General features: G+C 36.8%; 57 protein-coding genes (1 of these 57 only partly in view). 30 read left to right on the forward strand and 27 right to left on the reverse strand.

What is annotated here, in order from left to right; genetic code table 11:
- Nucleotides 1-368: 368 nt before the first annotated feature.
- The gene (locus ASG21_RS10870; protein WP_056079611.1) at nt 369-728 is read right to left on the reverse strand and encodes a hypothetical protein; all 360 of its coding nucleotides are present in this window, start codon (nt 726-728) and stop codon (nt 369-371) included.
- Nucleotides 729-1,573: 845 nt separating this feature from the next.
- On the opposite strand from ASG21_RS10870, the gene ASG21_RS10875 reads away from it, so the two are divergent.
- Nucleotides 1,574-3,031, forward strand: a complete 1,458-nt coding sequence (locus ASG21_RS10875; RefSeq protein ID WP_056079614.1) for an OmpA family protein — start codon at nt 1,574-1,576, stop codon at nt 3,029-3,031.
- A 274-nt stretch (nt 3,032-3,305) separates the two neighbouring features.
- On the opposite strand, the gene ASG21_RS10880 is transcribed toward ASG21_RS10875, so the two are convergent.
- Nucleotides 3,306-3,614, reverse strand: a complete 309-nt coding sequence (locus tag ASG21_RS10880; RefSeq protein ID WP_128414279.1) for a hypothetical protein — start codon at nt 3,612-3,614, stop codon at nt 3,306-3,308.
- A 189-nt stretch (nt 3,615-3,803) separates the two neighbouring features.
- Between ASG21_RS10880 and ASG21_RS10885 the strand changes: the two genes are divergently transcribed.
- Together ASG21_RS10885 and ASG21_RS10890 are read left to right on the forward strand one after the other, a co-directional pair.
- Nucleotides 3,804-4,247, forward strand: coding sequence for a PA2169 family four-helix-bundle protein (locus ASG21_RS10885; RefSeq protein ID WP_056079619.1), 444 nt, complete (start codon nt 3,804-3,806; stop codon nt 4,245-4,247).
- A gap of 286 nt (nt 4,248-4,533) precedes the next feature.
- On the forward strand, nt 4,534-5,211 hold the full coding sequence (locus ASG21_RS10890) for a hypothetical protein (protein ID WP_056079621.1): 678 nt from the start codon (nt 4,534-4,536) through the stop codon (nt 5,209-5,211).
- 81 nt (nt 5,212-5,292) lie between these two features.
- Here ASG21_RS10890 and ASG21_RS10895 read toward each other — a convergent pair whose 3' ends face one another.
- Together ASG21_RS10895 and ASG21_RS10900 are read right to left on the reverse strand one after the other, a co-directional pair.
- Nucleotides 5,293-5,496, reverse strand: coding sequence for a hypothetical protein (locus tag ASG21_RS10895; RefSeq protein WP_056079623.1), 204 nt, complete (start codon nt 5,494-5,496; stop codon nt 5,293-5,295).
- A 101-nt stretch (nt 5,497-5,597) separates the two neighbouring features.
- Nucleotides 5,598-6,083 carry a DUF4385 domain-containing protein gene (locus ASG21_RS10900; RefSeq protein ID WP_056079626.1) on the reverse strand — a complete coding sequence of 162 codons (486 nt, stop codon included), beginning with the start codon at nt 6,081-6,083 and terminating at the stop codon, nt 5,598-5,600.
- A 153-nt stretch (nt 6,084-6,236) separates the two neighbouring features.
- On the opposite strand from ASG21_RS10900, the gene ASG21_RS10905 reads away from it, so the two are divergent.
- Nucleotides 6,237-7,748 carry a PAS domain-containing sensor histidine kinase gene (locus tag ASG21_RS10905; RefSeq protein WP_056079628.1) on the forward strand — a complete coding sequence of 504 codons (1,512 nt, stop codon included), beginning with the start codon at nt 6,237-6,239 and terminating at the stop codon, nt 7,746-7,748.
- A 3-nt stretch (nt 7,749-7,751) separates the two neighbouring features.
- Entirely contained in the window at nt 7,752-8,123 is a 372-nt protein-coding gene (locus ASG21_RS10910; RefSeq protein ID WP_056079632.1) for a response regulator, read from the forward strand.
- Between the two features lie 185 nt (nt 8,124-8,308).
- Here the strand turns inward: ASG21_RS10910 and ASG21_RS10915 are convergent, their stop codons facing one another.
- The 9 genes from ASG21_RS10915 to ASG21_RS10955 all read right to left on the reverse strand — a co-directional run bounded on the left by ASG21_RS10915 (nt 8,309) and on the right by ASG21_RS10955 (nt 17,586).
- Nucleotides 8,309-10,792 (reverse strand): hypothetical protein, encoded by a 2,484-nt coding sequence (locus ASG21_RS10915; RefSeq protein WP_056079635.1) that lies wholly within the window; start codon nt 10,790-10,792, stop codon nt 8,309-8,311.
- A gap of 227 nt (nt 10,793-11,019) precedes the next feature.
- Complete coding sequence (locus ASG21_RS10920; RefSeq protein WP_056079638.1) at nt 11,020-11,382, reverse strand: response regulator; 363 nt, start codon at nt 11,380-11,382, stop codon at nt 11,020-11,022.
- A gap of 208 nt (nt 11,383-11,590) precedes the next feature.
- Nucleotides 11,591-11,866, reverse strand: a complete 276-nt coding sequence (locus ASG21_RS10925; protein WP_056079641.1) for a hypothetical protein — start codon at nt 11,864-11,866, stop codon at nt 11,591-11,593.
- Between the two features lie 194 nt (nt 11,867-12,060).
- Nucleotides 12,061-13,776: an FAD/NAD(P)-binding protein gene (locus tag ASG21_RS10930; protein WP_056079645.1), complete on the reverse strand. Its 1,716-nt coding sequence runs from the start codon at nt 13,774-13,776 to the stop codon at nt 12,061-12,063.
- 148 nt (nt 13,777-13,924) lie between these two features.
- Nucleotides 13,925-14,695, reverse strand: a complete 771-nt coding sequence (gene xth / locus ASG21_RS10935; protein WP_056079648.1) for an exodeoxyribonuclease III — start codon at nt 14,693-14,695, stop codon at nt 13,925-13,927.
- A 141-nt stretch (nt 14,696-14,836) separates the two neighbouring features.
- Nucleotides 14,837-15,322 (reverse strand): hypothetical protein, encoded by a 486-nt coding sequence (locus ASG21_RS10940; protein WP_056079650.1) that lies wholly within the window; start codon nt 15,320-15,322, stop codon nt 14,837-14,839.
- Between the two features lie 204 nt (nt 15,323-15,526).
- Nucleotides 15,527-16,138, reverse strand: a complete 612-nt coding sequence (locus ASG21_RS10945) for an alpha-ketoglutarate-dependent dioxygenase AlkB (protein WP_056079652.1) — start codon at nt 16,136-16,138, stop codon at nt 15,527-15,529.
- 86 nt (nt 16,139-16,224) lie between these two features.
- On the reverse strand, nt 16,225-16,986 hold the full coding sequence (locus ASG21_RS10950; protein ID WP_056079655.1) for a LexA family transcriptional regulator: 762 nt from the start codon (nt 16,984-16,986) through the stop codon (nt 16,225-16,227).
- A gap of 195 nt (nt 16,987-17,181) precedes the next feature.
- Nucleotides 17,182-17,586 carry a membrane lipoprotein lipid attachment site-containing protein gene (locus tag ASG21_RS10955; RefSeq protein WP_056079659.1) on the reverse strand — a complete coding sequence of 135 codons (405 nt, stop codon included), beginning with the start codon at nt 17,584-17,586 and terminating at the stop codon, nt 17,182-17,184.
- Nucleotides 17,587-17,816: 230 nt separating this feature from the next.
- Between ASG21_RS10955 and ASG21_RS10960 the strand changes: the two genes are divergently transcribed.
- The 4 genes from ASG21_RS10960 (at nt 17,817) to ASG21_RS10975 (ending at nt 24,267) form a co-directional block, all read left to right on the forward strand.
- The gene (locus ASG21_RS10960) at nt 17,817-20,321 is read left to right on the forward strand and encodes a PIG-L family deacetylase (protein ID WP_056079662.1); all 2,505 of its coding nucleotides are present in this window, start codon (nt 17,817-17,819) and stop codon (nt 20,319-20,321) included.
- A 100-nt stretch (nt 20,322-20,421) separates the two neighbouring features.
- Nucleotides 20,422-22,113, forward strand: a complete 1,692-nt coding sequence (locus ASG21_RS10965) for a sodium:solute symporter (protein WP_056079665.1) — start codon at nt 20,422-20,424, stop codon at nt 22,111-22,113.
- A gap of 32 nt (nt 22,114-22,145) precedes the next feature.
- On the forward strand, nt 22,146-22,655 hold the full coding sequence (locus ASG21_RS10970; protein ID WP_056079668.1) for a DUF2911 domain-containing protein: 510 nt from the start codon (nt 22,146-22,148) through the stop codon (nt 22,653-22,655).
- 223 nt (nt 22,656-22,878) lie between these two features.
- Nucleotides 22,879-24,267 carry a DASH family cryptochrome gene (locus tag ASG21_RS10975; RefSeq protein WP_056079671.1) on the forward strand — a complete coding sequence of 463 codons (1,389 nt, stop codon included), beginning with the start codon at nt 22,879-22,881 and terminating at the stop codon, nt 24,265-24,267.
- A gap of 186 nt (nt 24,268-24,453) precedes the next feature.
- On the opposite strand, the gene ASG21_RS10980 is transcribed toward ASG21_RS10975, so the two are convergent.
- The 4 genes from ASG21_RS10980 to ASG21_RS10995 form a co-directional block, all read right to left on the reverse strand.
- Nucleotides 24,454-25,134 carry a YetF domain-containing protein gene (locus ASG21_RS10980; protein ID WP_056079674.1) on the reverse strand — a complete coding sequence of 227 codons (681 nt, stop codon included), beginning with the start codon at nt 25,132-25,134 and terminating at the stop codon, nt 24,454-24,456.
- 225 nt (nt 25,135-25,359) lie between these two features.
- Nucleotides 25,360-26,490 carry a serine hydrolase gene (locus tag ASG21_RS10985; protein WP_056079677.1) on the reverse strand — a complete coding sequence of 377 codons (1,131 nt, stop codon included), beginning with the start codon at nt 26,488-26,490 and terminating at the stop codon, nt 25,360-25,362.
- 234 nt (nt 26,491-26,724) lie between these two features.
- Nucleotides 26,725-27,333 carry a DUF4142 domain-containing protein gene (locus ASG21_RS10990; protein WP_056079679.1) on the reverse strand — a complete coding sequence of 203 codons (609 nt, stop codon included), beginning with the start codon at nt 27,331-27,333 and terminating at the stop codon, nt 26,725-26,727.
- A gap of 239 nt (nt 27,334-27,572) precedes the next feature.
- The gene (locus tag ASG21_RS10995; RefSeq protein ID WP_056079681.1) at nt 27,573-28,901 is read right to left on the reverse strand and encodes an alpha-amylase family glycosyl hydrolase; all 1,329 of its coding nucleotides are present in this window, start codon (nt 28,899-28,901) and stop codon (nt 27,573-27,575) included.
- 239 nt (nt 28,902-29,140) lie between these two features.
- Here ASG21_RS10995 and ASG21_RS11000 point away from each other — a divergent pair, with 239 nt between their 5' ends.
- Nucleotides 29,141-29,971, forward strand: a complete 831-nt coding sequence (locus tag ASG21_RS11000; protein ID WP_128414280.1) for a glycosyltransferase — start codon at nt 29,141-29,143, stop codon at nt 29,969-29,971.
- A gap of 44 nt (nt 29,972-30,015) precedes the next feature.
- On the opposite strand, the gene ASG21_RS11005 is transcribed toward ASG21_RS11000, so the two are convergent.
- Nucleotides 30,016-30,384: a response regulator gene (locus ASG21_RS11005; RefSeq protein WP_056079684.1), complete on the reverse strand. Its 369-nt coding sequence runs from the start codon at nt 30,382-30,384 to the stop codon at nt 30,016-30,018.
- A gap of 340 nt (nt 30,385-30,724) precedes the next feature.
- On the reverse strand, nt 30,725-30,958 hold the full coding sequence (locus ASG21_RS11010; protein WP_056079686.1) for a hypothetical protein: 234 nt from the start codon (nt 30,956-30,958) through the stop codon (nt 30,725-30,727).
- 228 nt (nt 30,959-31,186) lie between these two features.
- On the opposite strand from ASG21_RS11010, the gene ASG21_RS11015 reads away from it, so the two are divergent.
- The 4 genes from ASG21_RS11015 (at nt 31,187) to ASG21_RS11030 (ending at nt 35,968) form a co-directional block, all read left to right on the forward strand.
- On the forward strand, nt 31,187-32,299 hold the full coding sequence (locus tag ASG21_RS11015; RefSeq protein WP_056079689.1) for a glycosyltransferase family 1 protein: 1,113 nt from the start codon (nt 31,187-31,189) through the stop codon (nt 32,297-32,299).
- Entirely contained in the window at nt 32,292-33,398 is a 1,107-nt protein-coding gene (gene glf / locus ASG21_RS11020; protein ID WP_056079692.1) for a UDP-galactopyranose mutase, read from the forward strand. Before ASG21_RS11015 ends, glf begins: the two co-directional genes overlap by 8 nt.
- Nucleotides 33,385-34,563: a hypothetical protein gene (locus ASG21_RS11025; RefSeq protein ID WP_056079694.1), complete on the forward strand. Its 1,179-nt coding sequence runs from the start codon at nt 33,385-33,387 to the stop codon at nt 34,561-34,563. The genes glf and ASG21_RS11025 overlap by 14 nt, the downstream gene beginning before the upstream one ends.
- Before the next feature lie 145 nt (nt 34,564-34,708).
- Nucleotides 34,709-35,968 carry an NAD(P)/FAD-dependent oxidoreductase gene (locus tag ASG21_RS11030; protein WP_056082340.1) on the forward strand — a complete coding sequence of 420 codons (1,260 nt, stop codon included), beginning with the start codon at nt 34,709-34,711 and terminating at the stop codon, nt 35,966-35,968.
- 242 nt (nt 35,969-36,210) lie between these two features.
- Here ASG21_RS11030 and ASG21_RS11035 read toward each other — a convergent pair whose 3' ends face one another.
- Both ASG21_RS11035 and ASG21_RS11040 read right to left on the reverse strand, forming a co-directional pair.
- The gene (locus tag ASG21_RS11035; RefSeq protein WP_056079697.1) at nt 36,211-36,663 is read right to left on the reverse strand and encodes a hypothetical protein; all 453 of its coding nucleotides are present in this window, start codon (nt 36,661-36,663) and stop codon (nt 36,211-36,213) included.
- 93 nt (nt 36,664-36,756) lie between these two features.
- Entirely contained in the window at nt 36,757-37,209 is a 453-nt protein-coding gene (locus ASG21_RS11040; RefSeq protein WP_056079701.1) for a PA2169 family four-helix-bundle protein, read from the reverse strand.
- A gap of 150 nt (nt 37,210-37,359) precedes the next feature.
- On the opposite strand from ASG21_RS11040, the gene ASG21_RS20060 reads away from it, so the two are divergent.
- Genes ASG21_RS20060 through ASG21_RS11070 form a run of 7 tightly spaced genes read left to right on the forward strand, consistent with a single transcriptional unit; the run spans nt 37,360 to nt 39,619 of the window.
- A complete protein-coding gene (locus tag ASG21_RS20060) occupies nt 37,360-37,530 on the forward strand; it encodes a lmo0937 family membrane protein (RefSeq protein WP_128414281.1) in 171 nt (56 codons plus the stop codon).
- Between the two features lie 31 nt (nt 37,531-37,561).
- Nucleotides 37,562-38,026: a PA2169 family four-helix-bundle protein gene (locus ASG21_RS11045; RefSeq protein WP_056079704.1), complete on the forward strand. Its 465-nt coding sequence runs from the start codon at nt 37,562-37,564 to the stop codon at nt 38,024-38,026.
- Nucleotides 38,027-38,039: 13 nt separating this feature from the next.
- Nucleotides 38,040-38,273 carry a hypothetical protein gene (locus ASG21_RS11050; protein ID WP_128414282.1) on the forward strand — a complete coding sequence of 78 codons (234 nt, stop codon included), beginning with the start codon at nt 38,040-38,042 and terminating at the stop codon, nt 38,271-38,273.
- A 23-nt stretch (nt 38,274-38,296) separates the two neighbouring features.
- On the forward strand, nt 38,297-38,566 hold the full coding sequence (locus ASG21_RS11055) for a hypothetical protein (RefSeq protein ID WP_056079710.1): 270 nt from the start codon (nt 38,297-38,299) through the stop codon (nt 38,564-38,566).
- Nucleotides 38,567-38,596: 30 nt separating this feature from the next.
- Complete coding sequence (locus ASG21_RS11060) at nt 38,597-38,929, forward strand: hypothetical protein (RefSeq protein WP_056079713.1); 333 nt, start codon at nt 38,597-38,599, stop codon at nt 38,927-38,929.
- 34 nt (nt 38,930-38,963) lie between these two features.
- Complete coding sequence (locus ASG21_RS11065; protein WP_056079716.1) at nt 38,964-39,392, forward strand: hypothetical protein; 429 nt, start codon at nt 38,964-38,966, stop codon at nt 39,390-39,392.
- A 41-nt stretch (nt 39,393-39,433) separates the two neighbouring features.
- Nucleotides 39,434-39,619, forward strand: coding sequence for a hypothetical protein (locus tag ASG21_RS11070; RefSeq protein WP_056079720.1), 186 nt, complete (start codon nt 39,434-39,436; stop codon nt 39,617-39,619).
- Nucleotides 39,620-39,684: 65 nt separating this feature from the next.
- Here ASG21_RS11070 and ASG21_RS11075 read toward each other — a convergent pair whose 3' ends face one another.
- Nucleotides 39,685-40,101: a hypothetical protein gene (locus ASG21_RS11075; protein ID WP_056079724.1), complete on the reverse strand. Its 417-nt coding sequence runs from the start codon at nt 40,099-40,101 to the stop codon at nt 39,685-39,687.
- 332 nt (nt 40,102-40,433) lie between these two features.
- Between ASG21_RS11075 and ASG21_RS11080 the strand changes: the two genes are divergently transcribed.
- Nucleotides 40,434-41,042 carry a hypothetical protein gene (locus tag ASG21_RS11080; protein ID WP_056079727.1) on the forward strand — a complete coding sequence of 203 codons (609 nt, stop codon included), beginning with the start codon at nt 40,434-40,436 and terminating at the stop codon, nt 41,040-41,042.
- 109 nt (nt 41,043-41,151) lie between these two features.
- On the opposite strand, the gene ccoG is transcribed toward ASG21_RS11080, so the two are convergent.
- Together ccoG and ASG21_RS11090 are read right to left on the reverse strand one after the other, a co-directional pair.
- The gene (gene ccoG / locus ASG21_RS11085; RefSeq protein WP_056079731.1) at nt 41,152-42,606 is read right to left on the reverse strand and encodes a cytochrome c oxidase accessory protein CcoG; all 1,455 of its coding nucleotides are present in this window, start codon (nt 42,604-42,606) and stop codon (nt 41,152-41,154) included.
- Between the two features lie 216 nt (nt 42,607-42,822).
- Nucleotides 42,823-43,494, reverse strand: a complete 672-nt coding sequence (locus ASG21_RS11090) for a ferritin-like domain-containing protein (protein ID WP_347230651.1) — start codon at nt 43,492-43,494, stop codon at nt 42,823-42,825.
- Nucleotides 43,495-43,792: 298 nt separating this feature from the next.
- Between ASG21_RS11090 and ASG21_RS11095 the strand changes: the two genes are divergently transcribed.
- The 4 genes from ASG21_RS11095 (at nt 43,793) to ASG21_RS11110 (ending at nt 49,008) form a co-directional block, all read left to right on the forward strand.
- Nucleotides 43,793-44,290, forward strand: a complete 498-nt coding sequence (locus ASG21_RS11095; RefSeq protein ID WP_056079735.1) for a nicotinamide-nucleotide amidohydrolase family protein — start codon at nt 43,793-43,795, stop codon at nt 44,288-44,290.
- A gap of 268 nt (nt 44,291-44,558) precedes the next feature.
- Entirely contained in the window at nt 44,559-45,155 is a 597-nt protein-coding gene (locus ASG21_RS11100) for a Crp/Fnr family transcriptional regulator (protein ID WP_056079739.1), read from the forward strand.
- Between the two features lie 517 nt (nt 45,156-45,672).
- Complete coding sequence (locus ASG21_RS11105; protein ID WP_056079742.1) at nt 45,673-47,838, forward strand: catalase; 2,166 nt, start codon at nt 45,673-45,675, stop codon at nt 47,836-47,838.
- Nucleotides 47,839-47,841: 3 nt separating this feature from the next.
- Nucleotides 47,842-49,008, forward strand: a complete 1,167-nt coding sequence (locus ASG21_RS11110) for a zinc-dependent alcohol dehydrogenase (protein WP_056079745.1) — start codon at nt 47,842-47,844, stop codon at nt 49,006-49,008.
- Nucleotides 49,009-49,085: 77 nt separating this feature from the next.
- Here ASG21_RS11110 and ASG21_RS11115 read toward each other — a convergent pair whose 3' ends face one another.
- The 3 genes from ASG21_RS11115 to ASG21_RS19940 form a co-directional block, all read right to left on the reverse strand.
- The gene (locus ASG21_RS11115) at nt 49,086-49,682 is read right to left on the reverse strand and encodes a Crp/Fnr family transcriptional regulator (RefSeq protein WP_056079747.1); all 597 of its coding nucleotides are present in this window, start codon (nt 49,680-49,682) and stop codon (nt 49,086-49,088) included.
- 203 nt (nt 49,683-49,885) lie between these two features.
- Entirely contained in the window at nt 49,886-50,248 is a 363-nt protein-coding gene (locus ASG21_RS11120; RefSeq protein ID WP_056079750.1) for a response regulator, read from the reverse strand.
- A gap of 158 nt (nt 50,249-50,406) precedes the next feature.
- Nucleotides 50,407-52,428 (reverse strand): ATP-binding protein, encoded by a 2,022-nt coding sequence (locus ASG21_RS19940; RefSeq protein ID WP_082482416.1) that lies wholly within the window; start codon nt 52,426-52,428, stop codon nt 50,407-50,409.
- 192 nt (nt 52,429-52,620) lie between these two features.
- Here ASG21_RS19940 and ASG21_RS11130 point away from each other — a divergent pair, with 192 nt between their 5' ends.
- From ASG21_RS11130 to ASG21_RS11145, 4 genes are all read left to right on the forward strand, one after another.
- Entirely contained in the window at nt 52,621-55,509 is a 2,889-nt protein-coding gene (locus tag ASG21_RS11130; RefSeq protein ID WP_056079753.1) for an AsmA-like C-terminal region-containing protein, read from the forward strand.
- Nucleotides 55,510-55,603: 94 nt separating this feature from the next.
- Nucleotides 55,604-56,767: a MalY/PatB family protein gene (locus ASG21_RS11135; protein ID WP_056079757.1), complete on the forward strand. Its 1,164-nt coding sequence runs from the start codon at nt 55,604-55,606 to the stop codon at nt 56,765-56,767.
- 63 nt (nt 56,768-56,830) lie between these two features.
- Nucleotides 56,831-57,028, forward strand: a complete 198-nt coding sequence (locus tag ASG21_RS20070; RefSeq protein ID WP_128414284.1) for a hypothetical protein — start codon at nt 56,831-56,833, stop codon at nt 57,026-57,028.
- A gap of 118 nt (nt 57,029-57,146) precedes the next feature.
- Nucleotides 57,147-57,671, forward strand: partial view of an aldose epimerase family protein gene (locus tag ASG21_RS11145; protein ID WP_056079763.1) — the 5' portion only. The gene runs 537 nt beyond the window's last position; only the first 525 of its 1,062 coding nucleotides appear in the window; its start codon is at nt 57,147-57,149; its stop codon lies beyond the right edge, outside the window.

Consider the following 57,671-nt stretch of genomic DNA (forward strand, 5'->3'; position numbering starts at 1 on the left):
ATTACGATGCTTTTTTTATGTTCTAAATTCAATTTTTTTCAATTGCAAACCATCTCAATTTTCCACCTGCTATGAGATTGTGAATTTCTTATTCCTAAACAGGAATATATTCGTGTATCACTAAATTTAAAGCACCAGATAAGAACACTTCAAGGCGTGAATTATGATGAAATAAGGGATAAGAGTGTAGAATAAAAAAAATAAAGTCTTCAGGGACTGATTTAACTGGAATATTAGGTGAGCCAGATACTTGTGTTAAAGGTTTAATCAACCTGCAGCACTCAACTTTCAAATACATTATTGCAATTGAAAATTGAGTGTTAAAAAAACTGTAAGTTTTATTTCTGTAAAATTTCCCTCTAAAACAATCAGTTAATCTGATAATTTTCTATATAAACCCGTATTACAAAGTGAACGTAGTCCTCATCAGCTTCTTTCTGTCTGATGAGTTTATTTTTGTACTGGTACGAGTTTAGAATTTCCATTAGATTTTTGTACTTCTCCAAATCTTCACCTTTCAGCTTAACACGGCTGTTTCCCTCACGGGTTTTTATAAGCTGATCATCTAACGTACGCACTTTTAGAATAGAATCACACAAAATGGGATTCCGGCTCATAATTCCTTTGTATCTGTCTATAATATTTATTTTGAAGGTATCAAATGTGATGGTATTATAATAGATATTTGAGGTCTCAGACTTTGTATTGAGTACTAATTTATAATTCATGGCAGTAAATACTAAAGTTCCCTCCTAATATAAACTAAGGGGGATTTTGAAAAAATATATTTTAATAATGGTGTAGAATAGACACTTTGTTACAGATCAGCAATTATTGTGCCCGAAAGCTAATATTTACATGAGTTTTTTCATCACTGTCTTCTACGAATTGCAGTGATTTTCTGACATACAACTTTTCATTCATGATTACTAATCTTTATAGGTGTGTAGCTATTTTTTTGTAAAAATACCTAAATAAATTAATATATGCATAATAATCGTTTTGTTTGGTGGCACTGTTCCTCTTTTTATATACTGAAACAATTTTTTTGACAGGTAAACTGGCAATTAGATGAACAAAAGGTAACCGCTATTCAGCATCTCACTGTATTTTCAGCCGTATCAACTCCCGACCCAATATTAGAAAGAATCAATTTCTTAAAATTTAAAAGACGACAGCGATCTGCAGAATAAAAAAGATATGAGAAATAGGTTGATCATTTTATTTAAAAGCTAAGCATCGTTAAATCTTTCCTCAAAGCCAATTATGTAATTTTAATTCAATTTATTTTATAATAATTTAAAAAATATTTTAATTAGAAAAAACCTGGAGTTTTGATACTTTGGTTTTCAGTTCGTTAAAGTTTAAAATGTAGTATATTTTCTCTGAATTCCGCCTGATTTTAGACATCAAAGCCTTTTGCTACTGCTAAAACGGTACGCAAATTGAAAGGAACATGGCACATATGTAAACTGTACCGGTTGGTACTTCCTAGAAAAATTCAAGCGGAGACTCTTGTATGGTCTTCTGAATTTTCCGATTAGTTTTATTCAATAAATAATTTAAATATAGTATGAAATCAAAATTAGCAATTTTATCGCTGGCAATGGCGATACCTGCCACTCTGTGCGCACAGGAAAACATGTCTCAGGATTCTTTGTCAGAATATCCAAACACTTTCAGTTCAGGATCTTCCAATGTTTCGCCTTTCACACAATCTTCTAAAAGATTCAACGACTGGTCAATTTCTGCCGGTGCAGGTGTTCCGTTAATGCAATCTGCAGATTTAACTTCAATTAAAAACGGAAACGGTAAAAATCTTTTTGGATATTCAGCTTATGTGAGTATTAACAAAGCAATTACGCATGCATTCGGAATTAATCTTCAGTACGACAGGGGGGAGACTCGTCAGGGTTTTTTCAATACTAAAGATGCCGCTCCTGCAAATGCTTCTTCAACTATGCAGGTTGGTGCAAGAACACAATACGATGCACTTTCAATTTTAGGGGACATCAACCTTTCAAATCTAATGAGAAGAGTTGATAACAAATCGCCGTACAGATGGGCTTTACATGCTTATGGAGGTGTAGGATCTCTGGCATACCGTGCATATCAGAAAGATGAGAACGGACAGAGATTAATGACTGAAATTAAACCATTTAAATTAAATTCCTTCTTCGGACAGGCGGGTGCCGGTCTTAAATATAAACTGAATAACAGACTTGATCTGGAAGGAAGAGTAATGTATGTCGTTACTACTGATGACCAGTTTGACGGTGGAGGAGAACCATACAGCGCAATCAACAAAAGAGAAGATCAGGTTTCTGATAATTTCTTCAATGCAACACTGGGTCTTACGCTTAACTTAGGAAAGCATGATTCACATTTAATGTGGCATGACCCAATGCAGGAAATCTACTACAAACTTGATGTACTGGCAGAAAAAAATCAGGATATTACGGTTTGCCAAAAAGGAGATATGGATGGTGACGGCGTTTGCGATGACTGGGACAGACAGCTTGATACTCCTGCAGGAGCGAGAGTTGACGGTGCCGGCGTAGCATTGGATGTGGATCTTGATGGTGTTATTGACCTTTACGACAAATGTGTAACTGTTCCGGGACCAGTAGAAAATAACGGCTGTCCAACTGAAGAACAGGGACAGGGAACAGTAACTGAAAACGAAACAAAACTTGACGGAATTGAATTTGATCTGAATTCAGACAGAATCTTACCTTCAAATACACCTATTCTGAATAATGCTGTAAGCTACATCAATTCTTCTGAAGGTGGTTTCACAGTAGTTGGAGCTACAGATACAAGAGGTTCTGAAGCTTACAACAAAAATCTTTCTGAAAAAAGAGCAGGAAACGTAAAATCTTATCTGATTAAAAACGGCGTACAGTCTTCAAAGCTTGAATCTGTAGGAAACGGAAAAACAGACCTGAAATATCCGGAATGTGATCCCGCTTCAAAATGTCCTGAATGGAAAAACAGAGCAAATAGAAGAGTGTATTTTAAAGCAAAATAAATATTGTTAACTTCTAATTTCTTGAGCTGTCACAGTTTGTGGCAGCTTTTTTTGTCTAAATGTGTTGATTCGTTTTTGCATATCAATCTATCAGGAGAAAATTATACAGTATAATGGCGACAGTTTTAAATACTAAAACACTCCAAAATCACAATGATTCGGAGTGCCTTCAGCTAAAGTCTGAACTCTAGTTTTTAGTTAATCAAAAATAGAAAATTGCAAGAATTTAAACCTATGATTACAGTCATCGCACTACAAGATTCACATTCACTAATTACCTGTCATAAACGTCAGATATAACGCCAGTACCGATTACTCCTGAATTATCCGAAATTTCGAAATCCATTCCAGTATACAATTTACTCAGAAAAGATTCAGCATTTATTAAAGTTATCTCCACAGTAACAGAGTCGCCTGGGAAAATCAGCTCTGGTTCCTCAAAATTATGACTTCCGAGGTATGCCTGAAGCTCAAAAGGAAATTGAAATGAAGTGCGGAATCCCGTAGAAAATGGGTTTACAACTCCACCATTCTCGGTTAAACTATAATGAATAAGGGCTGTAAAGTGCGAAGTTTTTTTCATATAAAGCAAATGTAGAAAAATATGATCAGTACCCAAAATTCTCATCTGTATGTCTGCATTCAGATGAGAAAAAATGATTAAGATCTTATCTTTGATACATTCACTGCTAATCTTTAAAAATCACATTGCCCGGTAATTGTGTAATGGTACAGCTGTTGCAGGTAAGATTAAATACCAATCAAAAATATTATGACAAATCAAGAAACTGTTTCAGTATTGAATGATCTGCTGAACATCACGATGGATCGCATCAAAGGATTCAACAAAGTAGAAGAAAAAGTTTGGGATACCCATTCTCACCTGAAAAATGACTACGAAGAAATGGTGGCAGAATCTGAACAGATGAAAACCGATCTCATCAACTGTATTACTGAGCATGGCGGAGAATACGATGATTCGCCAACCGTAAGCGGAACTGTCCACAGAGCGTGGATCGACGTCAAAAATGCCTTCACACCTAATCATGCAGAATCTACCCTTGAAAATGTAGTTTTTGGAGAAAAATCTGCAATTGCCGCTTATCAGGAGGCTTTGCAAGGTGATAAATTATCTCCGGAAAGCATTTTGCTTGTTCAGGATCAACATCAGAAGCTGCAAAATTCTTTTGTGAAATTTCAAAGTCTTGAAAATTAGGTAAAACAGAATTTGCTGATAAAAAATTTTCATCCTTAATCCTGGTTGCTTGGCGGTCAGGATTATTAATTAAGATGATATCATTCTAAAAGTTGATTTTAAAAATTAAAAAAATAATTTAATTTTATATATGATTTGATCAGTCTCAGATTAAATCCTTTTTGTTTAATTTAAATTACAATCAGAATTTTCCTGTTTTAAGAAGATATAATTTATCAGACAGAATAGTTTTACTAATTTTAATAATGAAAAATGTTCAGTCTAAAATTAAATTTAATTTTAAATAATGCCAATAAATCAATTACCTCCGGACGGAGGAATGCTATACGCAGAAACCGATATGTCTCAACTTTTTCCTGAGCCCTTAAATGCTGTCACCGCAGTGTTTTTTTTAATTTTGGCAATTTTCTGGACCGTTAAAATTAAGGATAATTTTAAAGCGTATCCCTTTTTGACCTACTGCCTGATTTTATTATACATCGGTGCCGTAGGGGGAACTGTTTACCACTCATTCAGACAGTGGCCGGTATTTATTATAATGGACTGGCTGCCAATCATGTTGCTGTGTCTGTCTGCCGGATTTTATTTTATAGCAAAAAGTACGAGATGGTACTATGCTGTTTTAATGCTACTTGGATATGTGTTCCTTGTGTTTGCTTTAAGAAACTGGATTCTGATTGATAATACGTCCCTTTTCATCAATCTCAATTATGCGATGATGGCCTCTTTCGTGCTTTTTTCAGTGCTGAAATATTTGATGTTTACCCAATGGAAAGCTGGGAAATGGGTAGGTTTTGCTCTGTTGTCGTTCGGCCTTGCACTTACTTTTCGTGTAGCCGATAAATGGAATCTTTTCAGTTTCGGTACTCACTTTTTATGGCACACTTTCGGAGCAATTGCGACATTTTGTATGTTCAATTATATTAATCTTACATTAAAAAAAACAGTAAAGTCTGATAATTGAAAAATATTCAGACTTTTGTTCCTGTTGTTTTATCAATTATTTTCTTCTTCTGAGGCGTTTGATTTGCTAAACTGATTACTTTTAAATAATATTATTCTCTTTCAAAAGTGCTCCCAGCTGAAACAGAGTAGTTGCATTGTATTGTTTTCGGATGATGCGCAGTCTTTTTTCAATCATGCTTTCGCTGATTTTTACAGAATCATTTTTCTTCATCAAATCTGAAATTTCAAGTATTTTAAATCCCTTCGCAAGGTAATTTACTATAAGCCGGTCTCTTTTTTCCATTTTGTAAAACTACGGTAATTAAACATATATACCTTGATGAGTCAACAATTTAACGTTTGTTGAAATACTGTTACACAGTTAACCATAATAGGTCTTAAAGATTATCCCAATCTATCCTTCCAATCCTGCTTCATCTCAGCGTACTCAGGATTTTCTTCAGCCTCTTTCCATTTTTTATAGAAAATTTCTGCTGATTTTGCTTTTTCGGGATCACCGGTTCCCCGCTTCAATGGCTCGTAGTCATTATCCTGATCGTATTTTTTTCCACCTTTATAATTGAAATACCTGCGGGCTCTGGTAAATCCCATCTGGAGATATTTTCTCGCCATGTCGGCTCCTACAAAATCTTTTTTCTGCAGATACTCAAGAAATAGTGAATAGATCTTTTCAGAGCTTTCTACAGCAATTTCTTCATTTTTAAAACGCCAGTATTTTCCGATCTCAGTTTTGTAAGGTTCACAAATTAAAACGCCTTGTTCGCCTTTTCCTACCCGATATAATTCAGGATGCTTCCGGTAATCGATATCACGTTTCCATGCATAATCTTTTTCATTGAAATTAAGATAACTGGGTTTCTGCTTTTTCATACTGTAAAGTCAGCAAAGCAGATGCCTAAGAAGTTTGGAATATGTTTAAATCCTTCCATTAAAATTCTTAAAATTTTAAATCAAAAATATTTTGCAATCACCTTTAGGCATAAAAATGGTTTCCTGTAATCTGCACCTCAAAATCATTTACAATTGAATCATTCAGAAAATTATAACAGCCTGAAACTGTATCAGCAGGCACTAGACTCCTCAAACTCCGGAATTATTATTACCGACAACAGTATTGAGGATAATCCAATCATTTACTGTAATAAAGCCTTCGAAAAAATATCCGGATATTCCAGAAAGGAAATCATAGGACACAACTGTCGTTTTCTACAGATGAATGACAGACATCAGAAGGCCCGGCAGCAGATCAAATCATCAATTATTAAAGAAGAAGAAAGCAGGGTAGTGATCCGGAATTACAGAAAAAACGGAGATCTCTTCTGGAACGAACTGTTTATTTCACCTGTAAAGGACGATAATGGAAAAACGACCCATTTTATTGGTGTGCAGAACGACATTACGCCTCAGAAAGAAGCTGAACACGAACTCAGAGAAGAGAAAGCCAACGTGGAAAAGAAGGTCATCGAGCGAACAAAAAAACTGAAAGAAGAAGAGATGTTTCTCTCCAGTATTATCCAGACAGTACGCGAAAGTTTACTTGTGCTGGACGAGAATTTTCATGTGTTGAGTGCCAACAATCATTTCCTGAAAACTTTTAAAGTTTCTTCTGAAGAAACTATCGGCAAATTGCTTTACGAGCTGGGAAACCACCAGTGGGATATCGAACTGCTGAAGGATCTTTTAATTAAAATTCTTCCTACCAGCAACCCTGTTATCAACTTTGAAGTGGAACATGATTTTCCGTATATAGGAAAAAAGGTGATGATTCTGAATGCCTACAGAATAGAGTTTGAAGGTCAGTACAAAGACAGAATTCTTCTGGCAATAGAAGATGCTTCTGAGCGCCGCGAGATAGAGAAAAGGAAAGATGATTTTCTGTCTATAGCCAGTCATGAGCTGAAAACACCGTTGACAACCATCAAAGGTTTGGTTCAGATATTACAGAGATTCTCCGGAGAAGGCCTCAGCGAAAGATATTCAGAAACGTTAAATAAAGTTGCCGTACACGTAGACAGGTTAAACAATCTGATTACTGATCTTCTTGATACTTCCAAAATACAGTCAGGAAACATCGAATCTCACATGGAATCCTGCGATATTTCAGATCTGGTGAGCAACTGCGTGGAGAGTTTTCAGATAGGAGAGGAGGGGCACAAGATCATTTTAAGTGGAGACGATGAGATTATTGTCAACATCGACGAATCCCAAATCACGCAGGTCGTGAACAATATTATTGCCAATGCCGTGAAATATTCTCCAAAGTCTAAATCAATTTACATCAACATTTCAAAAGTCGCAAATTTCGTAAAGGTTTCCGTGAAAGATGAAGGTTTGGGTATCAGTCACAATGATAAGTCAAGAATATTTGAACGTTTTTACAGAGCAGACAGTACACAGAAACAGTATCCTGGAATGGGTATCGGTCTGTACGTCAGCCAGAAAATTATAGATAATCACAAAGGAACAATATGGGTGGAATCTGAACTCGGACACGGTTCTACATTTCATTTTACCCTACCTCTAAAAAACAGTTAGAAAATGGAAAGAGAAAACATGAAGATAATGATCTGTGACGATGATCAGGGAATTTTAGATGTATTGGAAATGTTACTTGAACCGGAAGGATTTGAGGTTTCAAAAGAAATTGACAGCACATTACTTTTTGACAGAATAAAAACAGAAAAGCCGGATCTGCTACTTCTAGATCTATGGATGCCCGTGCTTTCCGGCTATGATTTAATTAAAAAAATACGGAAAGACCGTGAAGTTAAAAATCTTCCGGTAATCGTTCTTTCTGCCAGCAGAAACGAGAAAGACATCGCTTTGGAAACCGGTGCAAATCATTTTATGGCAAAACCTTTTGATATAGAAGAAATTATTTTGTTAGTAAACGAATCGCTCGGCAGATAGCTGATTCAAAAAATATTCAAATCAAAATCTCTCTGTACTTTACAGGGAGATTTTTTTGTAGAATCTGCATCGAAAAAGTTCTACTTAAAGTATGTGAGTACTTGAAGCTGAGTAGAAAACAAAAAAACTCCTGACAAAAATTGATTTGTCAGGAGTTTTAAAAATGATTTTTTTGAAGTTCAGATTTAAATCACATATTTCTTGAGACCTTCCATGATTCCCTGCCACAGCATACTGAAAAAACTGCGTTCCGGTTCTCGCTTTTTATCGATGACTACGTGATCCGGTTCACCTGTCGATTCATTTTTTACAAACCAGTTGGCAACAGTGGTCAGAAGTTTCCGTTCTTTCCCTTTTTTGTTAAGAAGATTAACATACATATCATTATATTTAAAGTAAAATCTTCCGGCAATCCCGTTTGAATCTCCGTAATAATCAAACTTTAGATAATCGATCTGTCCGTCGAGAGTTACATTAAGATAAGGTCGTACAAAAAGGTTTACATTTTCCGCTGACAGTCTCTGAATATTTCCTTTGATGGTAAATTTGTCAGCTTTATCGAGTACATCAAACTTCCAGTTAACGTCCGTATGAGCATTGTCATAGAAGTCAAACTCAGCATCTGTGCTGATAACCGTTGGACGACCTCTGACCTTGCCATTATTTACGTTTGCAATATTCGCATTGAAATTGCTGAATATAATTTTACCGGGAATATTACTGTTGTCCGCATCCTCTTCATAGACCAGTTCAGAATTTTTCAAAACCACATTCTTTACAAAAAGCGGCATTTTCATATCGCGCAGTTTTTTGCTGAAAAGATATCTTACAGCAATGTCATCAGGCGGTGCAAGATCATGGTAAATATTGCAGTTCAGCCCATCGATAAAGACTTTGTCTATGTCAATAATGCCACTTTTACCAAAAGATGTATTCCGGTCATGAACTGAAATTTTTTTAGCTTTAAGAGTATAAAGATCAGTTTCCTTGGCGATCACTTTGCTGAAGGCCTGTCTGGAATATTTAGGTAAATACTGAATGTCTGTAACATCCGTTTTTTTCCCTGAATTAATGATTTCAGCTACTTTTAAACTGTAATACTTTCCCGCATCCAGATTGATTTTTTCTGCCTTAACGTAATGGGTCGACGAAGTGAAAGGCAAAGATCCTGTCAGTGTACTCGGATCAGCTTTTACACTGTTTAATTTGATATTAAATCTTCCGACAGAAAGTTTTTCTTTTGAATTTGCAGTCTGTCTGATCTTTCCGTCAGTGATACTAATGTAACCAATCTGAGCCAGAAAATCAGGAGTTGCACCTTTTTTTGTTTTAGACTGAGTTTTTTTTGATGCTGAAACAATCTGAATTTCTGGTTGATCAATTTCTATTCCTGCAAAATTTAAGTTGAGTTTCTGCCCCTTGAAACGGCTTGTATTTTTTAAGATCCTGAGCTGTTTTGTAGATACCGAAAAAACATCCTTCACTGCGCTTCTGCCTAAGGCAATCATTTCAAACTGATCAAGAATAATATCTGAATTTTTTGAAGTAATTTTTGAAACTTTTATTGCCTGTAAAGGATCTGTTTTAAAATAAATATTTTCTGCTTCAAAATCATGATTGGTAAACCTGAACGGAATTTTTTCTTTCACAGTATTTTTATCAAAAACAATATCGCTGAGACTAAAATTGAAATTATCAACAGATGCTGTCTTCTCCTTATTCGCCTGACTGACGGCAATCTTACCATTTTTAAAGTTGATGTTTTTCATCCCAATTTTCATTTCAACCTCTTTAGGATTGCTGTTTTTTTCGACAACATTTTTGCCTGTCGACATTACTTTAAGATCAGGTTTAATAAACGATACCTGCGAAACGATGAGTGAATCCTGACTTACGTTAAAATCTCTGGCGACAAACTGTTCAGATGCAAAATCGAAAACATTTTTAGCATTGTATTTTGAGGGATCCTGCAAAGGTTTAAGACGGAAAGCATTTAAAGTTAAAACTTTATTATCGGTAGTGATTTTATCTGCGTCAATCTCATAAAATTCATTCACACCAATTTTCACCTCCGATGCATCGATATTGATTTTTGAAAAAGCCAGAGGAATTTTTGATGAACTTTCACTCTGTTTAATATCATGAATGTTGATCTGAATATTTTTTCCTCTGAAAACAGGTTTTCCTTTCGCATCAGAAACATTTGCAGTAACATTTTTTATTTCAACAGCATTCACATGCAGGTCAAGTGGTTTTCTTTCTTTCACCTCCTTTTTTTTTGGAGCTGCAATCCGCATTGTGATGTTAGAGTTGGTAAGAATGATTTTATCGGCTTTGTAAGATTTCTTAAAAGCTGCAGCAAAAATACCAAGATCGGTAATTACAATCTTCTCTGCATTTCCGTCAATCTGTGTAACTGACTTGTCTGAGGAATTTTTTGTAGAAATATCAACATTTAGAATTGAAATATTTCCTTTAAAAAGACTCAGTTTGAAATCTGCTAACTTTACGTTGTAAGGAGTTTTACTGCTGACTAAGGATGGAAGCTTTTTTTCAAGATAATATTCCAAGGCAAACGGGAAAAGAACTGCTAAAGCTACAATGACAGCGGCAATAGAAATCAGCCACTTGCGTCGGCGGCCTGAAGAGGGTAGTTTTTTATTTTTCATCGGTGAGAATCTAAATACGACTTAACAAAACGTATTCCAATTATTTAGAGGGAAATAGGTGTGATAAATAAGTGCATAAAAAACGGCACAGAATTTACACTTTTGTACCGAAACAAAAATGAGATGTAAAAAAAATGATCTTATTTATACAGACGGAAAGTTCAGTCTTTTTACTTATAAAAACTGTTTTCAGAAATAAAATGAGGAGAAATTAAATATGTAAAAAACTATTTACGGGCGATAATTTCCTGAATCTGCAGCAACAGATGATCTATATCAAAAGGCTTTGAAATAAATCCGTCTGGCTGACAGTCATCAGCAAAATTTTTAAGCTGAGCATGAGCACTCATAATAAGAACCGGAATTTCTGCGTTTTCCCGGCTGGTTTTTATTTGGCTGCAAAGGTCGATACCTGAACCATCGGGCAACATCACATCAAATAAGTACAGATCAGGCTTTTCTTCTTTATTTCGCTGATCAAATTCTTTTACATTCTCAAACGACTGCACAGAATAATCTTCTGATGTCAGAAATATTTCAAGGATTTCTCTTATGGAATCATCATCTTCTACGATGTAAATTTTTCTCATATTTCGATATTGCAATAATAACACCAATTGGCTATCGATTGACCAATTTTTTGCGCGTAAAAATTTTAAGTTGTTTTATGAAAGGTTCTGGATTGAATCTGAAAGGGAATTTTGCCCGAAAAAGTCAATATTTTGAATTTCAAATTTCAAGAATCTAAAATTCATAAGTTCTTTTCTTTCAATTTAGATTTTTGAATCTTTGTAGAAGTTACACTATTTCCGCAGCAACGCCTCCTTTAGCATTGTTGAAAATCAGTTCGGCTTCATCAAAAAATATATTAATGGAAATTTCAAATCCGTTTGCCATAAAAAATGTAACCCGTCCTTCATTGTTGTAGCTCAAAAAGCCGATGTGATTGACATTGATAATCACAGGTTTTCCTAAGGCCTTGGCTCCTTCCAGAGCATTCGGTCTCTTTAAATTTTCGATTAATGAAGATTTAATATAGATTAAACCGTCTGATGTAGAACGTATTTTTGGCATAGTTCTGCAAAAATAAGCAAATTTGCATTAACCCAATATGATTTCAGTTCATGTTGGAAGCAGTGCATAACAGTTAATTCTGCTTGAGCAGTTATGGTATAGAACAGAAAAAAATTTTTATCCACAAAAAATCTGTCTTTTCAGATTTTGAAAGACAGATTTTTTATAATTAAAATAATGTTTTTAAGAACGAGTCAGATAGCTTTGGCAATTGATTCTGTGATGATTTCTGCAGCGGTATCACAAAAATCCAAACCGGAATAGTCAGGATTGAGACCACCGATGTACGCTACAGACATGATGTAAAGGTTTTCTCTTACTTTACCGTAAGAATCCAGTGCCTGAAAATTATCGTTGATGCTGAGCCCTTTTACTTTGAGATAATAGTGATCGCTGCTTCCTTCCATGATCATTTCGTTCCCTTTTTTCAAAAGATCTAATGCGTGATCTGAATTTTTAAAACTCAAATATCCTGATGATACTACACCTTCATTTTTCAGACCTTCAAACGGAAGATCATTAATGTTCATTGCGCGTTGGCCTGTGGCATCCACATACATTTTATAAATTAACTCTTTGTGCTGACCGTCATTATTTTTGAATCGGTAAACTGCACCTTCCTGATCGTGAGGTTCCACAGTACTTTGAGAATCTACGTTGCTCAAACTGATAATTTTCGCATCATATAAAGCAATAATTTCACGGTAGGAAGATTGTGGAAGTGCCGCGATAACGATTGAAATTAAAGGCATAAGTATCTTAGTGAGCCTCAACATATCTTCTGCCGAAAAATGTTTTGCAGGATAATTCATCGCGTAGCTGAACGATGTCAAGGCTTCCTTCCAGCTGATTGACTGATGTCTTTTAATAGATTTTTCAGCTTCAGTATATTCTGCCTTAAATAGTTCGAAGCTGTCAAGCTCTTTTCTGAGTTTCATCATTTTTGTGACAAATTCCTCGATAGATAAATCTTTGATTTCACTGTAAAATTCTGGATCTCTTTTTTCTACCACCTTTTTAAAATTAAGATCAAAAACATAATCGAGATCTACAAAACCACCGTGTGTCTTTTTATATTCATAAATTTCTTTCAGAGACATTTTCCAGTCTGTGGAGAATGCTGCATCTTCAGAATGAAAACGCAGTGCAGGCAACAGACCGCTTAAAGAATAGAGATCTATCCTGAAATCCTGAGCATCTTCGTTCAAAGTATATTCAAGCTTATCTTCACTGAACATCGAAAATTTACCATTCAGCCGCGAGAGCGTTCTTATAATATCTACTGCCGTGAGAGAAGCACCTTTTACAGCTATGGGATAATTAGTTGTTTCAGAAAATTTGGAAGGTGGATAGGGAGAATCAAACCATCCTTTGTGTTTTCCTTCAAAAGATTTTGTCCACTGATGTCCCGTGCTCAGCACTACCACACTGGCAGCATATTTTTCACCTTCACCGGCAATCACCGTGTATGAAAGGTCATTATTACACTGAATGTCAGTCACCTTTGTATCAGTCATCGTAATGACTTCTGTTCCCTGACTCTTCGCTAATTTGATCAGTATTTTGAACTGATTTTCAAGGTATCTGCCTAAAATAAGCCTTGGAACCACCTGATCTCTGTTTATTTTTCCGTTTGTTTTATAATCGCCGAAGTTTCCCAACTCATTTTTATCTATAAACTCTTCGATATCAGTCACCAATTCAGGAATTTCATTGGCAGAAATATTGGCGACATGTTCTCTTCCTGCACCCGAAGCTCCGTAGGGCATACCCATTCCAAGATGTGGATTCTGTTCAAAAATAATTATTTTTCCGGTTTTTATTTTTTTAGCAGTTGCATGTTTCAGAAAGAAGAGTGCTGCAGGTCCGCCACCAATGAGGGCTACAGTCTGAGAGTCGGTATTTGGCATAACAGTGTTTAGTATGAATATCAAATTTAGCTTTCAAAATGCATACCTTTATTGGAGCTTCATATTTATAAATTAAATAACAGATTATGATTACAGTCACCGCAAATAATCATAAAGACTGTAATTTTTAACCGTATGATGTTTTTTCTCAGTCAATCTGAATCCAGACAGGTGCATGATCGCTTGTTTTCTCCCAGGATCTCACTTCTTTATCAACTCCGGCACTGACAAGACTTTCTTGCAGGTAAGGGCTCAGTAATATATGATCCAAACGCATTCCCGCGTTTCTGCGAAAAGATTCGTACATATAATCCCAAAACGTGTAGACCTCTTCTTCAGGATACATTTTCCTCAGAGAATCTGTCCATCCTTTTTTTAGCAAATCCTGATAAGATTTTCTTACCTCTGTGCGGAAGAGGGCATCATCTTTCCATTTTTCAGGTTTATAGACATCATCTTCGGTGGGAATAATATTAAAATCGCCGATTAAAATTGCCGGAAGATCCATTTTAATCAGTTGATTTGTTCTCCGTTTAAAACGTTTAATCCAGTTCAGTTTATACTCAAATTTTTCACCCGGATAAGGATTTCCGTTTGGCAGGTAAAGGCAGCAAATGACCGTTTTGTTTATTATTGCCTCAATATATCTGCTTTGCAGATCGTCACTGTCGCCCGGTAAAGTGTTCTGAACTTCGGTAATCTCGTATCCTTTTGAAAGAATTGCAACACCATTCCAGCGTTTTTCACCTTTCCATATAGCCATATAACCGGCTTTTTCGATTTCACCTATCGGAAATTTATCCTGTGGGCATTTCAGTTCCTGCAGACAGACAATGTCTGGTTTCGCTTCTTTCAGCCAGCGTAGCAAAACAGGAAGCCGACCGTTGATACCGTTTACATTATAAGTTGCAATTTTCATCAGAAAGAATTTATTTGTAAAATATCACAAACGATGTTCCAGTTCCTTGATGTATCAAAAAAAATCCAAAACCTTCTGGCTTCGGATTTTAAATATTAAAAACTGAACATTTTATTTAACCTCTAAAATTTAATTTGAAAATTATTTCTTAGCTTTTAAAGAGAAATTATCAACGTAAACAGCCTGATGAATACCGTTCAGCATTACTTTAAGACCTATGTTGGCATCTTTTTTAAGAACGATGTCAAAAGTTTTTTTAGCACCATCAATTTTCGCAGCCTTTGTAACAGCATCATAGGATTTAGCGTCAGAAATGTTATTAACAGAGAAAATTTCAAGGGTAGTTTCTCCTCCGTTGTCTGAAGCATCAAGGGTGAGCGTATATTTTCCCGCCTTAATTTTCGGAGTCATCAAAAACATTTTCTCCCTTGGATTTGTCATTGAATAAAAGACCACTTTTTTATCTTTAGAATAGATCATTGCTTTTCCCTGCTGAGCAGTCCAGCATTTATCAATATCCTTCCAGCCGTCAAAATTTTCTGAAATTGCGCTTACCGTTTTGCATTGCGCATTAGACATTACCAATCCACCTAAAACAGCCAGACCTGCAAATACAATTTTTCTCATAGTTTACTAAATATAATGAGGTAAAATTACTCAAAACAGCTGGCATCCCAAAGTAATTTAGAATTAAAATAAATTAATTCTTAGTCATAAGTTCAAATTTAAGTAAAATTAGGTAAAACATTCTGATAAGAAACAGCAGCAATAAACCTTAATTTAGTCTCTACAGAAGATTCTATAAAATAAAAAACAGTGAAGTCTTTTTTTCTAAAGTTCACGCATCATTCTGAAAGTCAGATTGATTCTTTCTCTCATCGGTTGGCTTGATTTGGCAATTCTGTGTTGCCAGTTTTCCTGTAAATCGCCTTTCATAATCAGTAACGAGCCGTGCGGTAGAGGCAGGCTGTACCTTCTGCTGTGATCGTCCATTTTTCTGAAATCGAATTTTCTGGTTTCTCCCAAACTAATGGAAGCAATCACAGGTCTTTCGCCATATCTTTTTTCTTTGTCCCGATGCCATGCTACAGAATCATTATTATCACGGTACAAATTGAGCAGAACAGAATTGAATTCATAACCGAATTTACCTTCAATTTTTTCTTTGAGAGATAGTAATTCGGGTGTCCAGCTGTTGACTTCAAACTCGCTTCCGCCCAGTTTATAAGCTTTTTCACCGTCACCGTACCAAGCTGTCAGACGCGGTGTAAGAACGGTTTTATCGTACATTTTCTGAGTTCTCTGCTTCCATGGACTTTTTGAAAGAAGCATCGCATGAAGAAGACTGGCCTCCTCGGGCGTGAGGAAGTTTTCCCTGAATTCCAGAAGATCAAGCGGAAAATTATAATATTCTCCTGAATCAAATAAACTGAGCTGTCCCATTATTTTCTGACGTTTTTAGTTCAAAGAGTTTTTAAAGTATTTTTTCCATCTGTGTAAAAACAAAATCAAATAAGATTTCGGTATTCCTAAGTATTTTTTTTCAGAGTTTGGATTTCAGATCTCAAAGTTTCAAACATGGTTCTGATCTCCTTGTATTCCAGATTTTCAATTTGCAATTCTCTGGTGTTGATGCTGCAGGCAAATTCCCAGATTTCATAGACTTCTTCCCACCTGATTTCGTAAGGTTCATAGAATGTATTATCTGAACTCACAAAACTTCCGAAGTCATTCTGATGTGAAAATCTTTTGTAAACGATGCCGTCTTTTGTAATAAAGATGTAGGTCTTTCCTTTTCTTAAATCTTTCCTGTCTTCTACATATTTTCCAACGATAAAAGTACCGTCATTGTAGGGTGGCATCGAATCTCCATCCGCAGGGAAAGCCCTGAATTTGCCATTTCTCAGAAACGGAAGCGAAAGATGTTGCAGGCTTTCAACAAATTCCGGATCATTATAACCGCTCAGATAGCCCATGCTTGCCTTTTGGGGAACGATTTCAATTCTGTTTTCTCCTGTCTGATCAACTTTTATTGGTAGCAGGGTTCTGTTGTTTGGCAGATTAACAAGATCTTCCAAAGCATATTTTTTCAGATCGACCGTAACCAAAAGGTCAATATTGACCTTAAAATATTTTGAAAGTTTAATCAGAAGCTCAACCGGCGGCTCTGATCTTCCTTCTTCATAGGTGGAATATCTGCCACGGGTAATCGAGATTTCATCAGCGACCTTCTGTTGGGAAGCTTTAATCTTATCTCTTAAAAATCTGATATTTTCTGATAAAACCGACATTGCTATAAATTACAGCAACAAAGATAAATATTTTGCAACAAATTACAGCAGTAGTATAAATTATTTTTCAAAAAAAATCTCTCCGGAAAAACGAGAGATTTGTGATTCATGAAAAATGTATTGTAAAATTTCTGACAAACTTTTCAGTAAAGAATTTGTGTTTCCGGAAATATTTAATTTAGATAAAAGCCAGGTCTACTTAAGTATGATCTGATAGTATCCATTGGAATCTTTTACATCGATGGCAATTCCTGTGAAAGTGAGTTTATTGATCTGAAAACCGTCACACCCACCTTTGAACTCTGATGACTCGATAGAGAAATTGAAAGTTCTGACGGGGGAATAAAACGTGTAATTTTTTGTACCATTGTACGCTCCCACATTTTCAAGAACGATTTTGTCGTCATCGGTTTTGGCAGTCTTCACACCAACCTGGTTTTCGTCGCTTATGGAATAGGGGTTTAAAGTCCCGTTTGTTATAAGATTTTCTCCGTCTGCATTTACAAATTCGAAGACAATCGGAAGGGGAGCATTGTAGCATTCTTCACCGCAGGAAGTCAACATAAATGTGACCAGAAGAAAAAAAAATAGTTTTTTCATATCGTTACATTAATCCAGTTATGTAAAGATAATCATAATTTGTTTACATGCCTTTAAAAAGATATTTTACATCCGGAAGATCAATTTTTATGTTTAAATTAAAAGTATTTTCTCTTTAGAAAGTCTTTATTAAACATACGAGGATAAATAAATCTGTGTTAAACCTCAGCAAAATGTATTGCTTTGAAAGAAAAACGATTTACTTATATTTGCCCGCAAAGCAAATCAAAATGTTCAACAAAGCAATTACTGTATTCATCCTTGGCTTTTATTCGGTATTTTGTTCGGCCCAACAGGTTCGACCTTCAAAATCATCTGAAATTTACCGCGACCTCAAAACTCTCAAAAATATTCCTAAAGTTTTATATCTGGCAGCTCACCCCGATGATGAAAATACTGGATTACTCTCTTGGCTGATTAACGAGCAAAATGTGGAAACGGGTTACCTATCGTTAACAAGAGGTGATGGCGGTCAGAATTTATTGGGAACAGAACAGGGAGCTGCTTTGGGTTTGATCAGAACGCATGAACTTTTAGAAGCAAGAAAGTTAGATGGCGCCCAACAGTTTTTTACTCGCGCGATTGATTTTGGATTTTCTAAAAATACGGCCGATACTTTTAAACAGTGGAATGAGGACACAATTATTGCTGATGTCGTTTGGGTCATCCGTAAATTCCATCCTGATGTGATCATCTGTCGTTTTCCGCCAACTGCAGCGGCTGGTCACGGACAACATGCGGCTTCGGCTGTGGTTGCTGAAAAAGCTTTTAAACTGGCAGGCGATAAAAACGCTTTCCCTAATCAATTAAAATATGTGAACGTATGGCAACCAAAACGTGTGTTGTGGAATACTTTCCGATTCGGGTCTAACAATACCACTGCCGAAAATCAACTGAAAATTACCGTTGGGCAATACGATGCGCAGTTGGGAATGGGCTATGGTGAACTGGCAGGATTAAGCAGAAGTCTGCATAAAAGTCAGGGTGCAGGAACGCAGTCTGTAGCCGGAATCAAAACTGAATATTTCAGTCACGTTGCCGGTGATCCTGCAGAATCAACCCTTTTCGATGGAGTAACAAAAACCTGGACTTCACAGGGAAGCAGCGATATTGAAGAATCATTAAATAAAATCATTTCTGCTTTCAATTTCAATCAACCTGATCTGAGTTTGCCCGCTTTGCTTGCGTTACGAAAAAAGGTCATGACGCTAAAGGATTCAGACCTCAAAAAGGATAAAGTAAAATCTCTTGACCAAATTATTTTAAGCTGTGCCGGATTTATGGGTGAGGTCGTGACCAATCAGGCTGAAGCTGTGGCCGGAGATCAGTATAATTTTAGATTAAATTTAATTTCAAGAGCTGAAAATCCTGTTGTTTTGGAAAATGTAGAATGGTTGAATCAGTCAGAAAGCTTTACCAGGAAACTGTCAAAAGATTCTTTAATCACCATCGAATATAAAATTCAGATTCCTGCTGATGTAGCACTTACTGAGCCTTATTGGTTGGCAAAACCTGCCACGGACGCAGCCACTTTTTCTGTTCCGAATGAAACTTTAATTGGTTTGCCGGAAGCAGAATCTCAGCTGAATGTTTTGCTTGATTTAAAAATCGGTACAGAAAAGTTTCAGGTGAGACTTCCATTGTCTTTCAAAAAATTAGATCCGGTGCGGGGTGATGTGGTGGAGGCCTTGCGTATTATTCCTGCCTTAGAACTGAAATTTGCTCAGCCGTTATATTTAATTAAGGAAAATGAAGATTTGAATTTAAGCTTAAATTTTAAGGTTAATTCAAATAAACAGTTCAATAATGGAAAAGTCAATCTAATGTTTAACGGAGAACGGTTAGGTGGCGGGGACTTAAAATCAATCAATGGTAAAGAATTTACAGTTGATTATGTTGTTCCGAAAACCAAGCTTGCCTTAATCAGTTCGAACCGTTTGCAATTGGATGCCAATTTTGTTGCAGATGGAGTAAATTACAATAAAAAACAGGTATTAATTCAATATCCGCATTTATCTTCTCTTCAATATTTTGCGCCTGCAACAGTTGCTGTAATGAAAGGTGATATTCAGGTGAAGGTTAAAAAAGTAGGCTATGTAGATGGTGCAGGCGATTTCATTCCTGAGTTTCTGCGCATTGCCGGTATTCAGGTAGATGTCCTGAAAGATGCAGATTTCTATGGGAATCCGGATCTATCTGGCGGAAACGGAAGTCTCAGCAAGCTTTCGCAATACGATGCGATTGTATTGGGAGTTCGTGCCAATAACACGGAGAAAAAACTGGGGCGCTGGATGCCGTTTTTATGGTCTTATGTTAAAGCCGGTGGTAATCTAGTGATGCAGTACAATACCAATCAGGATACAACAGTTGACCAATTGGGAATGTATAACTTCAGCATTGCCAATAAGCGGGTTACGGAAGAAAACGCTACAGTTAAGTTTTTAAATCCAAATCATAAATTACTGAATTATCCGAACAAGATTTCAGCGGAAGATTTTAATGGTTGGGTACAGGAGCGTGGTGCTTATTTCCCTGTTCAATGGGATTCGGCGTATGAACCGCTTTTTGAAATGCATGACACCGATGAAGAGCCTTTGCAGGGATCAACTTTATATGCCAAATACGGAAAGGGGAATTTTATTTACACGCCGCTGGCATTTTTCAGACAGCTGCCTGCCGGAAATGTGGGCGCTGCACGTTTATTTTTAAACTTTTTATCTGCACAGAAAAACTGATGAGCAATCAATTTAAAAACTGGAACACCTGGTACATATTACTGGCTGCCGCACTGGCAGTTCAAATCATATTTTATTATCTGTTTACTAAATTCTGGGCATGAGTACTATAGATTGGACAGTTCTTATTTTTACACTGGTTGCAGTGGTGGTTTACGGCGTATGGATTGGTCGTGGCCAAAAAAGCAACGAATCCTACCTGAAAGCAGATAACAAAATGCCCTGGTACATCGTGCTTTTGGGCATTATGGCTACTCAGGCAAGCGCGATTACATTTCTCTCCGCCCCGGGACAGGCCTATACAGACGGAATGCGTTTCGTTCAGTATTATTTCGGTTTGCCTCTGGCGATGATTGTGATTTGCATTACTTTCATCCCAATTTTTCAGCGTCTAAATGTTTACACGGCTTATGAATATCTTGAGAACCGTTTTGATAAAAAAACAAGAGTTCTTACTTCTTTGCTTTTTCTCTTTTCAAGAGGTTTGTCAACGGGAATCAGCATTTATGCTCCGAGTATCATTTTATCAAGCGTTTTAAACTGGGATATTTATTTAACCAATGTTTTAACGGGTGGAATTCTGTTGATTTACACTTATGTTGGCGGTGCAAAAGCAATCGCTCACACGCAAAAATTACAGTTTCTCATTATACTGGGTACGATGGCATTTGCAGGTTATTTACTTATTCAAAATATGCCGAATGGAATTGGTTTTAAGGATGCCCTTTATCTGGCAGGGAAATCCGGAAAGCTCAACGTCATCACCACAGAATTTGACTGGAAGGATAAATACAATATCTGGAGCGGATTGATTGGCGGTTTTTTTCTTGCACTTTCCTATTTCGGTACAGACCAAAGTCAGGTTGGGAGGTACATCACTGCGAAAGACAATACCAACGCAAAAATGGGCTTACTATTGAATGGATTGGTTAAAATTCCGATGCAGTTTGCTATTCTGTTGATTGGTGCTTTGCTCTTCGCATTCTTTTCCCTGAAACCGGCTCCGGTTTATTTTAATGAAAGGTCTTATCAGCATTTAAAAGAAACAAAACCTGAACAGGCTTCGGTTTTTGAAAAAGAACATCAGGATTTACAGGCAAAATTTAATTTAGAATCGAAGGAAATTTTAAAATTAAAAGAAAACAACTCTCCTCAGCTTAACAAAAAAATTCAGGATTTTAAAAAAACTCAAACCCAGGTGAAAGATTTGCATGGAAGGGTAGAAGAAGCTATTAATAATTCAAATTTTAATGCCGAGAAAACGGATACCAATTACATATTCCTTTATTTTGTAAAGAACACTTTGCCTGTAGGAATGATCGGATTACTGTTTGCCGTCATTTTTCTGGCCAGCTGGGGTTCAATTTCCGCAGCGCTGAATTCGCTGGCCGCCTGCTCATTAAAAGATGTTCATTTAATATTTAAAAAAGAAATTCCGGATGATGCAACTGAATTGAAGTACAGTCGATTACATACCTTAGCGTGGGGAATATTCTCGATCGGTGTCGCGATGTTTGCCACTCAGATGGGTTCACTGATTGAAGCTGTGAATGTTTTGGGATCTCTTTTCTACGGTCCGATTTTGGGGATTTTTCTGGTTGCATTTTACTTTAAAAAAATTAAAGGTTCGAACGTTTTTATCTCGGCGATTCTGTCAGAAATTACAGTGATTACCATTTACAATTTCGATATTGTTTCTTTCCTTTGGCTCAACGTTATCGGAGCAGCGGCAGTGATTATATTTTCTGCAATAGGATTGATTTTTTATAAACCGAAAGCAGTACCTTCGTAAAAGAATAAACAAATAAAAATATTAAGAAAGCAATGATTAAATCTGCTACCATGGTTTTAGCTGCAATGACGATTTCAGTCAATGCATTTGCTCAGGAAACTAAAAAGCCCGCCAGCCCGCCAATGACGGCTACCGGAAAAGTTAAAGATGCCAATATTACAATTGCCTATAACAGTCCGTCTGTGAAAGGGCGTACAATCTGGGGTGATTTGGTACCTTATGATAAAGTTTGGCGTGCGGGAGCAAATGATGCCACCACTTTCGAAACCAGTAAAGATATTACTGTTCAGGGTAAAAAACTTCCTGCCGGTAAATACAGTTTTTTCTTGGTTCCAAAAGCATCCGGAACATGGACTGCGGTTTTCAACAAAGAGTCAAAACAGTGGGGCGCTTACAAATACGAAGAATCTAAAGATGCTTTGCGTGTAGATGTTAAAACAAAAGCTCTAAAAACAGCACAGGAATCTTTGGTTTATAAAGTTAACAGCAATGGATTCACAATGGATTGGGATAAAATCTCGGTTCCGGTTGAAATAAAATAATTCTTAGTTTAAGAAATTTAAATCCCGTTGATGCGGGATTTTTTTTGTTTAAAAATCAAAATAGAATTCATTTTGATTGTCTTTAAATTTAAATGCCTAAACTGAAAGTAAATTTAGATTTTGTGAAAAGAAAATAGAATCAGACAGTTTCCAACTTATAAGTAAAAAGCAGTTTACCGCTCAAAAAAGGTTCTGAATTTGTTATCATTAAAAAAAAACTGCTATGAAAACAGGATTGGTTTGGTTTAAAAATGATTTAAGACTTCATGACAACGAAGCCTTGACAAAGGCGGTTCAGGAATGTGATGAACTGATTTTCTGTTATGCTTTAGAAAAAAGCAATTTTCAAAAACTGGATTTAGGATTTAAAAAATCGGATATCAACCGTTTCAAATTTATCGAACAGTCCGTGGTGGATCTAAAGAAAAATTTGGAAAAAGTGGGTGGACATTTGATTATAGGTTCAGATTCCGCTGCAGAGCTTTTACCTGAATTGGTAAAGAAATATGATATTACAGATGTTTATGCGGAGGAAGAATATGCGAGCGAAGAACTCAATCTGATTAAAGATATTCAGGACATTTTGCCTAAAGTTAAATTTCATTTTTATTGGGGAAAAACGCTGTATCATAAAGACGATATTCCTTTTACAATTTCAAAAATTCCTCTGTCAAGTAAAGCATATCGAATTCCTGCAGCAAATGAATCGGAGCCCAGAGAAGTTATTAAAGCACCGACCAAATTGAAAAGCGTGAAAAAAGTGAAAAGCACAAAATTCCCATTCTGTACAAAGTTTGATTTTACCAAAAAAGAATATGATGCCGCAAAACCTCTTTTGGAAGGCGGAGAAACCCAAGCATTGAAAAGACTTCAGTATTATACTTTTAAATCTGAACTTTTAACGGGCTACCGATGGAGCAGAAACCAGTCACAGGGATTGGATTACAGTTCGAAATTTTCTCCCTACCTTGCTTTAGGCTGTATTTCTCCACGAGAAATTTTTGAAAAGGTAAAAAAATACGAAGAGAAAGTGAAAAAAAATCAAAGCACCTGGTGGATCGTTTTTGAGTTGGTGTGGCGGGACTATTTTACCTTCAAAGGAATGAAATTCGGCGATAAAATTTTTAAAACGAAAGGTTATAAAAATAAAAAAATCCCGTTTGAGAATAATAAGAAAAATTTCAAGCGCTGGTGTGATGGCAAAACTGGAATTCCGTTTGTGGACGCGCACATGCGCCAGTTAAACGAGACAGGCTACATGAGTAACCGTGGCCGTGTGAACTGTGCCAGCTATTTTGTTCACGACCTGAATATCGACTGGACCTGGGGAGCCGCATATTTTGAAAGTAAACTGATCGACTATGACGTGACTTCAAACTGGATGAACTGGCACATGCAGGCATTTGAAATTTACTATACGAATCCCATCCATCAGTCAAATAAGTATAAAGCGCAGGATTTTATTCGGGAGTGGATTCCGGAATTAAAAGACAAAAATAACATTGAAGTTCTGATTCCGTGGGAATTTGATATTCCGGATTATCCCAAACCGATTGAAATCTTTCCGAAGTGGGAGAGAGCGATAAATTTGATTAAAAAACTTAAAGTTTAAATCTTAGATGCAACTTTTTATTTACGTTAAATGTACGGATTTGCACTTATCAGGAAGATAAAATACAGATCATAAATAACAGAGAAGCACTGTTTAATCTTGAAATAAATCTTAGCGAAAACCTGTCTGTGTTGAATTCACCATACTATTCGCAGTTATGAATTTAGATTGATGCACTTAAAAAATCTAAGTCAAACGCAACACATTACTAGCTTTTACCCATTCAGATTTTTCACACCGCTTGCATCTGTTTTTGCCTTTGTCAAGAAAAAGTGAATGTCCACAATACGTGCATGCGTAGTGATCTGAATACTCTATGACCTGCAACTTTTCTTTATAGACGTGAGGTAAAATAGGAAGTCCGTATATGACCTCATCATCACTGAAATAATAGAAGCTGATGTTGCCGGTAGTTTCCAGAATAGCAGTTTTTACCTGACCAACATGCTCTATGGATTCCTGTCTCATTTCAGAAAAAAATTCATCTTTGGCAAAAGTGTGATCTTTTTTTACGCCCAAAACAAATTCGCCATTTTCAATAACGTATAGCGGTTCACCTTCGATAATGTTTTCAAATTTTTCACTTTTGGTGGCAAGGTATGTGATAAGTCGATAGAGAAGAATAATCGCAACAAAAACAATAACGGACGCGAGAATAGAAGATTCTTTATTAAACATAGGATCTCCTGCGGCAGAGCCTAAAGCAATGATAATTGCCACCTCGAAAAGCGAAAGCTGGCGGACTCCTTTTTTGCCAGAAAGCCTCAGTATAAGCAGAACCATACTGAACATTATCAATGTACGTACTGTAATTTCAATGGCAAAGCTGAAATCGAGATCACCGATAAAAATTTTATTCCAATCCAAAATGCTGTGATTTAATTTTAAATAAAAAAGCCTGAAAACAAAGTTGTGGCTTTGATGTGCAAACCATTACAAAATTCCCGCCACCAACGAATTATGTTTACATCTGTGGTATATGTATTTAATTAAAATCTAAAAAAGCTTTAATCAACCTGTCATTTTTTAAGAAAAATAACTCTGAATAGAAATAAAATGAAGAAGCTTAAACAGGAAGGTACAGCAGTTGACTTACCCGAATGTTTTGCATATCTCATCAACTAAAAGCCTGACCTGCATTGGCCGTTTCTTATCGTCCACATCTAAACTGTTGTTCAGTCCGGTCTTTACAATAACCATGTTTTTGTCAGGAATCATGATGATGAACTGACCTAAGAATCCGTAGAAAAAATAATGAGGAATGCTGTGATTTTCGTTAATCCAAAGGTTAAAGCCGAAAGCTGTATTTTCTTTGGTTGGTGTGATGAGTTTTCTGCAAAATTCTTCAGAAAGAATCTGCTTTCCGTTCCATTCTCCGTTTTGCATCAGCAGCTGACCGATCTTTGCGAAATCTCTTGCTGTAGCGTGAATACAGCAAAAGGCTTTTTCAACTCCTTTGTCATCTGTGCTCCATTTTGCTGAATATTCCATTTCCAGAGGTATCCAAAGCTTTTCTGAAAGATAAGCAGAGAGATCACGACCTGTAATTTTTCTTAAAATCAATCCTAATAATTGTGCACAAACACTCTGATATTCATACTTTACACCTGGCATTTCTTTCAGACCGACATTAAGCGTCTGCGAAGCAAGATCGCCAACAAAATATTGTTTTGAATTTTCCGCGAATGGATGTTTGTACTCTTCGTCCCATTCAAATGCGCCCTGCATCGTCATTAGATGACGGACTGTAAGAAATTTTCCATACTCACAATCGGCATACTCCGGAAACGCTGAAGAAACCAGCTGATATTCTGAATCGAGCAAACCATCATCTATTGCAAAACCCACAAGAAGCGAAAGCATTCCCTTTGCCATAGAAAATGAATTCAAAAGTGAATCAGAATGGTGATCTTTCCAGTACTGCTCATGAATAAGTTTGCTGTTACGGATAACCACAAGTGAAGAAGCTCCTGTTTTCTTTAAATCCTTTAAAACAGTTTCAGAAAGAATACGTTGATTATAAGAAATGTCTTTTTGCCAGGGTTTTTGATTTTGTGTAAAAACTTCGTGGGACGGAAACTTTTCTTCATCATCCGTTGAGGGAGTGAGCGCACCTTTCTTTAAGTTTTTACCTATGGCCTTAAACAGATACCCAAATCCTGTGAGATAAATCAAAGCACCAACAGAACCGCCGACAAGAAATCCGATCCAAACTTTTTTCATTCCCTGCAAAATAATTTTACTGTTTTATATGAAACGGTATTCAATAACTGAGCCTTTAATTAAATATTAGAAACATTTATCCTTTTGAGTAGTTTCCTTCATAATTCTGCATCGTCTTTCTGTTTCAGGAAATTTATTTTTATTAAAAAAAGGTTCAGCCGTTAAGCCAAACCTTTTGTGTATTAAATTAATATCTAACTGGCTGCCGAATGTTTCAGCAGAAACCGATTATGATTATTTCATTGAAGCCTTTACTTTCTCAGCCTCCATCAGGTGATGTTCCAGCGTTGGAAGTGTTTTGCCTGCAAATCCTTTTAGAGACGCATCCATTCCCGAAGAAGCCTGTTTTTTAAATTCTGCAATATCTTTCTGATGGTCTGTCACCATTGCAGAAGCATACATTTTGTCAAACTCTGCTCCTTTCAAAGCTTTCATATCATCAACCATTTTCTGCTTTTCAGCATCAAGGGCTGTTGGTAGAGTATAACCTGCGGTCGTTGCCCATGATTTAAGTTCTTCATTTGCCATTCCATGATCTTTAGCCATCATAGCACCCAAAGATTTTACAGAGGCACTGCTTCCATTTGTTTTGGCAAGATCGCCCAACATTACTTCCATCATTCCACCCATAGCAGCAGCATCAGCAAATTTTTTGTCCTGATCATTTAATGTTGCAGCATTGGTGTTTGCCGATGTCATTGTAGAATCCGTCGGTGTAGTCATTGAGTCATTGGTCATTTCTGTACCAGAGCTGTCCATACCGGTGTCTGTCGTTTGAGTTTCTTTTTTGTTGCAAGACATTAATGCCGCAACAGCAAAAATGGTGAGAATTGAATTTTTCATATAATTTGATTTAATTAGGTGATGAGATTACTATTAATTTTAAATAACCTCATGCAGTGCTAACAATTTACCTGCCAAAATCTTAAGCCCGGCGAAATAATTGCTGAGTTGTGGTATAAATCTTAAAATTAATAACCCGTATAGCTGTATTTAAAGTTATTTTAGACGTTCAAATTGAGTTAAGTTCAATGGCAGAGGATTTAAAACAATTTTAATTCTCACACAGTTAAACCCTGTCTTTATACATTTGTATGATACAAAACCACATATTCCCATGGCTGCATATCCAGAATGAGTGTTCCGGTAATGCTCTGAAGTTTTCCTTCAAAAAGATTGGTGTAGACACTGATATCAAATGAAGTATCAAACTGAGCTATAACAGGGTTTTTACTTAAATTTATAAATACCAAAACTTTATCTCCATTTTTTTCTCTTACGAAAGACATCACCTGATCCATCCTGTCATTCATAATTCTAACCATTTCACCTCCAAAAGCACCGTTCCAGAGTGCCTGATTCTGATGTTTAAGGGAAAAGAGAGTGGTGTACAGTCTTTCAAGATCATGTGATTTCCATTCTATTGGATCTTTCTCAAAAAATTCTAAAGAACGGTCAAGACCGGCTTCCTGTCCGCTATAGACCAATGGGATGCCATCCATCAAGACAGAGAATACGGTAGCAGCTTTTAATGCATCACCAAAATTGCTGTACTGATCGCCTTCCCATGAATTTTTATCATGATTATCAATAAAATTCATACGGATTCCCTCTTTCGGAAATATCGAAACATGCTCTGCAAGATAAGCTTCAGCCAAAGTCTTTACATTTGTCTCTTCACGTGCAATCTGGTGGAGAATATTCCACAACGTCCAGTTGTAGGTTGCATCGAATGAGCGTTTATGGAGATCTTTATCTTCCGCCTCGGCAAGCATAAAAACAGGTTTGATTTCATCAAGCTCTGCCCTTACATTTTCCCAGAAATCAATGGGGACGAAGCTCGCGATATCACAGCGGTAACCGTCAATGTCAAATTTTTCTACCCAATATTTCATGGCGTCTGTCATGTAATTCCGCAATTCTTCGTTACGGTAGTCAAATTCGATGATATCGTCATAATCACGCCATCTTGTAGACTGAAATGTATTTTTACGCGACTTTCGGTACCAGTCCGGATGCTCATCTACAAGCTGATTATCCCAGCTTGTATGGTTGGCAACCCAATCCAGTATCACAAACATTCCGTGATCGTGAATGGCGTTAACCAGACTGATGAAATCATCTTCAGTCCCAAATTCGGAATTAATACCGTAGTAATCTTTTACAGAATAGTAACTTCCCCAGCTCCCTTTTCTGTTGATATTACCGATAGGATGCACCGGCATTAACCATATAATGTCAATTCCCATTTTTTTCAGCCTCCCCAACTGTTTTTCAATCTGCTTAAAATTGCCTTCTTCAGAAAACTGTCGAATATTGAGTTCGTAAAGTGTAGCATTTTTCACCCATTCAGGTGCGGTAATTTCTACGTATTTTTTTGGTGTGTGAGGGGAGTGGTTGGGCTTTATCATACAGGTTTATTGAAAATTTGAAAAATATATTCAGATAAATTTTAAACTGTTTTTTTGAAGAGAAATAACCGTACCATTTAATTTCGCAAGCTTCCTACAAAACTGGTTATCAGGTTTATTTTAATTTTAGTGAATATTTATGGTTACTTAAAATTACATTCTTATTAAGTACAGAGCTCAGTAAAGTGGTATTTTATTTAATTAAATATTTCGTTAAAGGTTTATTTTTTGCAGGCTTGATGGAAAGGGCAGGGTCGCTGCTCAGATATCAATCACATCAAATATTCAAAATTATGATTCCAAAAAAAATACATTATTGCTGGTTTGGCGGCGGAAAAAAAGATGAACTTGCTGAGCACTGTCTCGAAACATGGAGAAAAATCCAGCCCGACTGCGAAATTATAGAATGGAACGAGACCAACGCTCCTCTGGAAGACAACAATTATGTAAAGGAAGCTTTCGCACAGAAAAAATGGGCTTTCGTCTCAGATTATGTACGGTCTAAAGTAATGTATGACCATGGCGGAATTTATATGGATACCGACATGGAGCTCAAACTTCCACTTAATGATTTTTTTAATGAAAAAGCAGTCTGCGGATTTGAGGTGAAGGGCGTTCCGTACTCAGCATTCTGGATGGCAGAACCCAAGCACCAACTTGCTAAAGATTTTACAGATTATTATAACCGGCAGGACGGTTTTGTGGAGAGAATTAATACTGATATTTTTTCTGAAATGCTTGAAAAGGAATATGGAGCAGACCGCTACAGTGATACTGTACAACATCTGAAGCATGATGTCACTCTTTATCCGTCAGTATATTTTTCTCAGGATTTGCCGAAGAATTATGTGAGCCATCATTTCAACGGATCATGGTTTGGCGGTGATGAGGAAAATACACACAAAAAAATGGTGAATGTTTACGGACTTTTAGAAAGGTTAGTTACCGAACCTGCTGCAGCGAAAGCTGTGAAAAGTATTATCACAGAACATAAAATTATTGACGTTAACAGTATTCTGGATTTGATACCAAAGGAGAAAATCGAAGAATACCTTCAGAAAAGGAATTAAAATTATAATAATTACCGACACAGAATGACCATTTATTTAAATGGTCATTTTATATATACTCTGAGCCTTTCTATTACATCTTCCATGTCAAACGGTTTGGCAATGAAATCGTTTGCACCTGCATCTAAAGCCGACTGCCCAAGACCGCGGCTCGCAGACATGATAACCACAGGAATATCACGAAGCTGCTCATCACCCCTGATGTGTCTGCAGATATCCCTGCCGTCTTCGCCGGAAAGCCACATATCCATTAAAATAACATTGGGTTTCTCTTTTACATTCAATGCATCGAGCATATCTGAGCCCTTATAAAATTTAGAAACCGAAAGTCCTTCCAGTTCCATCATGAGTTCAAGTGAATCTACAATTGCGGGACTGTCATCAAGGACGAGAATTTGTGAGGCAGAAGACATTTTAAATTAAATTTTGATATTTCGAAGCAAAATTCAGACCTTTTCTTCTGACAGTGAATAGAAATATATTTTTCGAATAGAAATTTTGACGGTTAAAAGAGATGATCAGAGGATTTTTTAAATTTATTTACATTCAACTTAATCTCAATTAAATAATGTTTATAAATTTAAAACTCTCAATTTTCGCAGAATATTTAACAAAAAAAACCTTCCCAATTGGGAAGGCTAAAAACACAAATGATGAAAATAAGGTTCGTTTTACTTCTACGAATTATCTTACAACAAATTTATAGAATGCATATTGACTAAAATGTGGTTTGAATCACATTTTTGATAATTTTTAATCATATTTTTCAAATATTAGTCTTCCGTCTGCAGGTTGCGAGAAACAGATATACATGCTTTCGTTCTGACGTCTGATGGGTACCTGCACAACTTCATATTTTCCGTCATTGCTTTTTTCTTCAACAATGAGGTTGCTGCCCTGACCGATTTCGTCGATCTTGTATTCAATCTGATAATCGCCGGATTCATTTTTTACAAAATCTTCTTTTTTAAATTCTATTGTTGCCATATTCGCTTGTTTTAGGTTTTAATGAAATTACTTAAATGAATAAATTAATTATCGCTCTGTCAGAATTTCGATCAGATTAATTTTATTCTATATTATACCTTTGAAAACATTTCACTAAAACCACGCCAAAATTTTTAAATTTTTAATATTTTAAATGTATGATTACAATCATAATAATTAGAGATAACTTGCGTTAAATTGTTCATAATTAAACCACACCAATAAAAAATGAAGTATTTACTATGTTTCAGTCACTTATCGTGGAACTTTGTCTACCAAAGACCACAACACCTGCTTACAAGATTCGCAAAACAGTATCAGGTGTTCTATTTTGAAGAGCCAAAACAGGGAGATTCCGACCGTTATACGGTTAATATGCAGGATGGAGTCTATATTATAGAGCTCATTATTTCCGGTTATGACGACTTCACCAACCGAAGAATTCAAAATCTTATTTTACATGTTCTCAGAGAATACGATGTTGCAGAGTATATCTCCTGGTATTATACACCGATGGCTTTGCAGTTTACAGATGAGCTCAGACCTCAAAAGGTAATTTACGATTCTATGGATGAGCTTTCTGCGTTCAGATTTGCACCATCTCAGCTTCTTCAGCTGGAAGAAGATCTGTTTAAAAAAGCAGACGTTGTTTTCACGGGAGGAAATTCTCTCTATCAGGCTAAGAAAAACAGACATCACAATATCCACGCGATGCCCAGCAGCATAGACAAGGATCATTTTGGGAAAGCAAGAAATTCTCCGGAAGATCCGGAAGATCAGTCATCGATTGGATATCCAAGAATGGGATTTTTCGGTGTTGTGGATGAAAGATTTGATATAGAATTGCTCAGAAATGTATCACAGGAACGTCCGGACTGGCAGTTTGTAATCATTGGTCCTGTTGTAAAAATAAGTCACGATGATTTGCCAAGGGCAGAAAACATTCATTATTTAGGCCCTAAAAATTATTCTGACCTTCCTTCTTATATTGCGCATTGGGATATTGCCCTGATTTTGTTTGCACTCAATGAATCTACAGAATTTATCAGCCCGACAAAAACTCCGGAGTATCTGGCGGCAGGCAAACCAGTGATTTCCACAGCAATCAAAGACGTTGTGCAGCCTTATGGTAATGCCGGACTGGTGCTGATTGTTGATGATGCAGACTCATTTATCTCAGCTGCGGAAAATATTATGACCGATCCCGACAGGGATCACTGGCAGCGTTCGGTAGATGATTTTCTTGAAGACGAGTCATGGGATCATACTTTCGACAGAATGAATGCTCTGATCAACAAAATTGAAATAACTAAAAAAGTAAAACAGACCAACCATGTATGATTTTTTGATAGTAGGATGCGGATTTGCCGGAGCAGTATTGGCAGAACGCCTGGCAGAGGAAGGAAAAAAAATCTTAATCGTTGACAAGCGCAATCACATTGCCGGAAATGCCTATGACTATTATAATGAAGAAGGAATTCTGATTCATAAATATGGTCCGCATATTTTCCACACCAATTCTGAAGATGTATTTAAATATTTAGGAAAATTTACAGAATGGAGACCTTATGAACACCGTGTTTTAGGCAGTGTGGACGGTCTTTTGGTACCCATTCCCATTAATTTAACTACGATAAATGAACTTTATGGCAAAGATCTCACTTCAGATGAAGTGACAGATTTTCTTGCATCAAAGGCAGAAAAAAGAAATCCAATTCTTACTTCCGAAGATGTTGTTCTGAATGTGGTAGGAAAAGAACTGTATGAAAAATTCTTTAAAGGCTACACCAAAAAACAGTGGGATCTTGATCCTTCTGAGCTCGATGCTTCCGTGACGGCGCGTGTGCCGACAAGAACCAATAAGGACGACCGCTATTTCACAGACAGTTTTCAGGCAATGCCGAAAAACGGATATACTGAAATGTTTAAAAAAATGCTGTCTCACAAAAACATCAGCATCATGCTTCAGACAGATTATCAGGACATTCTGGATATTATCCCTTTTAAAAAGCTGATTTACACCGGTCCCATCGACAGTTACTTTGATTACTGCTTTGGTAAACTTCCTTACCGTTCTATCGATTTTAAATTTGAAACTTTAAATCAGGACAATTACCAGTCAACAGGAACTGTAAATTTTCCAACGTCAAATTTATATACAAGGATTACAGAATTTAAATTCCTGACAGGACAGAAAAACGATAAAACTACCATCGTTTACGAATATCCGACGGCAGAAGGTGATCCGTATTATCCGATTCCGAGAAAACAGAATCAGGAAATTTACAATCAGTATAAAAAACTTGCCGAAGAACATCCCGATGTCTTGTTTACGGGACGTTTGGGAACCTACAAGTATTACAATATGGATCAGGTTGTAGCACAGTCTTTAGCTCTCTTCAAAAAAATAAAAAATAAGGAAGAGTATGTTCAGCAATGAATTTAATGATTCCAACATCAATCCGTTCAGCAGTTTTCTGATGGGCGGATATGAATGTGCAGACCATCAGAATGCGTTTGGAGAGCGGGTAGATCTGTATAAAACTTCCGGTCACGACATTTATCTGGAAGAAGATTATGATCATTTACATCAGCTCGGCATAAAAACAGTACGTGAAGGAATCCGCTGGAATGCAGTGGAAACCAAGCCGTATCATTACGACTGGTCTGAAGTGGAAAGGCTTATTGAAATTTCAAAAAATAAAAACATCCAGATTGTCTGGGACATCTGTCATTTTGGATATCCCGACGATCTTACGCCGCTTCATCCAATGTTTGCAAGAAGATTCAGCCATCTCTGCAGGGAATTTGTGATCAGATACAGAAGTCTTGTTCCTGACGGTTCTTTAATCATCACTCCAATCAACGAAGTCAGTTTTATTTCCTGGCTTGGCGGGGATGTACGGGGAACTTCGCCTTACTGCACAGGGCAGGGTTGGGAAGTGAAATACAATCTGATGAAAGCATACATCGAAGGCATTGAAATGATGAAAATTGTGGATCCGTCTGTCAGAATTATGATAACGGAACCTTTGATCAGTATTGTGAGTAACAAGCCAGGTGATGAGTTTTCTGTACTGGCTGCAGAAGAAAAACATTTTGAGCAATTTCAGGTGCACGATATTTTATCCGGAAGAATGTGTCCTGAATTGGGAGGCAAGCCTGAATATCTTGATATCATCGGTGTCAATTTTTACTATAACAACCAGTGGTTTAATGAAAACAATGAGTTTTTGCCCTGGGCAGAAGAACCACCTCATCCGCAGTACAGACCTCTTCACGACTTGCTTGAAAGCGTTTTCATACGTTACGGAAGACCTTTGGTTATTTCAGAGACGAGCCATCCCGGAGAAGACCGTGCTAAGTGGATCCGGTCTGTCACAAAAGAAAGCCTTTATCTTCTGCAAAAGGGAATTCCACTTTTCGGCTGCTGTTTTTATCCTGTAGTTGACCGTCCTGACTGGGATGATCTCAGCGACTGGCATCACAGCGGAATTTGGGATATTTTTGACGGAGTTTCATTAAAAAGAGTGGTTGACCATGACAGTTTTGAAGCAATAAAATCATTTAAAACTCAGCTTAATTCCATTTCAGTTTCAATTTAATTTAAAAAGTAAAAAAAATCCTGAAAACGCTTCATTCAGGACAAAGCACAATAATTTTTCATGGAAATTTTTATTGCTTAAAAACAGTTTTTTTTCCTTATTTGGTGTGATATTGGTTCACAACAAAACAACAGAAATCTTTTTTATGGAAAAGCATATTGTAATTGTCGGAGGCGGTTTCGCCGGATTAAATCTTATAAAAACAATCGGTGACGACGACAGATTCAGAATCACATTGGTTGACAGAAATAATTACCATTTTTTTCCTCCGCTTATTTATCAGGTAGCCACAGCATTTATAGAGCCTTCTCATATATCTTACCCTTTCAGAAAACTGTTTTCGAAATATTCAAATGTTTCCCTTTACATGGCAAGCCTCGAAAGGGTAGTGCCTGAAGAAAATAAAATTGTCACAGACGAAGGAACTTTGCATTATGACGAACTCGTACTTGCACTCGGTACGGAAACCAATTTTTTTGGCCTTGAAAACGTCCGGAAGCACGCACTTCCCATGAAAACGATTGATGAAGCACTGTACATCCGGAATCATATTCTTCAAAATCTGGAAACGGCATCACGAAATGCTAAAAATGACAGTGTACAAAGCCTGATCAACATCGTAATTGCAGGAGGCGGCCCAACCGGTGTCGAGCTGGCAGGAATGATTGCTGAAATGGCCGGCTACATCGCAGAAAAAGATTATCCGGATATCGCATTTGGTCACTCCAACCTGTATCTCGTAGATGCTTTACCTTCAGTTTTATCAAACATGAGTGATACTGCAAAGAAAACAGCGTACGACAACCTTAAAAAGCTGGGTGTTAATATTAAACTGAATGTTTCGGTGAAGGATTATGTGGAACAGCAGGTAATACTTTCCGACGGTACAAAAATCCCGACTCAGACTTTGATATGGTCTTCCGGTGTTATCGGCAGAACCATCGAGGGAATTCCCGAACTTTCTCTGGCAAAAGGTAAAAGAATTATTGTGGATGCCAACAATTTGGTTTCCGGATTTAAAAATATTTATGCTATCGGCGATATCTGCATTAATATGACGGATCCCGAATTTCCGAAAGGCCATCCGCAGGTTGCTCAGGTAGCCATTCAGCAGGCAAAACTGCTTGGTAAAAACATTAAAAGTAAAGCTAAAAACAATCCTTTGAAACCTTTCCGATACAATGACAAAGGAAGTATGGCGATTATTTCGAAATACAATGCAGTCGTCGATCTCCCAAAATTTTCTTTCAATGGAATTTTTGCGTGGTTCACATGGCTTTTTATTCACATTATTCCTCTGACGGGTTTTAGAAACAGGTTCAGACTGGCTGCAGAATGGTTCAGGTTATTTATTACCAACAACGCATCCATCAGAATGATTATGAAACCAAGAAAAGAGAATTGATTTTACAAAATTACCTGAAGATATAAATTTAAAGCTTTTAAATGTTATCAAACACCTGTATTAAGTTGTTCTGATAATATTTAAAAGTTTTTTTTGGAGAAGTTGAGTTGTTTAATTTCAGAAAATTCCTGCAGATTATCCTCAGAGAAACTTTGTTTAAAATTAAATCTGCAATCACCAATTTGAAAATCCTTTTAAATTCAATCCCTCATCATTTCAAATAGCTTTTTTTTCAGACAAAATCATTTGCACATCCATACAATCTGATGTGCAGCCAAGGAATGGTTTGGATTTTTTATTAAAACTTTAATGTTATTTTTTTCAAACACGCTGACCTCTTCTTTATTTTTATCCTGAATTATTTCTGATTTAAATTTTTCCTGATTCAGTGTATCTTTAAAAGAACTGACCTGCTCATCATCATGGGAGACAATGGAAAGTACGTGACAGCCTTCATTTCTCAGAAAAACGGTCACCACCATAAACTTTGAGTCTTCCAGATGCTCATTGCTGTACACTTTTACAGTAGACTCGCTGGCTTCCTCCTGATGCAGAAGGTCAAAATGTGCTGAAAGTTTGGTATCGATAATATGCCCCGGTGATCCCGACAGATTCTGAAGATTTTTTATATTGAGCAACTGACCGGATGCTGTACAACAAAGATGAAAGAGAATAAATAATAGAAATTTTGGCATGTAGTTTCTTGTAAAAATAAATAAAAAATTTACTTACAAAAAATGATTCGGATCATAAAAAAATCCGCCTCCCAAGGGAAGCGGATGATTGTTTTAGTTTTTCAGATCTTCAAGATTTTTGAATTTATCATGTGAAGCTTTCAGATGATGAAGCTGGTCGAGTACCACTCTTGAACTTTCAGGGCAAAGATCGCCACTGTCCAGTGCACTTTGATAAGCGTCGATAGCTGCCTGCTCTCCGTACACTACATTTCCTAAACTTGCTTCAGCATTGTCGCCTGAGAATGCATTTTTTACATCGATCCAGGCTCTGTGAATAGATCCTGCTGCAGAACCTGTCTGATCCGGCTCCCCGCCGCGCTCAGTAATAAGACCAGATAGTTCATTTTTCATTGTAGCAGACTGTGCAACCATGTTGTCATAATCGGCACGCAGGTGAGGATATCCTTCCCACACTTTGTCTTCTACTTTAGAAAATCCCTGAATTCTGTCGTTGGTAATTGTCAGTAGATCGTTTAATACTGAAACTGTTTTGCTGTTGTCCATATTGTTATATTTTTTTTGGTACTCATCAATTTACAATAATGATGCCCAAAAACCAACTTAGAGCACATGTGGTACCTAAAGTTTTTTTCCATTTAAAAAAGGGCAGACTAATTGTATTTAGGAATGTACACACACTAAAAAGAAAATATTATGAGAAGCATTCTTTGGCTTGTAGCCGTTATTTGCATCGTGGTCTGGGTTTTAGGAATGCTTGGTATCGTACCCGGGTTAGATACAGGAAGCCTCGTTCATGTATTACTTGTTATTGCTGTCATCGTAATAATCATCAACCTCTTCACAGGAAGAAGACCTTTAGATTAATTTAATACACCAATTCACAAAATTATAAATCATGGAAACAAACGAAACTCAGGCTATCCTGAAAGACCTCATCCAAATTACCAACGACAGGATTTCAGCCTTTGGAAAAGTAGAAGGTCAGATCTGGGAAAGTTATCCGGATATTAAATCTGAATACGACAAAATGATTTCCCATACCAAAGTGATGAAGAATGAACTGATCAACATCCTGCGAGAAAACGATTCTGAAATCAACGATGAATCATCCTCAGTCCGTGGAAACATTCACAGCACATGGATTGACATTAAAAGTGCCTTCAATATTGATTCAGTGAATTCTACTCTGGAAAGTGTGATTTCGGAAGAAGATGCAGCCTGCAAGGCTTATGAAAAAGCACTTGAGGAAGAAGTTTATTCCTCAGAAACAAGATCAGTTCTTGAAGATCATCTTTATCATCTGAAACAGTCTCACAAACAGTTTACCGAAATTCTTGATTACAGAAAAAACAAAGACTAAAACAACAGGAATTATGAAGTTTGAAGAAGCCTTAAAACAGAAAAAAGAATCGATAAAAAATGCAGATGATTCGGTGCTGAATTTATACCACGTCCTGATATCTCCTGCAGATACCAAAGAAAGTGTTGACTTTATTGATCATTACCTGAAGAATCCTGACAGTTGTAATGATGATACGTGTAAAGAGTTTGCCTCTTCAGACGATTATCAGATTGTAAGTATCAGAAAAGAAGATCAGGAGTGCTAAAATTTAAATAGAAAATAATCAGCATGGAAATAAACGACCTACTGAAAGACGAAATCACCGCTGCTTCCGAACGTATTGAAAGCGTCACTGTAAAATATCCGAAGAAAGAAACTGTAAAAGGCATGATTTCTGAAGTACAGAATAATCCTTTCGGAGTACAGATTTCGCAGCGTGATGTAAAAGATCCTGAAGAAAAATTTCATGAGATAGATTTTGAGAAAGCTGTTGAAGTTGCAATCTACTATTACGATGGTAAGATCAGTGTTCACGCCGACAGTAAATATACAGACTAACTGACCTTTTAATTATTATTGATACTAAATATGGCTTCTTCAGACAACAAATTCAATTGCTGCACGCTGCTCAGAAAGAAAGACCGGGAAACTTTCGACTTTCTGTATGCTGAGTTCAACAGCCAGTTTTACGGTATGGCTCTGCAGTGTCTTGGCGATGAAGAACTTGCCAATGAAATGATGATTCTTACATTTACCAATATCTGGAAAGATTTAGACAAATTTAATGGAGATAATTCTCAACTGAGATCATGGTGCATATCAATACTGATGCGTTCTTTAAGACGTGTTAGTGCGTCAGATAAAACATCAGACAGCAGTGAAAGCACCGATATCCCACAATTAAAGTCAGTTTCAGTTTAAATTACAAAATTCACTACAAAAAAATTAGAAAATAATGTTCACCACACCTATAGAAAAAATTGACTTCCTGCGTTTCTTTTTAGGAAATGCCAATGGCAAAAGCGCCGAACTCATTATTGACAAAGGCTTTGTTTACATCAGCGAATATTTTGGATATTTTAAAGAAATCCTTCAGAATCCTGATAAAAAATTCTCAAAAATCAGCGAGCAGGAACTGATCTCCACCTTTGAAGAAATCGGTATCCGGGAATGGAAAGAAAATTACAGCAACAACGACATCTTTGAAGGAAAAGAATGGGAGCTGGAAATGAAAATCAATAACGAACAGAAACATTATTATTTTTTCGGATATGAAGAGTATCCTTCACAAACCGGCGATTCTACAAGTCAAAAATATACCAGAGAATTCAGAAAACTTCTTCAGACTTTGAATTCTGTATCCAGGTCAACCTACTTCGCATAGATTGGAATGACTTTTGAGAAATAAAAACTAAATAAACTATTATGAACGTTAAAAGAACATTTGGAACCATTCTTACGGTTCTGGGAATTGCAGGATTACTGTACACAGGTTATCAATTGATGCAGAAAAGTGAGGCATACACCAATATGGCTGTAGTAGGCGTGATTGGTCTGATCTTCTTTTTTGCAGGAATCGGTCTTGTGCAGAACACAAAAGACGAAAGTTAGATTTACAGATTTCAGAAAAAATTTAAAGGCATCATGTTTATCAGATGATGCCTTACTGTTTTTATCTATTCGTTATCTTTAATCTGATCATAAATCAGTTTGGTGACAATTGCCCCGAAAAGATAATATCCCACAGTCATAATTTTCTTTTTATTGGTGCTTGCTACCGGATCAGGATCAAGTCCTAACTTTTGGGGTAACGCAATGGCTCCGACACCTGCCAAAAGACCACTTGCGAGATTATGGGTTGTTGCTGTAGTCGCGTAATAAACTGCGTTGCTTATAACATCACCTGCGAGTGTAGCGGCATAAAGCTGGTTAGGATTGTTTATTTCAAGTGCTGTTCTGTCTGTCATTTTACTGAGTGCTTCTTCACCCAGTTCGTTGATGTGGGGTACATCTTTACAGGTTTTTCTAACGATTTCGTGTAACAGGTTGAGGGCAATTGCTCCTCCGAGTCCTGCGATCATTTTTTTTAGCATAATATTTTTGTTTTGGATTTTAATTTAAAGAAGAATTTCTTACTGTAAATCAGTCAAGAATGGTACCAAAACTAAGGCTCTTCTGCTGTAAATGATTTAATTTAATGGAACTTAAAACAAATTCAATTCGTTCAGTCTGATATTTTTTGACAGGACGAAAATTTTATTTTTTTGCTAAATGAATTAGATTCAAAATGCATTTTCTTGTGACAGCAATCATACTTTTTTCGGAGTTTAAAGACTATCTTTGAAATAATGACAGAAATTAATTTTTCGTTTAGAAAATAGTATTCTAATAGTGATTTTTTCTCAACTAAACCAAAACTGAAAAGATGAAACCTAAAAATATTCCGGGAGTTCCAAAACAGGTGAAAGGCGGCTTTCATGATTCCGAAAGTTTCCAGAAATCAGAAACTGAAGAAGATGTTGAAATGCGGTTTCATCATCTTAAAGAGCGGTTCTTCAGCATTAATCAGTGGAAAGAGTACTGCCCTGAAAGCAGAGCAGATTTTAAGCTTTGCAATCTGAACGGAAATATCGTGGAACGTCTGCCTCAGGAAGGTGATTACATCAGAATTGATATTCCCGGTCCCGGTGGTACAGAAGGGCGTTCATTTGACTGGACTGTCATCGACAAAATAGATTTTGATTCGCCAAACCGGCTTTTGATTCAGTGCAGACCTTCTCCGGATCCTGTAAAATTCAACAGCAAAAAGATTGCACATTTCTATTGCGACAAATCAACCTCCACTTTTGTTATTGAAAGAAATGGAGATATGCTGATGGCAGCTGTTTACGGAAGAAATGAATCTCCAAATTTGAAATCTGGTTTTATCAATTCTGCACGAAACGTAATGATTGCTATCGGAGGAATTTTTGGACTATCTAAGATTCAATGGGAATGCCTTGCAGAAGGAATGCTTAAAGGTGAGAACGAATAATCTAATGAATTTAAAATTTTTATATTGACAAGATCCTGGAAATAATTCCGGAGCAGGACATAAAAAAGGAGCAGTTTTTTTAAGCTACTCCTTCTTTTGAGTTGATGTTTTAGAATTGAAGTTTAAACGGTCCTTCAAAATAGGTATCATATGAATCCACAAGATTTCCTTTCAGATCGTAAACTCCGATGATTATATTCTGTTTCGAAAGATTCATCTCCTTCTCCGGAAAAGTGATGTTGATTGTACCCTTTGATATTTTATCTTTAGGTATAGAAATATTGCCAGATCCGCTGAAAATAATTTCACCGTGTGCAGGCTCAATTACTTTTATCGTTACCACTTTTTTATCATTAGATTTATTTAGAAATGTGTAGTTGTAGGTATTGGTAATAAGACCATCTCTCACAAAAAACGTACTTCCTGTAGGTTTGATGAATTTAGCCTCCATATCTCCACGGCTGTAAAGTAAAAATCCTAAGAAAAGCTGTAAAGCAATAAGCACGACCATGAAAATTTTCATTCTTCCGGTAAAACGTGTCGGAATACCTGTCTCAATTTCTGTTTCAGATGCGTATCTTATCAAACCTTTAGGCAGGCCTACTTTCACCATGACTTCATCACAGGCATCGATGCAAGCGGTACAGTTGACGCATTCCAGCTGCTGCCCATCCCGGATATCAATTCCCGTAGGACAAACCACCACGCACTGATGGCAATCTATACAGTCACCTTTTCCTGCGGCTTTTCTGTCTTCATCTTTTCTCCATTTTGCTCTGTTTTCACCTCTTTTAAAATCATAGAATACGTTGATGGTATCTTTATCAATCAACACACCCTGTAATCTTCCGTAAGGACAGACCAAAGTGCAGACCTGCTCACGGAACCATGCAAAAACAAAATAGAATGCTGCCGTAAAAAGTATAATGACAATAAAATTGGTAGGATGGGCGAGTGGTCCTTCTGCAACAGTTTTAAAAACTTCTTCATAACCTACAATCACCATCATCATAAAATGAGTGAATATGAGTGAAAGTATAAAAAAGATGCTCCATTTAAGGGATCTCTTCCATATTTTTTCTGCATCCCATTCCTGCCGATCCAGCTTCATCTGCTTATTACGGTCACCTTCGATAGCAAATTCTATCTTTCTGAAAACACTTTCAAGAAAAATGGTTTGAGGGCAGATCCAGCCACAAAAAATTCTTCCGAATGCTATGGTAAAAATAATGATGCAGATCAATCCTACAATCGCTCCTAAAGTTAAAAGAAAGAAATCCTGGGGATAAAAGGGCTGACCAAAGATGAAAAACTGTCTGTCGATAACGTTCAGTAACAGAAAAGGGTTGCCGTTAATTCTTATAAAAGGTACTGCAAGATAAATTGCGAGGAGAATGTAAGCAACAATTGTCCGGTAGTTCGTAAATTTTCCTTTTGGTCTTTTAGGAAAGATCCATTTTCTTTTACCAGACTGTTCCATTGTTCCTATCGAATCCCGGTAGGTTTCAGGATCCAGTACCTGACCCTGTCCGCCACGGATTTGCTCATTTTCATTTGACGCCATAGTTAATTTCTTTTTTTGGTAACAGATATAATTTCAGAAGCGAAATTACAGTCTTATATCAATTACAACTATAAGACCAAAGAGCGGGATAATTTCCTGTAAATTATTGATATTTTTAAACTTATGACTGCAATCACAACAATCACTTTAATTACGATTTCTTTTAATTACAGGACAAAAAAAAGACCCGTCTCCGGGTCTGATTTATTTAGAAATTTAAGCATTGATCGCTTTGGAATTGAGATTGGTATCTGCGATTTTTGAGAGTAGATCGTTACAGTTTTTTTCTTCATCCAAAGTCAACAGAAGATGCTTGAGGCATTCTTTTTCCTTAAGAATCTTGGCATATGCAGCTAGCGTTCCGTAAGTCGCAATTTCATAGTGCTCCACTTTTTGAGCAGCAGCAATAATTCCTGCATCACGCACAGCTCCCGGCTTTGTTTCTTCCATGATGCCGGTACCTTCATCCAAAAGCCCCTGCATTGCATCACATTTTTTAGCTTCTGCTTTTTTCTTTAATGCTTTGAAGCATGCTTCAAGTCTTTTTACCTGCTCTTTTGTCTCCTCAAGATGCTCGCCTAAGGCCTGCTTCAGTTTTGTATCTGTTGCGTTTTTCTGCATTTTAGGAAGTGCTTTAGAAAGTGCTTTTTCAGCCCAGTAAATGTCTTTCAGTGAATCTTCAAACAGGTCGCTCAGATTTTTTGCTGAATCCTGTTTTGCAGGTATTTTCTCAGATGATTTTGCAGCTGTTTTAGCTGTTGATTTTGTAGAAGATTTTCCAGTCATTTTTGCTGACGACTTGGATGTCGCTTTTGGTGAAGCTTTAGATGTTGAAGCCGAGATTTTCTTGCCAGTACTTTTAGTAGCTGTAGCTCTTTTGGTTTCCATATATTAAAAATTTGATTGGTTTTGTTATATCTCAGGTTACAATTACCAGACCATAGGCAAATAAAATAAATGATTGTGGTAGTAAAATTCAGCGTTACTGATGTTTAGAAGCTATTTAAATATTCAAATCAGTTATTTCATTTAAAAACTATCCGACATTTATAAAAAAATTAACAGTCTGATTTTACAGACTTTAATTTGTTTGACCTTTATAAATGATTACTGACTTAAATCAAGGCTTGAAATTTGAAATGGGTAAAAAACACCAAACATGATCAAATCTTAATATACAATTGCTATGGAAATTGAACGAAGTCTATTGTCTGAAGTAGGAAATTTACTCTTAAATGCTGAAGAAACAGTTTCTGTCGCCGAAAGTGTGACATCAGGTTTTCTCCAGTTTTCATTTTCACAGATGGCTGATGCCTCACGATATTACCACGGCGGAATTACTGCATACACGATTGATGAAAAAGTAAAATTCCTTGGAATCGACCGTATACAAGCTGAAAAATGCGACTGCGTATCTGAGCAAATTGCAGAGGTAATGGCTTTGAACATTGCAAAATCTTTTGAAACCGACTGGGGAATCGCTGTCACAGGTTATGCAACACCTGTGGCAGAATCTGATTTTAAAATCTTTGCCTATTTCAGTTTCAGTTATAAAAATGAAATCCTATTCAGCAAAAAACTGGAACTTCACCCAAGAACAAATCAGCAAAATGCGCAGATTTATTACTGTGAATTTATTTTAGGCTGTCTTAAAACCAAACTTTCTGAACTTCAATCTGATTAATCAAGAATTTCTACAGACATGAATCGGTTTATAATCGATTTAAAGAAATTAAAATATAAACCCTTAAATATTAAAATTTTATAATAGATTCAATGAATATTAATTCATTAATATATGAATTATAATAAAATGTAATTGTATTTTCTTATGTCTATAGTCATAGTATTAATCGGCTTTATAAGCCTATTTTTACCGCCGGTTTTATTGAAAATAAAGGAGTTTTTTTTCCGTAAAGATTTTTAATATTCTACTAAACTAATAATGATCTATGATTATTGACGAAGAATTACTTTTAAAAAATGGGGCAGAAATTCTACAATGTAAAGCAGGTGAAACTATTATAACTGAGGGCTCATTACCCAAATATTATTACCAGATCCGGACAGGACTTATTAAAATTAATTCATACAAAGACGACGGCAGCGAGTTTATACACAGTCTGCCGTCAGACGGACAATGCATTGCTGAAACTTTCCTTTGGTATGATGTTCCATACTGCGTCAATGCAGAGGTGATGAACGATGCCGTAATTTTAAGGGTGAGAAAAGATGTTTTTTTAGATATTGTCAATTCAGATTCTGTTCTGATGAATCGGGTGATGTCTTACACCTCCGAGAGAATGTTTTACCGTTACAAAATGCTCACTACACTGTCCGTCAACAATCCCGCCCACAGAATATTAAAGGTGATGGAGTTTCTAAAATCTCATCATCAGATTGATGAACCCTTCCAGTTTACAGTACCATTCTCCAGACGTCAATTGGCTTCTCTCACAGGATTGCGGGTAGAAACCGTCATCAGAACTGTAAAAAAACTCGAAAAGCAGAATTTTGTCAAAATAAACAACGGGAAAATTTGCTTTTAAAGATTTTGTAAAAATTAATTGAATAACCTTTTTCTTATAAACTAAATTTATTCATCTTTTTGCTCTAAGAAAGCTTAATGTATGATTCCAGTCATAACAAATCAATTTTTATAAGGTTAAATTTGGTAACACCAACATCAAATTTAATTTTATGAAAACTTTTTTACCAGGTTGTTCCGTTTCAGGGAACAGCATTAATAATTTTCCTGTGGATATGCAGTCCATGATACAGCCAAAAAACTTTTGCAGAAAATCTATGCGTAACCGTTCCATGGCTCAGTATTTGTCACAAACAGTTTTCGTGAATACACCGATACAGAATACTCTTTAAATCGGGACCTTCAGCAAAGATATTTCAGACAGAAAAAAATAAATCAGAATTATAATTGTACTCAGCACCAGACAGAATGCCTGTTTGGATTATATTCTGCATGAAATATGGTTACTTACTTCAACAATGAATGAACAATTCATCTAAATCAAAAATAATTTAAAAAATATCACACAAACAATTAATATGGATACAAACGACAAAAACAATGACAAGCTGGATCAGCTGAATTTTTTCAAGACAGACAATTCTGATGAGAAACTCACCACTAATCAGGGATTGAAGATTCGGAATAATCAGGATTCGCTGAAAGACGGTGAGCGCGGGGCAACTCTCCTTGAAGATTTTATTCTGAGAGAAAAGATTACCCATTTTGACCATGAAAGAATTCCGGAAAGAATCGTTCACGCAAGAGGTTCGGGTGCGCACGGTGTTTTTAAACTGAGCAAAAACATGCAGGAATTCACCAAGGCTAAATTATTTACCGATCTGGAAAAAGAGACCCCCGTTTTTGTGAGATTTTCTACTGTTGCAGGCAGCAGAGGAAGTACAGATTTAGCGAGAGATGTCCGTGGTTTTGCAATAAAATTTTATACAGATGAAGGAAACTACGATTTAGTAGGAAATAATATGCCTGTTTTTTTTATTCAGGATGCAATGAAATTTCCCGATTTGGTACATGCCGTAAAGCCTGAACCTGATAACGAAATTCCACAGGCCGCCTCTGCACACGATACATTCTGGGATTTTATTTCTCTGATGCCTGAAAGTATGCACATGATCATGTGGCTGATGAGCGACAGGGCTTTACCACGAAGTTACAGAATGATGGAAGGCTTTGGTGTTCACTCATTCAGATTTATCAACAGTGAGGGTGCCGCATTCTTTGTGAAATTCCATTTAAAACCAAAATTAGGTGTACACTCAGTTGCATGGCCGGAGGCTCAGAAAATTTCAGGTGCTGATCCGGATTTCCACAGAAGAGATCTTTGGGAGGCCATCGAAAGTGGTGCTTTTCCTGAATGGGATTTAGGTGTACAGATTGTACCGGAAGAAAATGAATTTGATTTTGATTTTGATCTTTTAGATCCTACGAAAATTATTCCTGAAGAAACCGTTCCTGTGGAAATTATGGGAACTTTAACTCTGAACAGAAATCCTGATAATTTCTTTGCTGAAACAGAGCAAATCGCTTTCCATCCCGGTCACTTGATTCCGGGAATTGATTTTACGAATGACCCATTATTGCAGGGCCGTCTGTTTTCATATACAGATACTCAGCTTTCAAGATTAGGCTCACCAAATTTCCATGAAATTCCTATTAATAAATCTGTCCCTACCGTACACAATAATCAGCGTGACGGGCACATGAGACAGCAGATTGCAAAAGGAAAGGTAAGCTATGAACCCAATTCAATGGGCGGAGGATGTCCTTACCAGGCAATGATGTCGGAAGGTGGTTTTGATACTTATGGTGAGAGAATCAGTGGTACAAAAATCAGAGCCAGAAGCGAATCTTTCGTTGAACATTATTCTCAGGCTAAATTATTCTACAACAGCCAGTCTGAACCGGAAAAAACGCATTTACAGAAAGCACTGGTATTCGAATTATCTAAAGTGACGATTCCTGCCATCAGAGAAAGAATGGTTTCCCAGCTTAATTTTATCAATAAAGATTTAGCCAAAATGGTAGCCGAAAAAGTGGGAGTAGAGGTGAAAACTCTTGAACAACCCAACGGAAGTATTCCTGCCGACGCCGATCCTGAAGCATTGCAAAGCGAAGAACGTGAGACTTCACTGAATTCTTCAGATGCCCTGAGCATGAAAAATACGGTTAAAGACTCTGTTGAATCAAGAATTATTGCATTCTTAGTTGCAGACGGCTGCAATGCAGCACGTGTTTCAGAGCTGAAGTCTAAACTTGAATCAAAAGGTGCAACCGTACAGTTTGTAGCTCCTGAAATGGCTCCTGTAAAATCTGATGACGGTACTGAGCTTACCCCAAAACATTCAATATCAAGCACCATGAGTGTTTGCTTTGATGCAGTTTATATAGCTGCCGGATCAGCATCCACCCAGCAATGGCTTCAGCCTGACTACAAAAACAGTGTTGTAGAATTTGTAAACGAAGCATACAGACATTGTAAAGCAGTTTTCTTTGATAAAGAAACAGATGCACTTTTTGATAAAACAGATCTGACCGACTTCCATTCTGATGATCCTGCCGTTATTTCAGCTAAGAAAAACGATTCAGATGACAGTTTCATTACAGCGATCGCTTCTCACAGAGTCTGGGAGTTTGAAAAACACAGAAACGGATTTATCAAAAATGAAGACCTTTCAAAAAATTAACAGATGAAAGCAGCAGTTTTTCATTCTCCAGGCGTTATTACCTGTGATACAGTAGAAGATCCTACGATTCAGGACGAAAATGACATCATTTTAAAAGTGACTTCCACCGCCATTTGCGGCAGCGATCTGCACATGTATTCAGGTGGAATTCCACAGCCACGACCGATGGTGATGGGACACGAGTTTATGGGCGAAATCGTAGAAAAAGGAAAAAACATTACTCATCTTCATCAGGGAGACAGGGTAGTAGTTCCATTTCCCATTGCATGCGGTTGCTGTTATTTCTGTGAAAATGACCTCCCCGGAGGTTGTGAAAATTCCAATCCTGAAAACTATGGTCCCGAAGGCGGAATCATGACTGAAAAGGGTGGCGGAATGTTTGGTTACACAGATTTGTACGGTGGATATAACGGTGGTCAGGCTCAGTATGTAAGAGTTCCGTATGCCAATTTTGGTCCGCGAAAAGTGCCGGATATCCTCACAGATGAACAGGCATTATTCCTCACCGATATTTTCCCGACCGGATACACCGGAGTAATGTGGGGAGATCTGAAAGGCGGAGAATCTGTTGCCATCTTTGGCGCAGGTCCTGTAGGTTCGATGTCTGTAAAAAGTGCTATTCTTCACAATGCCGGAAAAGTAATCGTGATTGATACTTTGCAGTACAGATTGGATCAGATCAAAAAACTCACAGGCTGTGAAACGATTTTGTGGGAAGATGCAGAATCTACAGTGGAGAAAATAAGAGAAATGACCCACGGCCGTGGAGCCGATCTTTGCATTGATGCAGTAGGTTTTGAACCCGAACGTTCTTTTCTGGATCGTGCGAAAGCTGTTGTCAATTTTGAAAAAGGTTCTATGAAAGTTTTGGAAGCCTGCATGAGCGGAGTGAGAAGAGGCGGAACTGTTTCTGTACTCGGAGTTTATGCCGTTAATTATGATAATTTCAGACTCGGACAGATTTTCGATAAAGGAATTATTCTGAGAGCAGGTCAGGCACCGGTGCACGCCATTATAGACAAACTTTTAAAATATGTAGAGAGCGGACAGGTTCGTCTTGATGATATTATCACGCACCGTCTTTCTCTAAATGACGTAGCAAAAGGCTATCAAATCTTCGATAAAAAAGAAGATGGATGTGTGAAAGTAATCCTCGATCCCTGGAGTTAATACTTTCTCATACAATTTATAACCAACAACAGCTTCATTTCTGAAGCTGTTGTTTTATTTAGGAACATTTAAATTGTTTAAATGTAAATTTTTCTGTTTATAATTTTAAGATAATTTTCTTTTTCAAGTCTTTTTACCGTTCTGATGACCGTTTCCACGCGAAGTGCGGTTAGTGCCGCAATTTGTTGCCTTGTGAGAGGAATTTCATAAGAAAACTTTTCTTTATTTCCACTGAAACTTTTATGGTATTCCAAAGTTCCTTTAATTCTTTTATCAGGACTCAAGGCTGAATTATTTTCCAGCATGATGTATTTGTAGTACAATCGTTCCGACAGAAATCTGCGGATATCAGCTGCTGCCTGAGGATTTTCATCAAGAAGTTGGTTGAAAGCCTTCTTAGGAAGTTTCATTACCTTACTTTTTTCGAAAGTTACTGCATTTACAGGATAGGTTTTGTCGATAAACAAAAGCAATTCACATACACTCAAGCCCTTATCAAGAATTGCCAGAATCAGTTCTTTGCCTTCATCATTGTAGTGATTCAGTTTTATTCTGCCTGAAGTAATCTGATAATAGTATTTTGGTGTATCTCCCTCATCAAAGATTGTTTCGGAGCGGCTGAAGGTTTCTTCGGTAGCCCCGTATTTCAGTAAGAGTTCCTTTTCAATTAACATAATTAGTTAGTTTTCAATTAAATATATCAGTTATAGTTTTATTTAAAGGTAAGCCATCAATACACATGCCTTTATGATTCAGATCATAATAAATACAGAATAATACAGGAATTTCTTTTTTTGAATTTGATCCCTGCAGTGATGTCAAAAAAAACCAAAAACAAAATTGCCTCCGGTTTATTGATTTTATAATAAAGTTTGCTTTAATTTTTCTGAGTCAGATCCTCAATCTTCTGGATCACATCATCGATATCAAAAGGCTTGCTCACAAAAATATCTGCATTGCAGCTCTTCGTAACTTCTGCGTTTTTGGCGTGAGCACTCATGATCATAACAGGGATTTCTGACGTCGCAGAATCTTCTTTAAGTTTATTGCAGACATCTGTGCCCAATCCATCGGGCATCATTACATCCAGAATAAAAATATCCGGATTTTCAGATTGATTTCGGCTGTTAAACGCCTCGATGGTTGAGAACGAGCGTACTTCATAATTTTCAAATGACAAGAGCAGTTGTAAAGCATCTCTGATGCCCGTCTCATCTTCAACGATATAGATAGTTTTCATATCCGTGGATAAGCAAAACCGAAGCCAACCAAATATCTGAGTGCATTTTTCTTTTAAAAAAATCTAAAAATTATTTTCAGTTTAAAAATCAGCAGAGAATGATCATATAATTTACCTCAAAACGTAAGTATCACCATGAATTCATACAGAGCCAAAATCTAAACAGGAATAGTGAACCAAAATGTGCTTCCGTTTCCTTTTTTGCTGTAAACACCGATTTCACCTCCATGCCGTTTGATAATTTCCGCAGAAATGTAAAGTCCGAGGCCTAAACCTGAATAGTGTTTCTCCTTATGGTTTGCCCTGAAATACCTTTCAAATAAATACGGCTGTATATCCTGATCAATTCCTTCACCAAAATCCTGAACACTTATTTTAATAAAGTGATCTGATTTTTCAATATTCAAACATATTTCCTTAGATTGGGAAGCATACTTCATTGCATTATTCAGAAAATTGACCACGACCTGATCAATACGGTCTTCATCAGCAAATGCCTTAATCTCCAGATCTCCAGTGATTTTTACGGTGTGGCTATCAGTAAGTCTTAAAAACTGACAGCAGGACTCCAGCATTTCCGACACAGTGAATTCAGATTTGACCAGTTCCATTTTTCCACCGCTCAGTCGGTTTAAATTCAAAAGATCATCAACCAAAACAGTTATTTTTTCAATACTTTTTGCGGACTGCTCTATCAGCTTTGGAATTTTTTCGTGCGTTGGTTTATTCTTCAGTCTGTTCAGAAGCTGAATGCTCGCCTTTAGGCTTGTAATAGGCGTTTTCAATTCATGGCTTGCGATGCTGAGAAAATCATCTTTCTGCGTCTCATAATTTTTCCTTTTTGTAACATCTGTGGCTACACCTGTTATAAAAGCAGGATTTCCATCTGCGTCATAGCTTGGCAGACCTGAAGCATCCATCCAGTGAAATGAACCGTCGGGTCGCTGTATGAGATATTCTGAATTGAAGAGAGTAGCGTTTTTTATAGATTCGTTTATTTTTGCAGTCACAAGTTTTCTGTGCTCAGGAACCACCGTTTCAATAAAATCTTCGAAATCAAATTTATCGTCTTTTGATCTTCCGTAGTTGCTTCTGCATACTTCGCTGCAAAGCATTTTTCCGGTCTTCAGATCCAGAGTGTAGGTTCCCAGCTGACCTGCTTTTAATGCCAGTTCATATCTCTGGTTCAGATTTTCAAGTTCATCTCTTTTATTTATCCGCTCGGTAACATCGTTCGCAATTACAATGATTGATGTGGTTTGACCGTTCTCATCTTTTAAAGGTTCATAAACAAAATCAAACCAGCCTTCATGCAGTATGCCGTCATCTTCCAGGAGGGCTTTGGCGGTATTTCCTAAAAATGTTTTTCCGGTTTTCAGGACATCGGATAAAATCCCGAAATAAGGTTGATCTTTCAGTTCAGGAAGTGCTTCTCTAATAGGCTTTCCAATCACATCCCTGTCTTTTCGCCAGACTTTCAAGATCATTTCATTGGCTGTTTCAACAATTAAATCTTCACCACGTAAAATTCCGAAAGCTACAGGAGCTTTGGTAATAAATGATTTCAGTCGGAGTTCACTCTGCTCTAACTGCTGATTTGCAAGATTAAGTTTCGTATTGTACTCTTTGGCCTCGTCGTTAATTTTTGCAAGTTTCTCAATAGTTCCCAACGCAGAAAGTCTCAGCTCAATCTGATCCATCGCTGTTTTTGCCAGTCCCTGCAGTATTTTTCTTTCATGATTGTCAAAAGTTCTCGCTTTCTGATCAATGATGCAGAGCGTTCCAATTAAATGCCCGTCGTGCGTGGTCAATGGTGCACCTGCATAGAATCTCAATCCGAAATCACCAGTTACATTCGGATTTGAAAGTAGACAGGGTTCCTTCAGAGCATCTTCAAAAACCGTCACGTCCGCATCCAGAACCGCGAGTGAGCACAGACTTTTTCCACGGTTGGCTTTTTTTGCATTACCCATTCCGTAATTTGCTTTGAAAAACACAGATTCTGCATCCACCAAAGAGATGAGTGCTACCGGCACGTCAAAAATCTGAGCAGCCAGCTGTACAATTCCGTCAAAACTTTCCTCTGAAGGTGTATCCGTGATTCTGTAGCGGTATAATGCCTGTAATCTTTCATCCTCATTTGCAGGGATTATATTGATACCAAAAGTATTGTCAATCATTAAGTGGCGTAATTAAGATTTGTAAAAGTATGGAAATTTGATAATCAAACAGTATGCTAATATTTTTTAAAAGGGTTGGAGAAAACAACTGCCGGAGTGTAGAGGTACAGATTTTGTTCAAGACACATAATCAATGATTTTTTCCGGTTTTTTTCTGAAAATTCCTCTGAAATCATCACCAAATCTTTTATTATGAAAAAGCTGAAAACAGTTATCCTGAAAATATTCAAATGGCTCGGAATTGCCATCGTGACAATACTTTTTTTAATGTTTATTATTCCTGTTCTTTTTCCGGGAACCATTTCGCAGCAGGTAAAGGCATTTGCAAACAGGCACCTTGCCGGTGAACTTGATTATAAGAAAACGCATCTTACGTTCTTCAGACATTTTCCTTCACTCACTGTTTCAGTGGATGAATTTCTTTTGAAAGGATCAAAACCCTTTGCGAAAGACACATTACTTGCAGCAAACGAAGTTGCGGTGGGAATCAATCTTAAGAATCTTATTTTCGACGGTGAAGTTAAAATCGACGAAATCTACGTTACAGATGCTGTTGCCAATGTTTTCGTGAATACAAAAGGGGAGGCGAACTATAATGTTTATGTTTCCAAACCTTCCGACAAGCCAAAAGATACAGCAAAAGGAGGTGCTTCAATAAAACTGGATTTAATAAGGCTGAAAAACTGGAATATCAAATATCATGATCTTTCTGCCAGAGTTTTGGTCGATGCAAAAGGCCTGAGCTACACAGGAAAAGGAGGCTTGAGCGAAGATGTTTTTGACCTTCAGACCGACCTTGATATCGATAAACTTGATTTCAGCTTAGACCGTATCTATTATGCAAAACAGAAAACCTTACATGCAGATCTAATCACCAGAATCAATACCAATGCATTAACTTTCGTTCTAAGAAAAAACGAATTGAGAATCAACGAACTTCCGTTAAAATTTACAGGTTATCTGAGTATTCTGAAAGACGGATATGATTTAGACATTAAAGCTGCATCAGAAAAAACGACAATTCGGGATATGATCTCAGTTCTGCCACCGCAGTATCTGGAATGGACAAAAGACACGAAAATTCAGGGGAACAGTGATCTGTTTTTCAGTTTAAAAGGAAAATTCAGCGAAGCAAAAAATTTAAAACCCGACCTTAAAGCAAGACTTTTGGTAAAAGAAGGATTTGTTTCGAATGCAAAAGCTCCCGTTCCGATGAATAATTTAAACATGGATTTAAATGTAGCACTTCCTGCCTTAAATACCGATGAACTCACGATTGACCTTAAAAATCTGAGTTTCGATCTGGGTAAAAGTAACAGTTTCAGAGCAGTTGTAAAAACTAAAGGACTGGATGAAATCTTAGTTGATGCCAAAATAAAAGGTGCAGTCAATCTTCAGACTCTGGATGATGCATTGGGTCTCAATGAAATTGATATGAAAGGCTTTATCGACACCGATATTCAATCCAACGGAATTTTTAATTTAGATAAAAAACTTTTCCCAAAAACAAAAGGATATTTCAATCTGAAAAATGGCTGGCTGAAAACATCTTACTATCCTAATGCAATTCAAAATATCAATATCCTTGCGAATGTGAGCAATACAGACGGCACATTTAAAAGTTTAGGTGTTAAACTCGATCCTTTTAAATTTGATTTTGAAGGAAACCCTGTATTCATCAATGCTGATCTGCAGAATTTTGAAGATCTTCTGTATAAAGTACGTGCAAAAGGAACATTGAATGTAGGAAGAATCTACAAAGTCTTTGCTAAAAAAGGTTTCGATGTTTCAGGTTTAATTATGGCAAATTTATCTCTGAACGGCCGACAAAGCTATGCAACAACAGGTCAGTACAGCAAACTGGATAACAGAGGAACTCTGATTCTAAAAAATATCAAAGCAACAACAGAAACGCTTCCGAAATCTTTTTTCATCAAGGAAGGAAACTTCGAATTTGAAAATGAAAAAATGTGGTTCAGGAAGTTTTTTGCCAGTTATGGAAAGTCTGATTTTGCTCTGAACGGCCATCTCATCAATACCATCAATTATTTTATTGAAAGGAAAGGGACTCTTCACGGGAAGTTTAATTTAAATTCAAAATACATTCTCGTGGATGAATTTATGGCTTTAAAAAGTGGTGACAACTCTAAAAAATCAATTGATGTAGAATATGCCAAAGTAGAAAATCCCAGTAGCAGCGGGGTAGTTGTCATCCCAAAAAATCTGGATGTTGCACTGGCCGTTAATGCACGAAAGGTCGAATTTCAGGGTTTAGCCTTAAATAATGTGAAGGGAACTGCGTCGGTAAATTCGGGTCAGGTTTATTTAAAAAACACAACCTTTGATATTATCGGAAGCCGGATGGGTATTGATGCGAGGTATCAGGACGAATCACCGCTGACGGCTAATTATGATGTAGCTGTGAAAGTTCAGGATTTCAATGTTCAGAGAGCTTATAAAGAAATCGACATGATTCGGGAGGTTGCAACTTCTGCAAAAGACGTGAAAGGAATTGTCTCCATTGACTACAAACTGAAAGGTGATTTTGATAAAAATATGAACCCAATCTATCCGTCGCTTGAAGGCGGTGGTGTGATTAACCTTCGGGATGTGGAAGTTAAAAATCTGAAAATGCTTTCAGCAGTCGGAAACGGTATTGGTTCAAAAGGTTTTAATGATCCGGATATGAAAGGTGTTGACATTGAAACGCACATTAAAAACAATCTGATTCACGTAGATAAATTTACTTTTAAAGTTTCGATGCTAAGGCCTTCTGTGAGCGGAACTACAAGTTTTAACGGGCTTCTTGATCTGTTAGTTAGAATTGGATTGCCACCAGGCGGATGGATAGGTTTGCCAGTCGTGGTAACCGGAACGCACGAAAAACCAAAAATCAAATTTCTAAGTAAAAACGGACAGGGAATCACAGAAGCACTTTACAACAAAAAGATAAATAAAGTAATCAGGCAGGAGCAAAGAGCAGCAAAGAAAACCCGCAGACAGCAGCGTTTAGATAAGAAAGCTCAGGAGAATAAGGCCAAATCTGCAGAAAAACAGATCGACAAAAATCTGAAAAAATAGAATATAACTTTAAACATAATTTTAAAAAATCATCAAAGCTTTTATTGATAAGAGTTTTGATGTTTTTTTTATCTTTAAACTTAAATCAAACTAAATGAAATATAATTTTGATGAAATTATCGAAAGAAGAAAGACCAACTCCGTAAAATGGGACTTTTTTGCTGACGATATTCTGCCGATGTGGGTGGCTGATATGGATTTTAAAATCGCACCGGAAATACAGAAAGCCATTACTGATAAGGCCATATCAGGAATGATGGGCTACCAGTTTCTTTCAGAAGAATTTAAGATAAGCACCATCAGTTGGTTGCAGAAACATCATGACTTTACGGTTTCTGCAGATCAAATTCTTCCGGTTCCGGGAATGTTGCTGGGAATTTCTGCAATCATCAGAACGTTTTTGGGGAAGGATGAAAAAATAATTCTTCAGCCACCGGTATACGATCATTTTTTTGAAACTGTGAAAAACAGCGGTGCTGAAACGGTTTACAATGATTTAATTTATCAGAACAACTCTTATTCAATGGATTTTGATGATTTGGAACTGAAAACATCTGATCCATTAACAAGATTTTTACTGTTCTGTAATCCACACAATCCTGTCGGAAAATTATGGACAGAAGACGATCTCCGGAAAATCGCTGAAATCTGTTCACGAAATAATGTGATTGTGATCTCCGACGAAATTCATTCTGATCTGGTTTTTGAAGATTTGAAACATATTCCGTTTGCGAAAATTGCTGCAGATTACGACCTCATTTCTTTTACATTGGGTTCACCATGCAAAACGTTCAATCTTTCAGGCCTATCAACAGCTTATATCATTTCAGATCAGAAAGATCATTTGGAAAAAGTCCGGAAAACCCTTCAGCAGCAGGAAACAGAATGGATCAACCCTTTTTCTGCAGAGGCTTTTATTGCAGCTTATAATTCAGGTGAAAACTGGATGATGGAAATGAAAAAGTACATTTTTGATAATTTTATTTTTACTAAAAGATACTTCAATGAAAGGCTTCCTCAGCTGAAAGTAGTTCAGTCTGAATCAACGTATTTGATGTGGATTGACTGCAAAAATTTAAATTTAAGTTCAACAATTTTAGAAGATAGATTAATCATCGAAGCTAAGCTTAAACTCAATGCAGGAAACAGATACGGTTCTGCAGGCGAAGGTTTTATGCGGATGAATATTGCCTGTCCGAGAGAAATTCTAACGGAAGGACTACACAGACTGGAAAATTTCGTGAATTCTAACAACTAATCACAATTTATTCCTATTTGGCATTTTGATTGATTAAAAGTAAATACATCAAAATGAATCAATATGAAAAATTCATCAAAAATCTATTCAGTTTTTACACTGGCATTTATGCTGGCAGCATGCCATCCGCCACCAAGACCACCAAGACCTGAACCGCCACGCAGACCCGAAAGACCAAGACCTCCCCACGGAATGAACCAGCAAAAGGCAACTGAAAAAATTGCATTCTCAGAAAAAATTAAGATCTCAAAAGAAATCTGATTACAATAAAGCTCCACAAGGAGCTTTTTTCATTTTCAAAATCTTTGTCTTGCTTTATTGACGGGTTTTACAGAAATTGCATCAACGTTTCAAAATCTTAACAAACTGTAGCCATCGCATGAATAAAATAATCTCTCAGGAATTCGCCCGTACCTCACAGGGAGAAGCTGTACATCAATTTATACTCCGTAATGAAAACGGGATGCAGCTGGAAATCATCAATTTCGGAGCAATCATAACTTCAATTTTCGTTCCCGACAAAGATGGAAAATTTGAAGATGTGGTTTTAGGTTTTAAAAATCCTGAAGATTATTTCAATTCTAATCAATATACCTACGGAGCTGTTGTAGGAAGGTATGCAAACCGAATTTCGAATGCCCGTTTTGCTATTGACGGCAGAGAATATCAGGTGACCAAAAACGAGGGTAATAATCATATTCACGGAGGTAAAGAAGGATTTGCCAATAAAATCTGGCGTGCAGAAATTCTGGAGAAACCAGAATGTGATTCTCTGGCTTTGTATTATCACAGCGCAGATGGTGAAGAAGGCTTTCCCGGGAATCTTTCTGTCACAGTAATTTATACATTGAGAGCTGATAATGCTCTTGAAATTGAATATTCTGCTGAAACAGATCGGGCTACA

Source organism: Chryseobacterium sp. Leaf394 (genome assembly GCF_001424105.1).
In the GTDB taxonomy this organism is placed as follows: domain Bacteria; phylum Bacteroidota; class Bacteroidia; order Flavobacteriales; family Weeksellaceae; genus Chryseobacterium.

Coding starts and splice junctions, on each gene's coding strand:
- ASG21_RS10870 (WP_056079611.1), bottom strand. CDS start 728: ATGAATTATAAATTAGTACTCAATACAAAGTCTGAGACCTCAAATATC.
- ASG21_RS10875 (WP_056079614.1), top strand. CDS start 1,574: ATGAAATCAAAATTAGCAATTTTATCGCTGGCAATGGCGATACCTGCC.
- ASG21_RS10880 (WP_128414279.1), bottom strand. CDS start 3,614: ATGAAAAAAACTTCGCACTTTACAGCCCTTATTCATTATAGTTTAACC.
- ASG21_RS10885 (WP_056079619.1), top strand. CDS start 3,804: ATGACAAATCAAGAAACTGTTTCAGTATTGAATGATCTGCTGAACATC.
- ASG21_RS10890 (WP_056079621.1), top strand. CDS start 4,534: ATGCCAATAAATCAATTACCTCCGGACGGAGGAATGCTATACGCAGAA.
- ASG21_RS10895 (WP_056079623.1), bottom strand. CDS start 5,496: ATGGAAAAAAGAGACCGGCTTATAGTAAATTACCTTGCGAAGGGATTT.
- ASG21_RS10900 (WP_056079626.1), bottom strand. CDS start 6,083: ATGAAAAAGCAGAAACCCAGTTATCTTAATTTCAATGAAAAAGATTAT.
- ASG21_RS10910 (WP_056079632.1), top strand. CDS start 7,752: ATGGAAAGAGAAAACATGAAGATAATGATCTGTGACGATGATCAGGGA.
- ASG21_RS10915 (WP_056079635.1), bottom strand. CDS start 10,792: ATGAAAAATAAAAAACTACCCTCTTCAGGCCGCCGACGCAAGTGGCTG.
- ASG21_RS10920 (WP_056079638.1), bottom strand. CDS start 11,382: ATGAGAAAAATTTACATCGTAGAAGATGATGATTCCATAAGAGAAATC.
- ASG21_RS10925 (WP_056079641.1), bottom strand. CDS start 11,866: ATGCCAAAAATACGTTCTACATCAGACGGTTTAATCTATATTAAATCT.
- ASG21_RS10930 (WP_056079645.1), bottom strand. CDS start 13,776: ATGCCAAATACCGACTCTCAGACTGTAGCCCTCATTGGTGGCGGACCT.
- xth (WP_056079648.1), bottom strand. CDS start 14,695: ATGAAAATTGCAACTTATAATGTAAACGGTATCAACGGTCGGCTTCCT.
- ASG21_RS10940 (WP_056079650.1), bottom strand. CDS start 15,322: ATGAGAAAAATTGTATTTGCAGGTCTGGCTGTTTTAGGTGGATTGGTA.
- ASG21_RS10945 (WP_056079652.1), bottom strand. CDS start 16,138: ATGGGACAGCTCAGTTTATTTGATTCAGGAGAATATTATAATTTTCCG.
- ASG21_RS10950 (WP_056079655.1), bottom strand. CDS start 16,986: ATGTCGGTTTTATCAGAAAATATCAGATTTTTAAGAGATAAGATTAAA.
- ASG21_RS10955 (WP_056079659.1), bottom strand. CDS start 17,586: ATGAAAAAACTATTTTTTTTTCTTCTGGTCACATTTATGTTGACTTCC.
- ASG21_RS10960 (WP_056079662.1), top strand. CDS start 17,817: ATGTTCAACAAAGCAATTACTGTATTCATCCTTGGCTTTTATTCGGTA.
- ASG21_RS10965 (WP_056079665.1), top strand. CDS start 20,422: ATGAGTACTATAGATTGGACAGTTCTTATTTTTACACTGGTTGCAGTG.
- ASG21_RS10970 (WP_056079668.1), top strand. CDS start 22,146: ATGATTAAATCTGCTACCATGGTTTTAGCTGCAATGACGATTTCAGTC.
- ASG21_RS10975 (WP_056079671.1), top strand. CDS start 22,879: ATGAAAACAGGATTGGTTTGGTTTAAAAATGATTTAAGACTTCATGAC.
- ASG21_RS10985 (WP_056079677.1), bottom strand. CDS start 26,490: ATGAAAAAAGTTTGGATCGGATTTCTTGTCGGCGGTTCTGTTGGTGCT.
- ASG21_RS10990 (WP_056079679.1), bottom strand. CDS start 27,333: ATGAAAAATTCAATTCTCACCATTTTTGCTGTTGCGGCATTAATGTCT.
- ASG21_RS10995 (WP_056079681.1), bottom strand. CDS start 28,901: ATGATAAAGCCCAACCACTCCCCTCACACACCAAAAAAATACGTAGAA.
- ASG21_RS11000 (WP_128414280.1), top strand. CDS start 29,141: ATGGAAAGGGCAGGGTCGCTGCTCAGATATCAATCACATCAAATATTC.
- ASG21_RS11005 (WP_056079684.1), bottom strand. CDS start 30,384: ATGTCTTCTGCCTCACAAATTCTCGTCCTTGATGACAGTCCCGCAATT.
- ASG21_RS11010 (WP_056079686.1), bottom strand. CDS start 30,958: ATGGCAACAATAGAATTTAAAAAAGAAGATTTTGTAAAAAATGAATCC.
- ASG21_RS11015 (WP_056079689.1), top strand. CDS start 31,187: ATGAAGTATTTACTATGTTTCAGTCACTTATCGTGGAACTTTGTCTAC.
- glf (WP_056079692.1), top strand. CDS start 32,292: ATGTATGATTTTTTGATAGTAGGATGCGGATTTGCCGGAGCAGTATTG.
- ASG21_RS11025 (WP_056079694.1), top strand. CDS start 33,385: ATGTTCAGCAATGAATTTAATGATTCCAACATCAATCCGTTCAGCAGT.
- ASG21_RS11030 (WP_056082340.1), top strand. CDS start 34,709: ATGGAAAAGCATATTGTAATTGTCGGAGGCGGTTTCGCCGGATTAAAT.
- ASG21_RS11035 (WP_056079697.1), bottom strand. CDS start 36,663: ATGCCAAAATTTCTATTATTTATTCTCTTTCATCTTTGTTGTACAGCA.
- ASG21_RS11040 (WP_056079701.1), bottom strand. CDS start 37,209: ATGGACAACAGCAAAACAGTTTCAGTATTAAACGATCTACTGACAATT.
- ASG21_RS20060 (WP_128414281.1), top strand. CDS start 37,360: ATGAGAAGCATTCTTTGGCTTGTAGCCGTTATTTGCATCGTGGTCTGG.
- ASG21_RS11045 (WP_056079704.1), top strand. CDS start 37,562: ATGGAAACAAACGAAACTCAGGCTATCCTGAAAGACCTCATCCAAATT.
- ASG21_RS11050 (WP_128414282.1), top strand. CDS start 38,040: ATGAAGTTTGAAGAAGCCTTAAAACAGAAAAAAGAATCGATAAAAAAT.
- ASG21_RS11055 (WP_056079710.1), top strand. CDS start 38,297: ATGGAAATAAACGACCTACTGAAAGACGAAATCACCGCTGCTTCCGAA.
- ASG21_RS11060 (WP_056079713.1), top strand. CDS start 38,597: ATGGCTTCTTCAGACAACAAATTCAATTGCTGCACGCTGCTCAGAAAG.
- ASG21_RS11065 (WP_056079716.1), top strand. CDS start 38,964: ATGTTCACCACACCTATAGAAAAAATTGACTTCCTGCGTTTCTTTTTA.
- ASG21_RS11070 (WP_056079720.1), top strand. CDS start 39,434: ATGAACGTTAAAAGAACATTTGGAACCATTCTTACGGTTCTGGGAATT.
- ASG21_RS11075 (WP_056079724.1), bottom strand. CDS start 40,101: ATGCTAAAAAAAATGATCGCAGGACTCGGAGGAGCAATTGCCCTCAAC.
- ASG21_RS11080 (WP_056079727.1), top strand. CDS start 40,434: ATGAAACCTAAAAATATTCCGGGAGTTCCAAAACAGGTGAAAGGCGGC.
- ccoG (WP_056079731.1), bottom strand. CDS start 42,606: ATGGCGTCAAATGAAAATGAGCAAATCCGTGGCGGACAGGGTCAGGTA.
- ASG21_RS11090 (WP_347230651.1), bottom strand. CDS start 43,494: ATGGAAACCAAAAGAGCTACAGCTACTAAAAGTACTGGCAAGAAAATC.
- ASG21_RS11095 (WP_056079735.1), top strand. CDS start 43,793: ATGGAAATTGAACGAAGTCTATTGTCTGAAGTAGGAAATTTACTCTTA.
- ASG21_RS11100 (WP_056079739.1), top strand. CDS start 44,559: ATGATTATTGACGAAGAATTACTTTTAAAAAATGGGGCAGAAATTCTA.
- ASG21_RS11105 (WP_056079742.1), top strand. CDS start 45,673: ATGGATACAAACGACAAAAACAATGACAAGCTGGATCAGCTGAATTTT.
- ASG21_RS11110 (WP_056079745.1), top strand. CDS start 47,842: ATGAAAGCAGCAGTTTTTCATTCTCCAGGCGTTATTACCTGTGATACA.
- ASG21_RS11115 (WP_056079747.1), bottom strand. CDS start 49,682: ATGTTAATTGAAAAGGAACTCTTACTGAAATACGGGGCTACCGAAGAA.
- ASG21_RS11120 (WP_056079750.1), bottom strand. CDS start 50,248: ATGAAAACTATCTATATCGTTGAAGATGAGACGGGCATCAGAGATGCT.
- ASG21_RS19940 (WP_082482416.1), bottom strand. CDS start 52,428: ATGATTGACAATACTTTTGGTATCAATATAATCCCTGCAAATGAGGAT.
- ASG21_RS11130 (WP_056079753.1), top strand. CDS start 52,621: ATGAAAAAGCTGAAAACAGTTATCCTGAAAATATTCAAATGGCTCGGA.
- ASG21_RS11135 (WP_056079757.1), top strand. CDS start 55,604: ATGAAATATAATTTTGATGAAATTATCGAAAGAAGAAAGACCAACTCC.
- ASG21_RS20070 (WP_128414284.1), top strand. CDS start 56,831: ATGAAAAATTCATCAAAAATCTATTCAGTTTTTACACTGGCATTTATG.